50 protein-coding genes, 5 tRNA genes and 1 pseudogene (1 of these 56 running past the window's edge) are annotated in these 57,671 nt (G+C 55.7%); 35 read left to right on the top strand and 21 right to left on the bottom strand.

What is annotated here, in order from left to right; all coding sequences use genetic code 11:
* The 6 genes from F0319_RS14645 to aldB form a co-directional block, all read left to right on the top strand.
* A protein-coding gene (locus F0319_RS14645) for a DUF3302 domain-containing protein (RefSeq protein ID WP_111964320.1) crosses the window boundary here: on the top strand, window positions 1–18 show its final stretch. The gene continues 339 nt to the left of window position 1, outside the view; 18 of the gene's 357 nt are visible here — the last part of the coding sequence; its start codon lies off the left edge, out of view; the stop codon is at window positions 16–18.
* Window positions 19–20: 2 nt separating this feature from the next.
* Window positions 21–1,157, top strand: coding sequence for an HlyD family secretion protein (locus tag F0319_RS14640; RefSeq protein WP_021242439.1), 1,137 nt, complete (start codon window positions 21–23; stop codon window positions 1,155–1,157).
* A 90-nt stretch (window positions 1,158–1,247) separates the two neighbouring features.
* A complete protein-coding gene (locus F0319_RS14635; protein ID WP_111964321.1) occupies window positions 1,248–1,856 on the top strand; it encodes a glutathione S-transferase in 609 nt (202 codons plus the stop codon).
* 103 nt (window positions 1,857–1,959) lie between these two features.
* Entirely contained in the window at window positions 1,960–3,345 is a 1,386-nt protein-coding gene (gene selA / locus F0319_RS14630; RefSeq protein ID WP_149367260.1) for an L-seryl-tRNA(Sec) selenium transferase, read from the top strand.
* The gene (gene selB, locus F0319_RS14625) at window positions 3,342–5,189 is read left to right on the top strand and encodes a selenocysteine-specific translation elongation factor (RefSeq protein WP_149367259.1); all 1,848 of its coding nucleotides are present in this window, start codon (window positions 3,342–3,344) and stop codon (window positions 5,187–5,189) included. The genes selA and selB overlap by 4 nt, the downstream gene beginning before the upstream one ends.
* An 86-nt stretch (window positions 5,190–5,275) precedes the next feature.
* Complete coding sequence (gene aldB, locus F0319_RS14620) at window positions 5,276–6,814, top strand: aldehyde dehydrogenase AldB (RefSeq protein WP_149367258.1); 1,539 nt, start codon at window positions 5,276–5,278, stop codon at window positions 6,812–6,814.
* On the opposite strand, the gene F0319_RS14615 is transcribed toward aldB, so the two are convergent.
* A complete protein-coding gene (locus F0319_RS14615) occupies window positions 6,811–7,776 on the bottom strand; it encodes a LysR family transcriptional regulator (RefSeq protein ID WP_111964325.1) in 966 nt (321 codons plus the stop codon). The genes aldB and F0319_RS14615 overlap by 4 nt on opposite strands.
* Window positions 7,777–7,893: 117 nt before the next feature.
* Here F0319_RS14615 and F0319_RS14610 point away from each other — a divergent pair, with 117 nt between their 5' ends.
* From F0319_RS14610 to F0319_RS14600, 3 genes and pseudogenes are all read left to right on the top strand, one after another.
* A complete protein-coding gene (locus F0319_RS14610; protein ID WP_149367257.1) occupies window positions 7,894–8,634 on the top strand; it encodes a MipA/OmpV family protein in 741 nt (246 codons plus the stop codon).
* Window positions 8,635–8,719: 85 nt separating this feature from the next.
* Window positions 8,720–8,907: pseudogene (locus F0319_RS22550) on the top strand (IclR family transcriptional regulator domain-containing protein); the annotation flags it as partial.
* 3 nt (window positions 8,908–8,910) lie between these two features.
* On the top strand, window positions 8,911–9,366 hold the full coding sequence (locus tag F0319_RS14600) for a 4Fe-4S dicluster domain-containing protein (protein WP_111964327.1): 456 nt from the start codon (window positions 8,911–8,913) through the stop codon (window positions 9,364–9,366).
* Here F0319_RS14600 and F0319_RS14595 read toward each other — a convergent pair.
* The 5 genes from F0319_RS14595 to F0319_RS14575 form a co-directional block, all read right to left on the bottom strand.
* Window positions 9,350–11,068 carry a ShlB/FhaC/HecB family hemolysin secretion/activation protein gene (locus F0319_RS14595; RefSeq protein WP_149367256.1) on the bottom strand — a complete coding sequence of 573 codons (1,719 nt, stop codon included), beginning with the start codon at window positions 11,066–11,068 and terminating at the stop codon, window positions 9,350–9,352. The genes F0319_RS14600 and F0319_RS14595 overlap by 17 nt on opposite strands.
* Window positions 11,069–11,158: 90 nt before the next feature.
* Entirely contained in the window at window positions 11,159–11,995 is an 837-nt protein-coding gene (locus tag F0319_RS14590; protein WP_240168103.1) for a collagen-like triple helix repeat-containing protein, read from the bottom strand.
* A gap of 29 nt (window positions 11,996–12,024) precedes the next feature.
* Entirely contained in the window at window positions 12,025–12,339 is a 315-nt protein-coding gene (locus F0319_RS14585; protein ID WP_149367255.1) for a hypothetical protein, read from the bottom strand.
* Window positions 12,340–12,656: 317 nt separating this feature from the next.
* Window positions 12,657–13,913 (bottom strand): valine--pyruvate transaminase, encoded by a 1,257-nt coding sequence (gene avtA, locus F0319_RS14580; protein ID WP_111964330.1) that lies wholly within the window; start codon window positions 13,911–13,913, stop codon window positions 12,657–12,659.
* Window positions 13,914–14,096: 183 nt separating this feature from the next.
* Entirely contained in the window at window positions 14,097–16,127 is a 2,031-nt protein-coding gene (locus tag F0319_RS14575; protein WP_149367254.1) for an alpha-amylase, read from the bottom strand.
* Between the two features lie 314 nt (window positions 16,128–16,441).
* Between F0319_RS14575 and F0319_RS14570 the strand changes: the two genes are divergently transcribed.
* Window positions 16,442–17,266: a protein bax gene (locus F0319_RS14570; protein ID WP_111964332.1), complete on the top strand. Its 825-nt coding sequence runs from the start codon at window positions 16,442–16,444 to the stop codon at window positions 17,264–17,266.
* A 39-nt stretch (window positions 17,267–17,305) separates the two neighbouring features.
* On the opposite strand, the gene xylR is transcribed toward F0319_RS14570, so the two are convergent.
* From xylR to xylF, 4 genes are all read right to left on the bottom strand, one after another.
* Entirely contained in the window at window positions 17,306–18,484 is a 1,179-nt protein-coding gene (xylR, locus tag F0319_RS14565) for a D-xylose utilization transcriptional activator XylR (RefSeq protein WP_021242460.1), read from the bottom strand.
* Between the two features lie 33 nt (window positions 18,485–18,517).
* Window positions 18,518–19,699 carry a xylose ABC transporter permease XylH gene (gene xylH / locus F0319_RS14560; RefSeq protein WP_041911621.1) on the bottom strand — a complete coding sequence of 394 codons (1,182 nt, stop codon included), beginning with the start codon at window positions 19,697–19,699 and terminating at the stop codon, window positions 18,518–18,520.
* Complete coding sequence (locus tag F0319_RS14555) at window positions 19,677–21,218, bottom strand: xylose ABC transporter ATP-binding protein (protein ID WP_115876672.1); 1,542 nt, start codon at window positions 21,216–21,218, stop codon at window positions 19,677–19,679. Before F0319_RS14555 ends, xylH begins: the two co-directional genes overlap by 23 nt.
* Window positions 21,219–21,290: 72 nt before the next feature.
* Window positions 21,291–22,283 (bottom strand): D-xylose ABC transporter substrate-binding protein, encoded by a 993-nt coding sequence (gene xylF / locus F0319_RS14550; protein WP_111964335.1) that lies wholly within the window; start codon window positions 22,281–22,283, stop codon window positions 21,291–21,293.
* A gap of 371 nt (window positions 22,284–22,654) precedes the next feature.
* Between xylF and xylA the strand changes: the two genes are divergently transcribed.
* From xylA to F0319_RS14530, 4 genes are all read left to right on the top strand, one after another.
* On the top strand, window positions 22,655–23,977 hold the full coding sequence (gene xylA, locus F0319_RS14545; RefSeq protein WP_086374966.1) for a xylose isomerase: 1,323 nt from the start codon (window positions 22,655–22,657) through the stop codon (window positions 23,975–23,977).
* Between the two features lie 61 nt (window positions 23,978–24,038).
* Window positions 24,039–25,493, top strand: coding sequence for a xylulokinase (gene xylB, locus F0319_RS14540; protein ID WP_149367253.1), 1,455 nt, complete (start codon window positions 24,039–24,041; stop codon window positions 25,491–25,493).
* 103 nt (window positions 25,494–25,596) lie between these two features.
* Window positions 25,597–26,136 (top strand): cysteine hydrolase family protein, encoded by a 540-nt coding sequence (locus tag F0319_RS14535; RefSeq protein WP_111964337.1) that lies wholly within the window; start codon window positions 25,597–25,599, stop codon window positions 26,134–26,136.
* Window positions 26,136–27,056 (top strand): GlxA family transcriptional regulator, encoded by a 921-nt coding sequence (locus F0319_RS14530; protein ID WP_149367252.1) that lies wholly within the window; start codon window positions 26,136–26,138, stop codon window positions 27,054–27,056. Before F0319_RS14535 ends, F0319_RS14530 begins: the two co-directional genes overlap by 1 nt.
* Here the strand turns inward: F0319_RS14530 and F0319_RS14525 are convergent.
* Window positions 27,049–28,044, bottom strand: a complete 996-nt coding sequence (locus F0319_RS14525; RefSeq protein ID WP_149367251.1) for an acyltransferase — start codon at window positions 28,042–28,044, stop codon at window positions 27,049–27,051. The two genes, F0319_RS14530 and F0319_RS14525, sit on opposite strands and share 8 nt — an antisense overlap.
* A 182-nt stretch (window positions 28,045–28,226) precedes the next feature.
* Here F0319_RS14525 and F0319_RS14520 point away from each other — a divergent pair, with 182 nt between their 5' ends.
* The 4 genes from F0319_RS14520 (at window position 28,227) to F0319_RS14505 (ending at window position 33,532) form a co-directional block, all read left to right on the top strand.
* Complete coding sequence (locus tag F0319_RS14520) at window positions 28,227–28,532, top strand: YsaB family lipoprotein (RefSeq protein WP_024909071.1); 306 nt, start codon at window positions 28,227–28,229, stop codon at window positions 28,530–28,532.
* Between the two features lie 160 nt (window positions 28,533–28,692).
* On the top strand, window positions 28,693–29,604 hold the full coding sequence (gene glyQ / locus F0319_RS14515) for a glycine--tRNA ligase subunit alpha (protein ID WP_003860141.1): 912 nt from the start codon (window positions 28,693–28,695) through the stop codon (window positions 29,602–29,604).
* A 9-nt stretch (window positions 29,605–29,613) separates the two neighbouring features.
* Window positions 29,614–31,683: a glycine--tRNA ligase subunit beta gene (gene glyS, locus F0319_RS14510; RefSeq protein WP_149367250.1), complete on the top strand. Its 2,070-nt coding sequence runs from the start codon at window positions 29,614–29,616 to the stop codon at window positions 31,681–31,683.
* A 229-nt stretch (window positions 31,684–31,912) separates the two neighbouring features.
* Window positions 31,913–33,532 carry an ABC-F family ATP-binding cassette domain-containing protein gene (locus F0319_RS14505; protein WP_149367249.1) on the top strand — a complete coding sequence of 540 codons (1,620 nt, stop codon included), beginning with the start codon at window positions 31,913–31,915 and terminating at the stop codon, window positions 33,530–33,532.
* Window positions 33,533–33,571: 39 nt separating this feature from the next.
* Here F0319_RS14505 and F0319_RS14500 read toward each other — a convergent pair whose 3' ends face one another.
* A complete protein-coding gene (locus F0319_RS14500; protein WP_149367248.1) occupies window positions 33,572–33,859 on the bottom strand; it encodes an HTH-type transcriptional regulator in 288 nt (95 codons plus the stop codon).
* Window positions 33,860–34,190: 331 nt separating this feature from the next.
* On the opposite strand from F0319_RS14500, the gene F0319_RS14495 reads away from it, so the two are divergent.
* Together F0319_RS14495 and cspE are read left to right on the top strand one after the other, a co-directional pair.
* Window positions 34,191–34,901, top strand: a complete 711-nt coding sequence (locus F0319_RS14495; protein WP_014882044.1) for a DUF3053 domain-containing protein — start codon at window positions 34,191–34,193, stop codon at window positions 34,899–34,901.
* Window positions 34,902–35,148: 247 nt separating this feature from the next.
* Entirely contained in the window at window positions 35,149–35,361 is a 213-nt protein-coding gene (cspE, locus tag F0319_RS14490; RefSeq protein ID WP_003860775.1) for a transcription antiterminator/RNA stability regulator CspE, read from the top strand.
* Between the two features lie 58 nt (window positions 35,362–35,419).
* Here the strand turns inward: cspE and ghrB are convergent, their stop codons facing one another.
* The 6 genes from ghrB to F0319_RS14460 form a co-directional block, all read right to left on the bottom strand.
* A complete protein-coding gene (ghrB, locus tag F0319_RS14485; protein ID WP_149367247.1) occupies window positions 35,420–36,394 on the bottom strand; it encodes a glyoxylate/hydroxypyruvate reductase GhrB in 975 nt (324 codons plus the stop codon).
* Between the two features lie 26 nt (window positions 36,395–36,420).
* Window positions 36,421–37,701: an MFS transporter gene (locus tag F0319_RS14480; protein WP_111964344.1), complete on the bottom strand. Its 1,281-nt coding sequence runs from the start codon at window positions 37,699–37,701 to the stop codon at window positions 36,421–36,423.
* A 117-nt stretch (window positions 37,702–37,818) separates the two neighbouring features.
* A complete protein-coding gene (locus tag F0319_RS14475) occupies window positions 37,819–38,757 on the bottom strand; it encodes a sugar kinase (RefSeq protein WP_149367246.1) in 939 nt (312 codons plus the stop codon).
* Window positions 38,758–38,760: 3 nt separating this feature from the next.
* Window positions 38,761–39,510, bottom strand: a complete 750-nt coding sequence (locus F0319_RS14470) for a sugar phosphate isomerase/epimerase family protein (RefSeq protein WP_111964346.1) — start codon at window positions 39,508–39,510, stop codon at window positions 38,761–38,763.
* Between the two features lie 103 nt (window positions 39,511–39,613).
* Entirely contained in the window at window positions 39,614–40,630 is a 1,017-nt protein-coding gene (locus F0319_RS14465; RefSeq protein ID WP_008502761.1) for a LacI family DNA-binding transcriptional regulator, read from the bottom strand.
* Between the two features lie 129 nt (window positions 40,631–40,759).
* On the bottom strand, window positions 40,760–41,422 hold the full coding sequence (locus F0319_RS14460) for an OmpA family lipoprotein (RefSeq protein WP_149367245.1): 663 nt from the start codon (window positions 41,420–41,422) through the stop codon (window positions 40,760–40,762).
* A 213-nt stretch (window positions 41,423–41,635) separates the two neighbouring features.
* Between F0319_RS14460 and F0319_RS14455 the strand changes: the two genes are divergently transcribed.
* Entirely contained in the window at window positions 41,636–43,915 is a 2,280-nt protein-coding gene (locus tag F0319_RS14455; RefSeq protein WP_240168104.1) for a molybdopterin guanine dinucleotide-containing S/N-oxide reductase, read from the top strand.
* On the opposite strand, the gene F0319_RS14450 is transcribed toward F0319_RS14455, so the two are convergent.
* Together F0319_RS14450 and tag are read right to left on the bottom strand one after the other, a co-directional pair.
* Window positions 43,878–44,324, bottom strand: coding sequence for an N-acetyltransferase (locus tag F0319_RS14450; RefSeq protein ID WP_149367243.1), 447 nt, complete (start codon window positions 44,322–44,324; stop codon window positions 43,878–43,880). The genes F0319_RS14455 and F0319_RS14450 overlap by 38 nt on opposite strands.
* Window positions 44,302–44,883, bottom strand: coding sequence for a DNA-3-methyladenine glycosylase I (gene tag, locus F0319_RS14445; protein WP_111964349.1), 582 nt, complete (start codon window positions 44,881–44,883; stop codon window positions 44,302–44,304). The genes F0319_RS14450 and tag overlap by 23 nt, the downstream gene beginning before the upstream one ends.
* A 162-nt stretch (window positions 44,884–45,045) precedes the next feature.
* On the opposite strand from tag, the gene F0319_RS14440 reads away from it, so the two are divergent.
* The 9 genes from F0319_RS14440 (at window position 45,046) to dppF (ending at window position 55,611) form a co-directional block, all read left to right on the top strand.
* The gene (locus F0319_RS14440) at window positions 45,046–45,744 is read left to right on the top strand and encodes an autotransporter domain-containing protein (protein ID WP_115876658.1); all 699 of its coding nucleotides are present in this window, start codon (window positions 45,046–45,048) and stop codon (window positions 45,742–45,744) included.
* A 238-nt stretch (window positions 45,745–45,982) separates the two neighbouring features.
* Window positions 45,983–47,185, top strand: a complete 1,203-nt coding sequence (locus F0319_RS14435) for an L-lactate MFS transporter (protein ID WP_115876657.1) — start codon at window positions 45,983–45,985, stop codon at window positions 47,183–47,185.
* A gap of 239 nt (window positions 47,186–47,424) precedes the next feature.
* Window positions 47,425–49,119, top strand: a complete 1,695-nt coding sequence (gene eptB / locus F0319_RS14430) for a kdo(2)-lipid A phosphoethanolamine 7''-transferase (protein WP_111964352.1) — start codon at window positions 47,425–47,427, stop codon at window positions 49,117–49,119.
* A gap of 91 nt (window positions 49,120–49,210) precedes the next feature.
* A tRNA-Pro gene (locus tag F0319_RS14425) sits at window positions 49,211–49,287 on the top strand.
* Between the two features lie 620 nt (window positions 49,288–49,907).
* Window positions 49,908–51,515 carry a dipeptide ABC transporter periplasmic-binding protein DppA gene (gene dppA, locus F0319_RS14420; protein ID WP_111964353.1) on the top strand — a complete coding sequence of 536 codons (1,608 nt, stop codon included), beginning with the start codon at window positions 49,908–49,910 and terminating at the stop codon, window positions 51,513–51,515.
* 160 nt (window positions 51,516–51,675) lie between these two features.
* Window positions 51,676–52,695: a dipeptide ABC transporter permease DppB gene (dppB, locus tag F0319_RS14415; RefSeq protein WP_008502770.1), complete on the top strand. Its 1,020-nt coding sequence runs from the start codon at window positions 51,676–51,678 to the stop codon at window positions 52,693–52,695.
* A gap of 9 nt (window positions 52,696–52,704) precedes the next feature.
* A complete protein-coding gene (dppC, locus tag F0319_RS14410; RefSeq protein ID WP_111964354.1) occupies window positions 52,705–53,607 on the top strand; it encodes a dipeptide ABC transporter permease DppC in 903 nt (300 codons plus the stop codon).
* Window positions 53,608–53,617: 10 nt separating this feature from the next.
* Window positions 53,618–54,601, top strand: coding sequence for a dipeptide ABC transporter ATP-binding protein (dppD, locus tag F0319_RS14405; RefSeq protein WP_149367242.1), 984 nt, complete (start codon window positions 53,618–53,620; stop codon window positions 54,599–54,601).
* Complete coding sequence (gene dppF / locus F0319_RS14400; protein ID WP_032644494.1) at window positions 54,598–55,611, top strand: dipeptide ABC transporter ATP-binding subunit DppF; 1,014 nt, start codon at window positions 54,598–54,600, stop codon at window positions 55,609–55,611. Before dppD ends, dppF begins: the two co-directional genes overlap by 4 nt.
* 43 nt (window positions 55,612–55,654) lie before the next feature.
* Here the strand turns inward: dppF and coaA are convergent, their stop codons facing one another.
* Window positions 55,655–56,605: a type I pantothenate kinase gene (gene coaA, locus F0319_RS14395; RefSeq protein WP_021242480.1), complete on the bottom strand. Its 951-nt coding sequence runs from the start codon at window positions 56,603–56,605 to the stop codon at window positions 55,655–55,657.
* A 317-nt stretch (window positions 56,606–56,922) separates the two neighbouring features.
* Here coaA and F0319_RS14390 point away from each other — a divergent pair.
* The 5 genes from F0319_RS14390 to F0319_RS14370 all read left to right on the top strand — a co-directional run.
* A tRNA-Thr gene (locus F0319_RS14390) sits at window positions 56,923–56,998 on the top strand.
* Between the two features lie 8 nt (window positions 56,999–57,006).
* Window positions 57,007–57,091 (top strand) — tRNA-Tyr (locus F0319_RS14385).
* Window positions 57,092–57,208: 117 nt separating this feature from the next.
* A tRNA-Gly gene (locus F0319_RS14380) sits at window positions 57,209–57,283 on the top strand.
* Between the two features lie 6 nt (window positions 57,284–57,289).
* Window positions 57,290–57,365 (top strand) — tRNA-Thr (locus F0319_RS14375).
* A gap of 118 nt (window positions 57,366–57,483) precedes the next feature.
* On the top strand, window positions 57,484–57,671 hold a 188-nt coding region (locus F0319_RS14370; RefSeq protein WP_044347782.1), incomplete at its 3' end, for a GTP-binding protein.

The following is a 57,671-nucleotide window of genomic DNA, read 5'->3' as shown; positions in this document are numbered from 1 at the left end:
ACCACGCTGGAGCGCTAATCATGGATCTGTTGATTATTTTGACCTACGTGGCATTTGCCTGGGCCATCTTTAAAATATTCCGAATTCCGGTCAACCAGTGGACGCTTGCCACCGCAACATTAGGCGGCGTATTTATTGTTGCCGGACTTATTCTGTTAATGAACTATAACCACCCGTATACCTTTACGGCGCAAAAAGCGGTTATTTCTATTCCGATTACGCCGCAGGTTACCGGGGTGGTCAGCGAAGTGACAGATAAAAATAACCAGCTAATTAAAAAAGGCGAAGTGTTATTTAAACTTGATCCGGGCCGCTATCAGGCGCGCGTCGACAGACTCCAGGCCGACCTGGTAACCGCGACGCACAATATCGACAATCTGAAAGCGCAGCTGTCGGAAGCGGTTGCCAATACCACGCGCGTCTCCGCTGAGCGCGATCGCCTCTATAAAGATTATCAGCGCTACCTGAAAGGCAGCCAGGCGAAGGTCAATCCGTTCTCTGAAAGCGATATTGATAACGCGCGGCAAAACTATCTGGCGCAGGACGCCATGGTGAAAGGCTCCGTGGCTGAACAGGTGCAGATCCAAAGCCAGTTAGACAGCATGGTGAACGGCGAGCAGTCGCAGATTGCTTCGTTACGCGCCCAGCTTGCCGAAGCCAAATACAACCTGGATCAGACCGTGGTGCGTGCGCCGAGTGATGGTTACATCACCCAGGTGCTGATACGTCCGGGGACCTATGCCGCCGCGCTGCCGCTGCGTCCGGTGATGGTCTTTATCCCAGAACAGAAGCGTCAGATTGTGGCCCAGTTCCGCCAGAACTCGCTGCTGCGTCTGAAGCCGGGCGATGAAGCGGAAGTGGTGTTTAACGCGCTGCCGGGCCAGGTGTTCTCCGGGAAGCTCACCGCAATTCTGCCTGTGGTACCGGGAGGAACCTATCAGGCGCAGGGCGCGCTGCAGTCTCTGACGGTCACACCGGGTACGGATGGCGTGCAGGCCATCATAGAACTGAGCCCTGACGCTGAAGTCGATGCCCTGCCGGACGGTATCTATGCCCAGGTGGCGGTCTATTCGGACCATTTCGCCCACGTCTCGGTGATGCGTAAAGTACTGCTGCGCATGACCAGCTGGATGCACTACCTCTACCTCGATCACTAATCCTTCCAGGGCAGGAATGCGACATGCAGACCTGCCCTTTTTTCATCGCTTGATCCATACTGATTTTTTTCCGGCATCAAGGATCAGGCAATGAAACTCATCGGCAGCTATACCAGTCCCTTCGTGCGAAAAATCTCGATTCTCCTGCTGGAGAAGGGGATTGAATTTGAATTCGTTAATGAACAACCCTACAACGCGGAAAACGGCGTCGCGCAGTACAACCCGCTGGGGAAGGTCCCGGCGCTGGTCACGGACGAGGGCGAGTACTGGTTCGATTCCCCGATTATTGCGGAGTATATCGAGCTGCTGGGCGTTGCCCCGGCAATGCTGCCGGCTGACCCAAAAGCGGCGCTGGCGGTGAAGCAAATTGAAGCCCTGGCCGACGGTATTATGGATGCGGCATTAACCTCCGTACGGGAACAGGCAAGGCCCGCTGCCCAGCAGTCGGAAACGGAACTGTTACGCCAGCGGGAAAAAATCAGCCGCAGCCTGGACAGGTGTGAACAGCTTATCCGGGAGGGAAAGATCGACACCGACAGCCTGAACCTGGGGACCATCGCCATCGCCTGCGCGATTGGCTATCTCAACTTCCGCCACGTCTCCCCGGGCTGGTGCGTCGACCGTCCGCTGCTGGTGAAGCTTGCAGACACGCTTTTTAGCCGCGAGAGCTTTGCCCGTACAGAACCGCCAAAGGCTTGACGCGGGTTATAACACTTCGGCGTCGGAGGCGGTACAATCCCTCTACATGTTAACTCCCTCTCCCGTCGGGAGGGGGGAAGATATTTACTCGCCAGGCGCTTTCATGACTACTCATCGTTCGCTGTACAGCCAGATCCCCGCTACCGACCGTCTCCTTCGCGAGCCCCGCATTCATGCTGTTGTTGAGCGCTTCGGCCATACCGCGACGGTGGAAATGTTACGCCTGCTTCAGGACGAAGCCCGCTGCGCGATTCAGGCAGAAAACGCCTTGCCCGACTGGTGCAGTGCGTGGGAGCAGGAAGTTGAACAGCGGCTGGATGAGAAGGTGCAAAGCGCGTTACGCCCGGTGATTAACCTGACCGGTACCGTACTGCATACCAACCTCGGGCGAGCCCAGCAGGCGGAAGAGGCCGTTGCCGCCGTCGTGCAGGCCATGCAAGCGCCTGTAACGCTGGAGTACGATCTGGACGGCGCCGGACGCGGGCATCGCGACCACGCGCTGGCGGAGCTGCTGTGCCAGCTGACCGGTGCGGAAGATGCCTGCATTGTGAATAACAACGCCGCAGCGGTGCTGATGATGCTGGCGGCCACCGCCAGCGGCAAAGAGGTAGTGGTGTCCCGCGGCGAGCTGGTGGAGATTGGCGGAGCGTTTCGTATTCCGGACGTGATGCGCCAGGCGGGCTGTACGCTGCATGAAGTGGGCACCACCAACCGTACCCATGCGAAAGACTATCGCGCGGCGGTAAATGAAAATACTGCCCTGCTGATGAAGGTCCACACCAGCAATTATCATATTGAAGGCTTCACCAAAACGGTTGAAGAGGCGGAGCTGGCGGCGATTGGGCGCGAACTGAACATACCGGTGATTGCCGATCTCGGCAGCGGCTCGCTGGTGGATCTGAGCCTGTACGGGCTGCCAAAAGAGCCGATGCCGCAGGAGATGATTGCGGCGGGCGTTAGCCTGGTCAGCTTTTCCGGCGACAAACTGCTGGGCGGGCCGCAGGCCGGGATTATCGTCGGCAAGCGCGAGCTGATTGCGCAGCTGCAGCAGCATCCGCTCAAGCGCGCCTTGCGCGCCGATAAAATGACGCTTGCCGCGCTGGAGGCGACGCTGCGGCTCTATCTCCACCCGGAAAAACTGGCCGACCGCCTGCCCACGCTGCGCCTGTTAAGCCGTGATGCCGCCTCGATTCGCGCCCAGGCCGAACTTCTGCTGCCGCGCATAGCCGCGCACTACTCTGATTTTGACGTTCGCATTGAGCCCTGCCAGTCGCAGATTGGCAGCGGTTCGCTGCCGGTGGACAGGCTGCCGAGTGAAGCGCTGACGTTCACCCCGCGCGACGGGCGCGGCAGCCACCTTGAAGCCCTGTCGTCGCGCTGGCGTAATTTGTCGACGCCGGTGATCGGGCGGATTTACGATGGCCGGATGTGGCTGGATCTGCGCTGCCTTGAAGATGAAGAGCGATTTCTGGAGATGTTGTTGAAATGATTATTGCCACCGCCGGTCACGTTGACCACGGAAAAACCACGTTACTGCAGGCCATTACCGGCGTAAACGCCGACCGCCTGCCGGAAGAGAAAAAGCGCGGTATGACCATCGATCTGGGCTATGCCTACTGGCCCCAGCCTGATGGCCGCGTGCTGGGCTTTATTGATGTGCCGGGGCATGAAAAGTTTCTGTCCAACATGCTGGCGGGCGTGGGCGGCATCGATCATGCCCTGCTGGTGGTGGCCTGCGATGACGGCGTGATGGCGCAAACCCGCGAGCACCTGGCGATCCTGCAGCTGACCGATAACCCGCAGCTGACCGTGGCGCTGACCAAAGCCGATCGCGTGGATGACGCACGCGTCAGCGAGGTGCGCGAAACGGTACAGGCGACCTTGCGGGAGTATGGTTTTTCCGATGCACCGCTATTTGTCACCGTGGCGACGGAAGGGCGCGGTATCGACGAACTTCGCCACCATTTACAGCACCTTTCATCACGCACTCACGCCAGCCATCATCGTTTCCGCCTGGCCATTGATCGGGCGTTTACCGTGAAAGGCGCGGGACTGGTGGTGACTGGTACGGCGCTGAGCGGCGAAGTGAACGTCGGTGATACGCTCTGGCTGACGGGCGTGAACAAACCGATGCGCGTGCGCGGCTTACATGCGCAAAACCAGCCCGCAGACCGCGCCCACGCCGGGCAGCGTATCGCGCTGAACATTGCCGGGGATGCGGAAAAAGAGCAGCTTAATCGCGGCGACTGGCTGCTGGCCGATGCCCCGCCGGAACCGTCTGAACGCGTGATTGTCTCCCTGCAGACACTCATGCCGCTGACTCAATGGCAGCCGCTGCATATTCACCACGCGGCCAGCCATATCACCGGGCGCGTGTCGCTGCTGGAAAACGATCTCGCCGAGCTGGTATTCGATTCACCGCTCTGGCTGGCAGACAACGATCGTCTGGTTCTGCGTGACATTTCTGCAAGGGAAACGCTTGCCGGGGCGCGCGTGGTGGCGCTTAACCCACCCCGACGCGGCAAGCGTAAGCCGGAATATCTGCAGTGGCTGGCCGCGCTGGCGCAGGCCAGAGAGAATAACGCCGCGCTGCGGGTACACCTCGATCGCGGAGCGGTGAGCCTGCGTGATTTTGCATGGGCACGCCAGCTGAGCGGGGAAGGCTTACGGCAGCTGACTCAGGAGCCGGGCTTTATTCAGGCTGGAGACAGCCTGCTCAATGCCCCGGTTGCTGCGCAATGGCAGCGTAAGATACTGAACACGCTTGCGACTTACCACGAACAGCATCAGGACGAGCCTGGCCCGGGCCGTGAGCGTCTGCGGCGCATGGCGCTGCCGATGGAAGACGATGCGCTGGTGCTGCTGCTGATTGAAAACATGCGCGAAAGCGGGGCGATCAAAAGCCACCACGGCTGGCTGCATCTGCCGGATCACAAGGCCGGGTTCACCGCCGAGCAAGAGGCCATATGGCAAAAAGCCGCCCCGATGTTTGGCGATGAGCCGTGGTGGGTTCGGGATCTGGCCCGCGAAACGAATACCGAAGAGCAGCTGATGCGGCAGGTGTTGCGCCATGCGGCGCAGCAGGGGCTAATAGTCGCGATCGTGAAAGATCGTTATTACCGTAACGATCGTATTGTGGCGTTTGCCAACCTGATCCGCGAGCTGGATCAGGCGCGCGGCTCGACCTGCGCAGCGGATTTCCGCGATCGGCTGAACGTGGGGCGCAAGCTGGCGATCCAGATCCTGGAATACTTCAACCGCATCGGCTTTACCCGCCGTCGCGGTAACGATCATTTATTACGCGATTCGTTATTATTTCCTGAAACTCCGTGACCCCCGTCGTAAACGCCGTTATCGGTTGGCGAGAAAATCGCCAGCCGGAACTACCCTTGTTGTACACCAACAGCAAGGAGACGGTCATGACAAACAATCCTCCCTCATCGCGTATCCAGCCCGGCGAGTATGGTTTTCCCCTCAAGCTGAAGCCTCGTTATGACAACTTTATTGGCGGCGACTGGGTAGCTCCCGTCGACGGCGAATACTATTCCAACCTTACTCCCGTTACCGGCCAGCCGCTGTGCGAAATTGCCAGCTCCGGCAAGCGTGATATCGACCTGGCGCTGGATGCGGCGCACAAAGCGAAAGAAAAATGGGCTCACACCTCCGTGCAGGACCGGGCGGCGATCCTGTTCAAAATCGCCGATCGGATGGAGCAGAATCTGGAGCTGCTGGCGACGGCTGAAACCTGGGATAACGGCAAGCCGATACGGGAAACGATGGCGGCAGACGTGCCGCTGGCCATTGACCACTTCCGCTATTTTGCTTCCTGCATTCGCGCTCAGGAGGGAGGAATAAGCGAGGTAGACAGCGATACCGTGGCGTATCACTTCCACGAACCGCTGGGCGTCGTTGGGCAAATCATACCGTGGAACTTCCCGCTGCTGATGGCGAGCTGGAAAATGGCGCCCGCGCTGGCGGCGGGAAACTGCATTGTGCTGAAACCGGCGCGTCTGACCCCTCTCTCGGTGCTGCTGCTGATGGAAATCGTTGGCGATCTTTTGCCGCCGGGCGTGATTAACGTGGTTAACGGCGCGGGCGGGGAGATAGGGGAATATCTGGCTACCTCAAAACGGATCGCCAAAGTGGCGTTTACCGGGTCGACGGAGGTGGGCCAGCAGATCATGCAGTACGCCACGCAGAACATTATCCCGGTGACCCTCGAGCTGGGCGGGAAATCCCCGAACATCTTCTTCGCAGACGTAATGGAGGAAGAGGATGCCTTCTTCGATAAAGCCCTGGAAGGGTTTGCGCTGTTTGCGTTTAACCAGGGCGAAGTCTGCACTTGCCCAAGCCGTGCGCTGGTACAAGAGTCCATCTACGAGCGCTTTATGGAGCGGGCGATTCGGCGCGTTGAGTCTATCCGCAGCGGTAACCCGCTTGATAACGCCACGCAGATGGGGGCGCAGGTCTCGCATGGACAGCTGGAAACTATCCTCAACTACATCGACATCGGCAAGAAAGAGGGGGCGGATATTCTCACCGGCGGGCGTCGTAAGGTACTCGGTGGGGATCTGCAGGACGGGTATTATCTGGAGCCGACGATCCTGTTCGGTCAAAACAACATGCGCGTCTTCCAGGAAGAAATTTTCGGACCGGTACTGGCCGTGACCACCTTCAAAACGATGGAGGAGGCGCTGGAGATTGCCAACGACACGCCGTATGGCCTGGGAGCAGGCGTCTGGAGCCGCAACGGTAATCTGGCCTATAAAATGGGCAGAGGCATTAAGGCCGGGCGCGTATGGACCAACTGCTACCACGCCTATCCTGCGCACGCGGCATTTGGCGGTTATAAGCAATCGGGCATCGGGCGTGAAACCCACAAGATGATGCTGGAGCATTATCAGCAGACGAAATGTTTGCTGGTCAGCTACTCCGATAAGCCGTTGGGGCTGTTCTAATCACCCAGCTCAGGCCGTCCATGCACGGCCTGAGCAATTTGCTGGCGCAGGCAGTTCAGAACCCCATCCAGTACGTATTGCACGCGCCAGGGCTGGTATTCGCGTTTGCGGAAGATGGCCGTCAGATCGAGCCACCACTCTTCCTGATGCGGGAAGCAGGGGACCAGCATCCCTTGCGTTAATTCTTTTTTCAGACTTTCTTTTGGTGCAAAAACAATCCCAAGATTATTTCTTGCCAGCTCCAGAGCCGTCTGCGTATTGTCGCAAATATAATTACCGGTCACCCGGTAGTCATGCACGTCATCACTGCCATGCACTCGGAAACGCCAGATGTTGGCATCATCAACCAGCATGGAATCAATGAGAATACAGGAGTGATTAATTAAATCTTCCGGTCCCGTTAACGGGTGTTTATTTAAATATTCCACGGTTGCGAAGGCCGTAACGGAATATTGTGTCAGAACGCTGGCAACCAGACTTTCGTCTTTTGGCTGCGCATAAGTAATTAAAATGTCGCAGTCATCCGGAAAGGAAACGCCTTCTGAAAATTCATTCCGGTCCAGGTTGTAGGTTTTCAAAGAGATGCGAATGTCACCGATGTCTTCTATCTGATGGATCACGTGTCGCGCCAGGTAGGTCACGATGCCGGTTGGGGCATAGATCGTCACTTTTCCGCGCTTTTCGTGCTTATAATCCGCAATGAAATTCACAAGCTGGCTGTTCTTATCCAGTGTTGCATTAACGTAAGGGAGCAACGCTTCACCAAACTGGGTCAGGGCAAGCTGGCGCGTGGTGCGCTCAAAAACCTTGAGTCCAACCCGCGTTTCAAAATCAGACAGATATTTACTGACGTTGGCCTGCGCCATGCCCAGCAGGGCGGCGGCATCACCAATGCTGTGGGTGGCTGCAATGACGGAGATAATTTTTAATTCGCGTGGCTTTAGCTGTAATGTACTCATCATGCACACCCATCTATATGATTTTATATATAATATTATATAAACCGCAGCGTTGCATTGGCAATTTTGTAACCATTATTATGCGCCTCGCTTGTTTGGCATTTAAATGGATTACATAGAATGACTATTAAATACAATTTACTCATCGCTGCCACGTTATTTGCATCAACGTCTGCCATGGCTGGTGATTTTTCACTTGGAGCGGGGGCTGTATTTAATGAGTCTCCTTACAGAGGCTATAACGAAAATACTACCGCAGTACCGTTAATTAGCTACGAAGGCGATCGCTTTTATGTTCGCCAGACCACGGGTGGATGGATCCTGTGGAAAGAAGCAAAAAATGAACTCAGCCTGACCGCAACCTGGATGCCACTGCATTTCGATCCTGATGACAACGACGACCATCAGATGAAGCAGCTTGATGAGCGTAAAGCATCTGCATTCCTCGGCGGGGCGTACTACCGCCACGAAAGCTGGGGGTCGCTGAAAGTGGCCGTTTCTGGCGATGCGATGGATGAAAGCGGCGGCGTGGTGGGCGAGGTATCGTACTTCCGTCCGATCAAAATGGAGCGCCTGACCCTGACACCTACTGTTGGTGTTTTCTATAGCGACGAAAGCTATAACGACTACTACTACGGCGTATCCGGCAGCGAGTCTCGCCGCTCCGGACTGGATCAATACACCGCTGGCGACAGTTGGACGCCATACGTTGGCCTCGCGGCTAAATATCAGTTAACCCAGAATCTGTACCTCAACGCCAGCGCGATTTACACCGTGTTGCCTGACGACGTGAAGAACAGCCCGATGATCGACCGCGATGACAGCTTCGCGCTGATGACCGGCCTGACCTGGCGTTTCTGATGCGGTAAAGCCGGGGGGCAGGTTCGCCTTACCCGGCCTACGATCGTGCCTGTCGAGCAGTTCCTGCTGCATATCCGGGATCTGAATCGGCCAGCATATGCCTCTCTACTGCTCCGCAATGGGCAAGATCTACATGGCGTTGAGATCCAACCTTTGACGCGGAACACCATCACTGAACTGAGCGCCATGTATGATGAGCTGGTGTTTGATATCCACGGCCGCGTTCCGTATGCGATCTCAAAAGAGCTGGGTTTTAACGTACGAGAGGCGTAACAGATGAACCGATTTATCATGGCTGATGCGGAAAAATGCATCGGGTGCCGCACCTGTGAAGCGGCCTGTGCGGTCGCGCATCAGGATGACTTCACCGCAGAGGCTTTTACCTCTCGCCTGCGGGTGGTGAAGGGGGACGCCTACACTACGGCTGTGGGTTGCCATCAGTGCGAGGACGCCCCCTGTGCCAATGTCTGCCCAACCCATGCCATCAGACGTACGGCAGGCGCCTGGCTTGTTGAGCAGACGCGCTGTATTGGCTGTAAAAGCTGCATGGTCGCCTGTCCGTTTGGGGCGATGCAGGTACGGCTGGAGGGAAACAGGCCACAAGCGCTGAAATGTGATTTATGTGTGCAGCGCGAAGGCGGACCGGCCTGCGTGGAGGCCTGTCCAACCCACGCGCTGCGCTGCGTTGATCCTGCCAGTATTCGGGCTGAAAAGCTTACTGCATTTTATTGAAATTCCACGTAAACGTCAGGCTGTAGCGCCAGTCTCTGTTGCGACTGTCTGTCGGAACATCCCCGACGGGTCTTGCCGCCTCAACCGTGATGCTATAGTGGCGGGTATCGCCTACCATCACGCCGGCCGCCACTGACCCGAGCCGCTGATGAGGCAAGCCGGAGGTGTTAAACCAGGTTTGCGCGGTATCGGCCAGGATGTAGGGCTGGATAGTGGCAAGCCAGGTGCTCTCTTTTCGCATCTGGATATAGCGCAGTTCTACCTGCCCGCCGTAGCCGTAGTCACCGCTTGCTTCACTGTCCTGATATCCTCGGCCAAACCGCTGGGCTCCGAAACTAACGCGTTCGGGTTCTGGCAACGTGTTGTTTGACCAGCCCCCCTCCCAGGACGTTGATAGCCGCCATTTATCGGCAAACAGCCAGGCAGCGTCCAGATAGCTTTTCGTGAGCGTAAAATTAATATCGGGCCTGGGGGCCGAGACGATATCGGCACCCATCGCATCAATACCCTGACGAACGTTAAGTCGGCCGCTGATGCTGGCCGTTGTGAATTGATGTGCACCATTAATGCCGACTTCCAGGGCGGGATAACGCGCGTGCTGGTTGACAGAGTCAAGGCTATAGGTTTTTCCTTGCAGTCTGGCCTGCAGGGCATAATCATCCTGGCGGTCGGTGTAATCAAAACCGCTGGTCAGATTAATTTGTGATTTTTGCGTCAGCAGCAGGGGATAGCCAAACGTCACGCCGCCGTTGTATTGCGTTGTTTTTTGCTTCGAATCGACGCTGATATTATTCGGCAAAGAGAGCAGGGGAGAAAAATCTCGCGGCTCTTCATGGTAATAGCTGCCTTTGAGCTGCATCGTCAGCCCTTCATCGTTTAAAAACTGCTGCCAGTTGAGCCCGACATAGTTTTTTCGCGTGTTGCTATCTAACGGCACAAGCGTGGCCACGCCAAGCTGATCGCCATAGCTTGTCATGTTGCTGAGTGTGCCGTTCAGCATCATTAAATCTTGCCCTTTACGGGTATCGATTGTCGAGGCGATATTCCAGCTCCGCTCCTGGTTGCCGGTTATTTGCATCGCCGCCGCGCCATAGATATTGGTTGGCAACTGCGCGTTAGCCGTAACCGGAACGTTCGGGGTGCGCGTCATCAGCTGGCTGTAGCGATCGAACGTATCCTGTGAAAGCGGTTTTTCCGCCATGATTTTTTCGGACAGACGTTTAAGACGTTCAGCGATGTGGGGGTTATTACTGGTGATGTCGCTATGAGCGACATAGCCTTCAACCAGAACAATTTTAATATTGCCCTGCTGGAAATTATTATCGGGCAGCCAGGCATAGGAGAGCGGAAAACCGTCAGCCTTGTAGCGCGCCGTAATATCGTTTACCAGCCCCGTGAGCGTTTTTAGCGGCACGGTTTTTCCGGCGTAAGGTCTGAAGGGATGAAGTAATTCCTTCAAGGGATAACGCGTGCCGCCAATAAACTGAATGTGATTAATGGTAATGGGCGTTTCAGGCGTCAGCGTTGACTTCGGTTTTTCTATTTTGACGGTCGGCTGTTGAACGGCTTCAGTCTGTTCGGGGGCAACGTTACGAGAAACTTGCGCCGGGTTATCGGGGTTAATAATAGAGGGCAGAGTATCGGCGCGGGCCATGCTCAGCACAACCAGCCCCGTCAGCGAAAAAAGGAAGTGGTGTTTCATTGCGCAATCCCTGTTCGTCATCCCCGGTTGGGGTAAGTGTCGCTGAATAAAGCGCCCCTGAACCAGGGGCGCAGACAGGCAATAAAAGGATTACTGTTTTGGCGTCAGTAGGCTCGAGGTTAACGTGTTGAGCCCGTTAATCGGGTTTGTCGTAGATGTGTTTTGGGTTGTGCCTGCATTGGCCGTTACACCCGCAGTCAGCGTATTGAGGGTGGTATTGACTGTTGTGCTCAGGCTATTGTTTGTGGCTGTTACATTGGCATCGGCCGTCAGAGATCCTGAGCCGCTGCCTCCGGTGGTTGATGTGGGTTTCACTAGCGTACCGCTATCCGTGACCGTCTGGCCGACATTTTGAACGACCTGACCGACACCGCTAAGCCCGCTATTGCTGCTGCTAATGTTGGTCCCCACGCCGCTGACGGTGCCACCCACCTGAGTCAGCAGACCGTTGACCGGTGTGCCGAGACCCGTTGTGGTGCCTACGGTTTGCGTCACGCCTTGTACTCCGCCCAGCGTCTTGTTAGCCAGGGTCGTGGTATCGGTTGTTACCTGAGTGACTGCGGGGCTGCTTACCGTGTTGGTGAGACCCGTGCCGGTGTTACTGACCAGTTGCCCGGTACTGTTTACCACGCTGCCCGTCAGGCCGGTTACGCCGCTGACCGGTGTTCCGGAAGTGGAACTCGCCAGACCCGTGCCTACCGTTGAAACGGTATTGCCGAGGGAGGTGACCGACGTGGTCACGCCTTTAACCGTTGTACCCACACCATTCGGGTTGTTTGGATCGCCAACGCCAGTCGTAACGCCTGTCCCCACGGTGGACACGGCACTGCCAACACCGCTGACGGTGGTTGAAACGGTTGACGTGACGGGATTATTTGTTGGAAGCTGGCTTCCGAGGCCATCCACAGTGGATCCGACGCTGGTCACGGTTTCACCAGCATCACCCAGTATCGTATTTACGCCTGCGGTAGTTGTTCCTCCACTGCCCCCTGAGCCTGAGCCTGAGCCTGAGCCTGAGCCTGAGCCTGAACCAGAACCCGTTCCGCCACCAGCGCCTGTCCCGGTACCTGAACCCGTTCCGGTGCCCGATCCGTTGCTGCCCGAACCGCCATTGCTCGCGGTTGTGCCACTTCCATCATCTGAGCCGCTGCTGCTTCCCGTTGCAGGGTTATTTTTGGCTGTTGAGTGAGATCCGCCACCGCTTCCACTACAGGCAGAAAGAGAGAACGCGAGCAGTACCGCAACAGCAATAGCGCTGATGCGACTAACATTATTAGGTAGCATATGAATACTCCACGCAAAAGAACGCCGAGCGGCGTATTAGTGAGTATATGCAGTATTTTTAAATATGCATGAAAGTGGCTGAATAAGGTATTTTTCTTCGGTGTAGGTGGTTATTTAAAATAACAATAAGTTAGGGGGTTTAATCGGTGCTTAATTATTGAGAGAGTAGTTAGCGGGCGTAAATTAAAGGAATATTCCTAAGAAAACTCAATGGGGATGATAAATGAAACGCTACAGGATATATCCTTATTGTAAGATTCAGATCACGGAAAAATAAGGCTCTTCATTTGAAGAGCCTAATTATTTAACAATTGCCTTCGAGCCAGGCTTTTTCGATTTCTTCGGCGAGAATTTTAACCCCCGCTTCGATTTTTTCCGGGTCGGGGACGTAGTTCATGCGCATGCACTGATGGGTATGCGGCCATGGCTTATCCAGTCCCGGGAAGAAATAATCGCCCGGAACCATCAGTACGCCGCGCTTTTTAAGGCGCTGGTAGAGCAGTTCGGTAGTGATAGGCAAATCCTTAAACCACAGCCAAAGGAAAATCGCTCCTTCAGGCTTGTGGATCAGGCAGCGTTCTTCCGGCAAATAGCGGCGAATTGTCGCGATTGTTTCCTGAACTCGCTGGTAATAGAAAGGCTTAATCACGTCATTCGACAGACGAAGCAGATCCTTGCGTTTGATCATCTCGCACATCATCGCCGGGCCAATGCCGCCCGGTGAAAGGCTGATAATACCGTTCATATTGGTAATGGCGGTGATGATTTTCTCATTGGCGATGATGATGCCGCAGCGGCTGCCCGGCAGGCCCAGCTTAGAGAGGCTCATGCACAGGACAATGTTCGGGTTCCACAGCGGACGTGCTTCGCTGAAGATAATGCCCGGGAACGGTACGCCGTAGGCGTTATCGATTACCAGCGGAATGCCGTGCTGATTTGCCAGTGCATCCAGCTTCATCAGTTCGTCATCGGTGATCACATTGCCCGTTGGGTTAGTCGGGCGCGATACGCAGATCATGCCCGTCTCTTCACCAATATGCAGGTGTTCAAAATCGACGTGATATTTGAACTGGCCTTCCGGCAGCAGCTCGATGTTCGGGCGCGCGGAGACGAACAGATCCTCTTCCAGGCCGGAATCGGCATAGCCGATATACTCCGGCGCCAGCGGGAACAGCACTTTTTTGGTGGTGCCGTCGGCGCGACGCCCTGCGAACAGGTTAAACAAGTAGAAAAATGCGCTCTGGCTGCCGTTTGTTAGTGCAATATTCTGTGGTTCGATATCCCAGCCCAGCTCGTCACGCAGCATTTCGGCGAGGAGTGCCAGCAGTTCGGTTTTACCCTGCGGGCCGTCGTAATTGCAAAGCGCATCGGTTGCTTTGCCGCTTTCCAGCATCTGAGCGAGCAGCGTCTGGAAATAGGTCGTCATCTCCGGAATTTGAGCCGGGTTTCCGCCGCCGAGCATGATTGCGCCCGGTGTGCGCAGCCCGTCGTTGAGGTCCTCCATCAGGCGAGTAATGCCTGAATGGCGGGTAAATTTGTCGCCGAAAAGTGAAAACGTCATAGCAGGTGATCTGTCGAGCTTATTTTGAAAGTGGGTAACCATAACGCTAGCACCGTGTTGGTGCAAATCGGGTGGTGTGGTCGGATTTGTTGTTTTATAGGGCGGGAGTGGGTTTGTGTAGTGAATAGTTCTGGAGCTCCTCCCCTCTCCCCATGGGGAGAGGGTTAGGGTGAGGGGTATGATCTACTGATTCCCCGCCCAGACGACCATCACCTTATCGCCATCATGTTCACGTACGAAGCCATACCCCTCTTTCAGCGACAGCGTGGTTTGTTTGCCTTCACCAATCGCCGGGTGGCGGGCGCGGAACTGACCCAGCGTTTGCCAGTGGGCGACGGTTAAGGCCTGCTTGCCCGTGACGTCCTGCCAGTTCATATCCGAGCGGGTGCCCTGCAGCGGGTCGGAGCCTGTCGGCCCGAATGGACGCTCGGACTCATCCCCGTAATAGATTTGCACGCTGCCCGGTGCCAGCAGAAGCAGCTCCGCCGCGCGCGGGCCCCCTTCTCGGAACAGACGAGTATCGTGGGATGAGAGATAGCTCAGCACGTTGAAGCTTTGCAGCTTCTCCGCCATCTGCTGCCAGGTGAGATCCATATCGGCCAGACAATCCACCGCTTTTGCCGCCTGTTCCTGATAATCAAAGTTGATCATCGCATCGAAGCCGTGGCGGTAATAATCGCTCTGCATGACGCCGTGGCCCCAGGATTCCCCGGTCATCCAGAACGGTGCGTTGTCGAGCTTTTTATCCGGGTGAGCGCCTTTCCAGGCAGCCAGTGCCTGGCTTGCCTGGTCTTTCAGCTGTTTCCAGGCCGCAAGCTCAACGTGTTTCGCCGTATCCACCCGGAAACCGTCGATGCCGTAGTCACGTACCCACTGGCTGAGCCAGTGGGTCAGGTAGTCGCGCGGGGTATAGCCCGGAATAGCTTTCGCGTGGGTATCGGGCTTGTGTTGATAGAAATTGGGTAACCCGGAAGGGACGGTGGATTCCGTTTTCAGGTCGGGCAAGAACGCCAGCGACATCGTTAAATCGTCGAAGCCGGGATTATCGTAATCACCGATGTCGGTACGGATCCATTTCTTACCCCACCATTTTTCCCATGCGGCCTTGTCGCTGAAGTTGATGTAGTCGTTGAAGCTATGCCAGCTTTGTCCCGCGCCCGGCTTCCAGTCCGTCCAGCGTTCTCCCAGCGTCTTTTTAAGTACATCACCCTGCAGGTACAGGGCTCCAAACTGATACTCCTGCATGTCTGCCAGCGTGGCATAGCCAGCGTGGTTCATAACGATATCGAACAGAATGCGGATCCCGCGCTTGTGCGCTTCGTCGACAAGATGGCGTAAATCATCTTCGGTGCCCATGTTGGCGTCGAGTTTTGTCCAGTCCTGGGTGTAGTAGCCGTGATAGGCGTAGTGAGGAAAATCTCCTTTGGTGCCACCGCCGACCCAGCCGTGGATCTGCTCAAGCGGGGAGCTTATCCAGAGCGCGTTCACTCCCAGCTGCTGCAGGTAGTCGAGCTTGCCGGCGAGTCCCTTGAGGTCACCACCGTGGAAGGTGCCTATCTCCTGCATACCGTCTTTATGGCGACCGTAGCTGTTGTCGTTACCCGGGTCACCATTCGCATAGCGGTCGGTCAGCACAAAATAGACGGTGGCATTTTGCCAGCTAAACGGCGCAGGCCTGTCGGTTTCGGCGCGCTCAAGCAGCAGCAGGCCGTTACTGTTGACGGCTGGCTGCAGAGTGATGTTTCCATTCTGCACCGTCGCCGTCTGTTTACTGTAGTAGTCGCGCACGACGGAGCCTTCCGGGAAGGTATGGCTGACGTCCAGCGTCAGCGGCTTACCGTCCCACTTCGGACACTGACGGATGACGTTTGCAACCGGCTGTTCTGCGGCGCTCTGAATCGTCAGCAGCAGGGTGGGCGTGCCGGAGCGGGTATCAATCCGCATCTGGTATTCACCGTCGCGGAAAAGGCGCCACTGCGGCGGCGTGCCGTCACAGGGCTTGAGCGACAGCATCTCATTGAGTTTTATCGCGCCTGTAGGCTGCCAGCACGTCTTGTCAAAACTCAGCGTAAGAGGACGCGTACCCTTCGCAAGCTTTGCCTGGCTGGTGAAGACCCCGGTGCCTTCGGCGCTAAATGCGCTAAACCTTGGCGATGACCAGTCGGCATGCGCCAGTGCGGGTAACATCAGAAAGGCTAATGCGGTACGTTTCATTCCTTTTTCCTGTCGCGGCATTTTTGACCAGTGTGCCATCAGACAAGGGGCAAAAACTCATCCCCTGTCGCTTTCCGCCAGGAGGATGCGTGAGGATGAGTGATCTCGCGCAAAATTAGGCAGTTATCTGCGATAGCGCACACAGTTTTTGTGGAATGATGTTTTTATGAGCAAGTTTCAGGTGACATAGTTTCGGAATTGGACTATTTCTATACGTGCTCTTGAAGTCTATTTTTGATATGATTTGAGATTCCGCTCTCAAATTTGTGAAAAAAATAAGGTGTTAGGATGATTACATCCGACCAGGAGACCTAATGATATCGACTCCCATTCGACGATATGGGGCTGCGATACTCATGTTACTCACCACGGCATTTTCGGGTGAGGTGCTTGCGAAGACGCACACGGATACAACGAGTAAGAAAGCCCACGTAATAAAGACGACAAGTAGTAAGGTTAGCAGTAAACAAGAGTATTCTCGCAATAGTGCAAAGAGTAGTTCACTTCCTGATTTGCGAAAATACCCTTCCGGAACACCAAGGAAAAAAGCGTTTCTCCGGACGGTAATGCCTTACATCACGAGTCAAAATGCCGCGATTACTGCGGATCGTAACTGGCTGATTTCCAAACAGTACGATAGCCGCTGGTCGCCATCCGAGCGCGCGCGTCTGAAGGATATCACCAAGCGCTACAAGCTGAGCTGGAACGGTAACACGCGTCGTGTGCCGTGGAATGCTCTCCTTGAGCGTGTGGATATCATCCCAGGCAGTATGGTTGCGACCATGGCTGCAGCCGAAAGCGGCTGGGGGACTTCTAAGCTTGCGCGTAGCAACAACAACCTTTTCGGCATGAAATGCGTGAAAGGCCGTTGTACTAATGCGCCGGGCAAGGTGAAAGGCTATTCGCAGTTTGAATCCGTGAAAGATTCCGTTAGCGCCTATGTGGTGAATCTGAACACGCACCCGGCCTACTCATCGTTCCGTAAATCACGCGCTCAGCTGCGTAAAGCGGACCAGGAAGTGACGGCCAGTACGATGATCCACAAACTGAAAGGGTATTCGACGAAGGGACAGAGCTATAACAACTATCTGTTTGCTATGTACCAGGATAACCAGCGCTTAATCGCCGCTCATATGTAATCGCAAAAAAACGCCTTCCACTGGAAGGCGTTTTCTTTTCTAGATCAGCACCTCGCTGTGGCGATCCCGATACTCTTTCGGCGTGGTGTCATACTCTTTGCGAAACACCGAATAAAAATATTGCAGCGACGGGTAACCGCACATCTGCGAGATTTCGTTGATCGACAGCGATGTGGAGATGAGCAGGCTGCGTGCTTTCTCCAGCTTTTCAGCATGGATGACGGCATGAATAGTTTCGCCCACCTCTTCTTTAAAACGCTTCTCCAGATTCGAACGCGAAATACCCACCGAATCCAGCACCTGATCGACCTTAATCCCTTTGCAGGCGTGGTTGCGAATATAGTGCATGGCCTGAATAACGGCCGGGTCGCTTAAGGAGCGATAATCGGTTGAACGACGTTCTACGACGCGAACAGGAGGCACCAGCAGGCGCTGAAGTGGCAGTGATTCTTTATCGAGCAGGCGATGCAGCAGCTTCGCCGCCTGATAGCCCATCTGACGCGTGCCCTGAGCAACGGAGGAAAGCGCCACGCGGGACAGATAGCGGGTCAGTTCTTCATTATCAATGCCAATCACGCACAGCTTTTCGGGCACCGGAATATGTAAGTGTTCGCAGACCTGCAGCACGTGGCGCGCACGCGCGTCCGTCACGGCAATGATACCGGTTTGTGGTGGCAGCGTTTGCAGCCAGTCAGCGAGGCGGTTTTGCGCGTGCTGCCAGTTTTCCGGCGCGGTTTCCAGCCCCTGATAGACCACGCCGCGATACTTCTCCTGCGCGACCAGCTGGCAAAACGCGTGTTCACGCTCAACGGCCCAGCGCTTGCCGCTGGTGGCGGGTAGGCCGTAAAACGCAAAGCGGTGGACGCCTTTCTCTTTTAAATGGAGAAACGCGGCCTCGACCAGGGCATGGTTATCGGTGGCAATATAGTGAACCGGAGGATAGTGTTCGGGCGAATGGTAGGAGCCGCCGACGCCCACAATCGGAACGTCGACGTCGGTCAGCAACTGTTCGATGACGGGGTCGTCATAGTCGGCGATGACGCCATCGCCCAGCCAGTCTTTGATGTTCTCCAGACGGGTGCGGAAATCTTCTTCAATAAAAATATCCCATTCGGATTGCGACGCCTGCAAATATTCACCCACGCCTTCCACCACCTGACGGTCGTAGGCTTTGTTGGCATTGAATAACAACGTAATGCGGTGACGCTTTTCAAACATGGCTCACTTCCTAATTAAGTCACAATACCGTTATCAGGCCCGTCGCTTGGTGGCCGAATCCATCCAGACTGCCAGTAAAAGAATTGCTCCCTTGACGATATACTGCCAAAACGTCGGGACGTCCATCATACTCATCCCGTTATCCAACGACGCCATAATAAATGCCCCCATGACCGCGCCCGCCACGCTACCGATACCCCCTGCGAGGCTGGTACCGCCAATGACGCAGGCGGCGATAGCATCCAGCTCTGCGATGTTACCGGCGGAGGGAGAGCCGGCGCCCAGTCTTGAGCTGAGGATCAGCCCGGCGATAGCGACCATCAGACCGTTAATGGCGAAGACCGCGAGTTTGGTGCGTTCGACGTTAATACCTGAAAGCCGAGCAGCCTCAAGGTTGCCGCCGATGGCATAAATACGGCGGCCAAACGCGGTGCGCGTGGCCATAAACATGCCGCCCAGCAGTAAAAGCGCCAGCAGCAGGACGGGGGTCGGGACTCCGCGATAGTCGTTTAAAAGCCAGATGGCGCCCAGCACAATGACCGCCGTGAGCGCCTGACGCCCCACCACCGACGTTGACGCCGGAGAAGCGAGCCCCAGCGCCTGACGGCGCATGCGTCCACGCCACTGCCATGCGACAAACGCCAGCAATCCCACCACGCCGATAGTAAAGCCTATGCTGTCTGAGAGGTAACTCTGGCCAATCTGCGACATGGCTGCACTGGTCGGGGAGACGGTGGTGCCGTTAGTGATGCCGATTAAGATTCCGCGGAAGGCCAGCATCCCCGCCAGGGTGACAATGAACGACGGCACTTTACGATAGGCTACCCACCAGCCGTTCCAGGCCCCCAGAACCAGACCCAGCACCAGCGTGACCGCCACGGTCAGCGGTAGCGGCCAGCCGAGCCATACGTCAAAAATCGCCGCCACGCCGCCGAGAAGTCCCATCATCGACCCGACCGACAGATCGATCTCCGCGGAGATAATCACGAACACCATGCCCACGGCCAGGATGCCGGTGATGGCGGTCTGGCGGAGCAGGTTGGAGACGTTTCGCGCGCTTAAGTACGAGCCATCGGTCATCCAGGTAAAGAACAGCATGATGACGATAATGGCCGCGATCATCACGAAGACCTGCAGGTTCAGCGCTTTTAGCCCTGCGAACGCACCGGGCGTCGGAACGGCGACTTTGATATCAGACGGATTGCTTTTCGACATGACGTTCGCTCCTTAAAGCGGCTTCCATCACCTGCTCCTGCGTCAGGTTCTGGTTAATCAGGTTGGCTTTCAGTTTCCCCTCATGCATGACCAGCACGCGGTCGCTCAGGCCGAGCACTTCGGGTAACTCCGACGAAATGACAATGACGGCAATCCCTTGCTGTACAAGCTGATTAATCAGTTTGTAGATTTCATATTTGGCACCGATATCAATCCCGCGCGTCGGTTCATCAAGGATTAATATGCGTGGATTAAGCAGCAGGCAGCGCGCCAGAATGGCTTTTTGCTGGTTGCCGCCGCTCAGGCGACCAATCGCCAGTTCCGGAGAGGAGGTTTTGACCTTCAGACGGGCGAGTGACTGGAGGATGCACTGCTGCTCCGCGGCATCGTCCAGGCTGCTCAGCGCACCGGAGAAGCGATCGAGCGCCGCAAGCGTAATGTTTTTCCCTACCGCCATGACCGGCACGATGCCGTCTTTTTTGCGATCTTCCGGCACCATGGCAATGCCGCGGGCGATCGCCTGCTGGCAGTTGTCGATTTTCACCGGCTGGCCGTCGATATAAATCGTGCCCTCCCAGCGCCCCGGCCACACGCCAAAAAGACACTGTACGGCCTCCGTGCGCCCGGCGCCGACTAACCCGGCAATACCAAGAATTTCGCCGCTGTGCAGAGAAAACGAGACGTTATTGACGCGCCTGATGTGGCGGTTAACGGGGTGCCACGCGGTCAGGTTTTCCACGCGCAGCACTTCATCACCTTTGGTGTGAGGCTCATTCGGGTAGAGCGCCGTAAGCTCGCGCCCTACCATCATGGTGATGATGTCATCTTCGCTCATCCCGGCGGCTTCACGCGTGCCGATGTGCTGCCCGTCGCGGATCACGCAGATGGTATCCGAAATGGCTTTAACCTCGTTCAGCTTGTGTGAAATGTAGATGCAGGCGATGCCGTGGTTTTGCAGATCGCGGATGATATTGAGCAGAACCGCGGTTTCCTGTTCGGTGAGCGAGGCTGTAGGCTCATCGAGGATCAGCAGCCTGACCTGTTTATTGAGCGCTTTCGCTATTTCGACCAGCTGCTGTTGCCCAAGGCCCAGGTCACCCACGCGGGTATCTGGTGAAATGCTGAGGCTCACCTGCGCCAGCAGCTTTTCACAGCGGAGCGTCATGGTGTCGTAATCCAGCACGCCGTGGCGGGAAATTTCGGCCCCGAGGAAAATGTTCTCCAGCACGGTGAGATGCTTCACCAGCGCCAGCTCCTGGTGGATGATGGCGATGCCTTTACGTTCGGTATCACGAATGTGTGTCGCCTGGATAACTTCACCGGCAAAGACGATTTCGCCTTCGTAGCTGCCGTGCGGGTAGATCCCGCACAGCACTTTCATCAGCGTCGACTTGCCCGAGCCGTTCTCGCCACACAGCGAAACCACTTCGCCGGGGTTCAACCGGAGGCTGACGTTATCGACGGCTTTCACCGTGCCGAAGCGCTTGGTGATGCTTTTCATTTCAAGTAAATAAGGCATAACTGCTCCACATAACCCGAGGGAAGAACAGTACAACGTGATGCGCCCCCGCAAAGCAGGGGACGCGCCGGATTACAGTTCGCTCTTCTTGTGGAAGCCGTCTTTAATGACGGTGGCGTCAATGTTCTCTTTATTGACTTCAATAGGGGTGAGCAGGCGAGCCGGAACGTCTTTCAGCCCGTTATTCAGCGTGGCGTCTGCTTTAGGTTGCTTGCCATTACCCAGTTCCACGGCGATTTCCGCCGCCGTATTGGCAAGCTCGGTAATCGGTTTGTAGACCGTCATGGTTTGGGTGCCTGCGATGATGCGTTTTACGCCAGCCAGATCGGCATCCTGTCCTGAAATGGCGACTTTACCGGCCAGCCCCTGTGCACTCAGGGCCTGGATAGCACCGCCTGCGGTGGCATCGTTGGAGGCCACAACCGCATCAATTTTGTTGTTGTTGGCCGTCAGCGCGTTTTCCATAATCTTCAGCGCGTTTTCTGGCAGCCAGCCGTCGGCCCACTGATCGCCGACCACTTTAATTTTCCCGTTGTCGATGTACGGCTTAAGGACTTTCATTTGCCCTTCGCGGAACAGCTTGGCGTTGTTATCCACCGGAGAGCCGCCCATCAGGAAATAATTGCCCTGAGGCACTTTGTCGATCAGGCTTTGCGCCTGTAATTCCCCGACTTTTTCATTGTCGAACGAAATATAATAATCAATGTCCGCATTATTAATCATGCGGTCATAGGCCAGGACTTTAATGCCTTCCTGTTTGGCTTCTTTCACCACGTTACTTAATACCTGGCCGTTATAGGGGATAATGACCAGCACATCGACGCCACGGTTAATCATATTCTCAATCTGCGACATTTGTGTTTCTTCGTTGCCGTTAGCCGACTGAACAAACACGCTGGCGCCGAGGGATTCTGCTTTTTTAACAAAAATATCGCGATCTTTTTGCCAGCGCTCCAGGCGCAGGTCGTCAATCGCCATGCCAATTTTGACCTCTTTGGCATGTCCTGCAAAGCTTGCAAGGAGGAGCGTAGTGCAGAGCGTTAGAGTCAGGTTCTTTATCTTCATAATTATTAGGCCTTTTTGTAGGGGTATATGTTGCTGAGATAAAAGAAACATTCACTGCTGGGACGCAGCAAATTTTTAACGCGGAAAGGCGGGCTGGCAATTACAGATTTTTATCTTCGCATTATGATATTTGGTTTATTTCTGAATTTATGACCGCGATCGGATTTTAAAATACGTAACGTCTTAATTACATTTGATTCTGGAATATGCGCCGAAAAATAGTTTGTCTGCGCATTATTTTGCGAGCCAGCGCACAGTTGTGCATTCTCTCAATAGCAGTGTGAAATAACGTAATTGAGCAACCCAAAATGTCTATTCACTATTACTCCTGTATCAACGACTCGCCGCATACCCTGATTATGGAGCTCAATATGCAAGCTTATTTCGACCAACTCGATCGTGTTCGTTACGAAGGCCCGAAAACGACCAATCCTTTAGCATTTCGTCACTACAACCCGGATGAGCTGGTGCTGGGTAAGCGCATGGAAGATCATCTGCGCTTTGCCGCCTGTTACTGGCATACCTTCTGCTGGAATGGCGCCGATATGTTCGGCGTGGGCTCCTTTGATCGCCCATGGCAGCAGCCGGGTGAGGCCATCGAACTGGCAAAGCGCAAAGCCGACGTTGCGTTTGAGTTCTTCCACAAGCTGAACGTGCCGTACTACTGCTTCCATGACGTCGACGTGTCGCCGGAAGGCGCATCGCTGAAAGAGTATCTGAACAACTTTGCACAGATGGTGGATGTACTGGCAGCAAAACAGCAGCAAAGCGGCGTAAAGCTGCTCTGGGGCACGGCAAACTGCTTCACTAACCCACGCTACGGCGCGGGTGCGGCAACCAACCCGGATCCGGAAGTGTTTAGCTGGGCGGCCACGCAGGTGGTGACGGCAATGAACGCCACGCATCAGTTGGGCGGCGAAAACTATGTCCTGTGGGGCGGACGTGAAGGCTATGAAACCCTGCTCAACACCGATCTGCGTCAGGAGCGCGAGCAGATTGGCCGCTTTATGCAGATGGTGGTCGACCACAAGCACAAAATTGGCTTCCGCGGCACGCTGTTGATTGAGCCGAAGCCGCAGGAACCAACGAAGCATCAGTATGACTACGACGTGGCGACGGTGTATGGCTTCCTGAAGCAGTTCGGTCTGGAAAAAGAGATCAAAGTGAACATTGAGGCCAACCACGCCACGCTGGCGGGCCACTCTTTCCACCACGAGATCGCGTCTGCGATTGCGCTGGGCATCTTCGGCTCGGTCGATGCGAACCGTGGCGATGCGCAGCTGGGCTGGGACACCGATCAGTTCCCGAACAGCGTGGAAGAGAACGCGCTGGTGATGTACGAAATCATCAAAGCGGGTGGTTTCACTACCGGCGGCCTGAACTTTGACGCCAAAGTGCGTCGCCAGAGCACCGACAAATACGATCTGTTCTACGGCCACATTGGCGCGATGGACACCATGGCGCTGGCGCTGAAAGTGGCGGCACGTATGATTGAAGACGGCGAGCTGGATAAACGCGTGGCGAAGCGTTACAGCGGCTGGAACAGTGAACTGGGCCAGCAAATATTGAAAGGGCAGTTATCGCTTGCGGACATCGCGAAGTACGCTGAACAACATCAGCTGGCGCCGCAGCACCAGAGCGGGCACCAGGAACTGCTGGAAAATCTGGTTAATCACTACCTGTTCGATAAATAACAGCATTCAGGCCCGGTACGCGGAAGCGCCACCGGGCATTTCTGTCAAAGGAGTCACCGCAATGTATATCGGGATCGATCTGGGCACATCGGGTGTGAAAGCCATCCTGTTAAGCGAGCAGGGCGAGGTGTTAGCAACGCAGACAGAAAAGCTGCAGGTTTCACGTCCGCATCCGCTGTGGTCGGAACAGGACCCGGAGCAGTGGTGGCAGGCAACGGATCGTGCAATCAAAGCTTTAGGCGAGCAGCATAGCCTGCGCGACGTTAAAGCGCTGGGGATTGCCGGGCAAATGCACGGCGCTACGCTGCTGGACAGCGAGCATCGCGTGTTGCGACCCGCCATTCTCTGGAACGATGGCCGCTGTGCGGAAGAGTGCGCGCTTCTTGAGGCGCATGTACCCACGTCTCGTGAAATTACCGGCAACCTGATGATGCCCGGCTTTACGGCGCCCAAACTGCTGTGGGTGCAGCGACACGAGCCGGAGATTTTCCGTCAGGTGGCGAAAGTTCTGCTGCCGAAAGACTATCTGCGCTTTCGTATGACGGGCGATTTTGCTTCCGACATGTCCGATGCCGCAGGCACGATGTGGCTCGACGTGGCGAAACGCGACTGGAGCGAGGCGATGCTGGATGCTTGCCATCTAACCCGGGAACACATGCCCGCGCTGTTCGAAGGTAGCGAGGTAACAGGCACGTTGCTGCCGTACGTTGCGGAACGCTGGAATATGCCTGCCGTACCGGTGGTTGCCGGGGGCGGTGACAATGCCGCGGGTGCCGTGGGCGTCGGCATGGTTGAGGCAGGTCAGGCGATGCTGTCGCTGGGAACGTCTGGCGTCTATTTTGCCGTCAGTGACGGCTATCGCAGCAATCCCGAAAGCGCGGTGCACAGTTTCTGTCATGCGCTTCCTGGAAAATGGCATTTGATGTCGGTGATGCTGAGTGCAGCGTCGTGCCTGGACTGGGCGGCGAAGCTGACCGGGATGACCGATGTTCCTGCGTTGATTGCCGCAGCACAGCAGGCGGATGAAAATGCCGGTACCGTCTGGTTTTTACCGTATCTTTCCGGCGAACGTACGCCGCACAACAACCCGGAAGCGAAAGGGGTGTTTTTTGGTTTAACCCATCAGCATGGTCCGGCAGAACTGGCGCGTGCAGTTCTGGAAGGGGTGGGCTATGCGCTTGCCGACGGGATGGACGTGGTGCACGACTGCGGCCTGAAACCGACGAGCGTCACCCTGATTGGCGGAGGTGCGCGAAGCCCTTACTGGCGACAAATGCTTTCGGATATCAGCGGGTTGCAGCTAGATTTCCGCACGGGAGGGGATGTTGGCCCCGCGCTCGGCGCCGCGCGTCTGGCGCAGATTGCTATGAACCCGGAAAAACCGCTTTCACAACTGCTGCCGCAGCTTACCCTTGAGCAGGCGCATTTCCCGAACTCGGTAAACCATGCGCGGTACGCGGAAAGGCGCGCGGTATTCCGTAAAATCTACCAGCAGCTGCTGCCGCTAATGTCGTAAATACGCTTGTCCGGGAGAGGCACGAGGATGTCCTTTTTTGGTCTGTTCGTGCCTTCCTTTCCTTGCCAGTATGGTGTCACACCCACTGGCGAGGAGATCCATCATGTCACGTATTGCACTCATCAATATTGATACTCAGCAGTCCTTCCATCACCGCAATTACTGGCAGGAAAGCGAGATCCCTGCCTTTCAGCAGGCGATTCTGGGGCTGATTGATGGCTGCCAGGCACGCAATATCCCGGTCGTTGATATTTTTCATGTGGATGAAGACGGTCCTTTCACCCTGGAAAGCGGCTATGTCAAACCGATGGCCTTTTTACGTCATCAGCCGGATGTGGTTTTTCAGAAACACGTCCATAATGCCTTCACGGATACCGGGCTTGACCGCTGGCTGCGCGAGCGTGATATCAACCAGCTGATTATCTGCGGCATTCGCACTGAACAATGCTGTGAAACCACCGCCCGGGTGGCATCCGATCTGGGTTATGCTGTGACCTTTGTAAGCGAGGCGACGCTGACGTTTCCCATGACGTACAAAGGGATAACCCTTAGCGCAGCGGAAATTCGCCACCGTACCGAAACGGTACTGTCCGGGCGTTTTGCCGAAATTAAAACGGTAGCGGAGACGCTGGAGTCACTGTAATGCCCATCGACGTCTGGTTCGTCATGTTACCTGGAGTCCTGTCATTAGATATGACGGGCCCGGCGGAGACCTTTGTGCTGGCTGGCGACGCGTTTCGTCTGCATTACATTGGCCCGCAACCGGAGGTTACGACGTCGATTGGCCTGACGATGAACGGTGTTCAGCCATTGCCGGAGCGTCTTCCAGAGGGAAGTCTGCTGGTATTGCCCGGCGTGAGTGACTCCCGCTCTCAGTTTTCGACGCCACAGGCGTTACAGATACAGCACTGGCTGATGCGCCTGCAGCCGGTCATTTTGCACCGGGATATCATGGTAATGTGCGTCTGTTCAGGCGCTCTACTGGCGGCGAAATCGGGCCTGTTGAACAACCGTCAGTGTACAACCCACCATGACGTTATCGGCCGTTTACGCACTGCGGCTCCCACGGCGATGATTAAAGAAAACCGCATCTTTGTGCAGGATGAGAACATCTGGACCAGCGCAGGCATCACGTCTGGCATCGATCTGGCGCTGCATATGATTAACCGCCTGTGCGGCCCCGAAAAGGCGCTGAGTGTGGCGCGCGAGATGGTGGTCTGGTTCCGCCGTTCTGGTGACGATCCCCAGCTCTCCCCGTGGCTGCGCTACCGCAATCATCTTCATCCGGCGATCCATCGGGCGCAGGATGCGCTCACCGCCGAGCCGCAAAAAACGTGGAGCTTGCCTGATATCGCCGCGCTGGCGCACGTCAGCCCGCGCCATCTTACCCGGCTTTTCCAGTCACATTTAGGCATTAGCGTTCGCGATTATCTGGAGCAGCTGCGTCTGGCGGTGGCGGAGCAGTGGCTATTGCAGGGGCGCGGTGTGGAGCAGGCTTCGCTGGCGGCAGGGTTTTCCTCCCCGCGCCAGTACCATCGCGCGCGGCAGCGCAGCGTTAACTGACGAAGCGGCGAACGTCTATTTTTTGCAGCAGCATCGACAGCAGCAGGCTGATCGCCAGGGTCGCGGCAAAAATCCAGATGATATCCAGCACCGGCCAGCTTTTTAGCTCTACGCCTTTTGTCCTAAGCGCGTGGATAACCAGCGCGTGAAAACCGTAAATCCCGAGAGAGTGTCGTGAAATGACGCTCAGTACGGGAAGGGGACGCGCATTCAGGGTGTTTTTAACGAGCGTGAGCAGCGATACGGCACAGATAAAGACCATCGGCCCGCAGTAGAGATACCAGGTATCGGCAAAATTACCGCGCCACTGCAGCTCATGCAGCGTCCCGCGTGAAATCACCGCCACGCCAGCGATAAACAGCGCCCCGCAGAGCCAGCTCAGACCGCGTTTTTGCGTCTCCATAATCCCGATGGCGCGCCCCAGCATGCCGTAAAGCACGTAGTAAAAGGTATCGCCGTTGATATAGAGGTTCACCGGCAGCCACTCAACGCCGTCGATTTTCTGCGAAACCGTATTCGGGTTGGCGACAATGCCAATGACCACCATCAGGGCCAGAAGTATTTTCCCGCTGACGTTTTTCACCTGAATGAGCGGGGAGACCAGATAGATAACGATAATGGCGAAGAAGAACCACAGGTGGTAGAACACCGGTTTTTGCAGCACGTATTTCAGCGATAGTCCGGCGTTTATTGAGGTAAACAGGGTGATATAGAGCAGGGCAACGGCGCTGTAAAACCCCAGGCAGGCCGCGATGCGGATGAAGTGTCTTGGCTGCGCGCTGCGCTCGCCAAAAAAGAGAAAGCCGGAAATCATAAAGAACAGCGGCACGCTGACGCGTGACGCAGAGTTGAGAATATTGGCGATATCCCAGTTAACGGGGCTGATGCTGTGGGCATTCGTAACGTACCAGGTCGTTGTGTGGATCATGACCACCATCAGACACGCTATTCCTCGCAGGTTATCAATCCAGTTAATTTTTGACGGCATCAGTTCCTCGTATTCCCTGTAAATTGAGTGTGACTCCCATTGTCCAAAAGTCTTCGTTTGGAAAATTCTGAGTTTTATGCGCAGGCTTGCCGGGAGACCGCGAGATTCGCAGAATGGCAGTCCTTAATCTATAAAAGTGTTGATACTAAAAATAACAGCCGCTGACCAGGACGGTAATAAAAATGATGATGAAGCGTGTGGCGTCACTCTTTCTGCTGTTGATCCTGGCGGGATGCAGTGCGCCGCAAGAAGCACCCGTGCAAAAAGCGCAGCAGGGTAAAATGAGCCCGGAACGTTCGCTGAATATGGAAGCGCTCTGTAAAGATCGGGCCGCTCGGCGCTATAACTCGGACGTTCAAAAAATTGATGTCACCGGGTTCGAGCGTTTTCAGGGAAGCTACGAGCTACGGGGCCATACGTCGCGCAAAGAGGGCTTTGTCTGCTCGTTTGATGCGGACGGTCAGTTTTTACACCTCTCCATGCGCTAGCCTGCTCGTATAATCAGCAGCCAGACGCCGTCAGCGTTCTGGCCGGAAGGCTTATTTCCCAATTTTCCCTAAACAACCCCGTTTCGTACTGTATATCTTGCAGCCAGCGGGTATACTGGTCCCTTCCATTTAAAACCACACGTATCCAGCACGAAATACTATGCAAAAGTTTGATACCAAGACCTTCCAGGGCCTGATCCTGACCTTACAGGATTACTGGGCTCGTCAGGGCTGTACCATTGTTCAACCTTTGGACATGGAAGTCGGCGCCGGCACTTCACACCCGATGACCAGTCTGCGTGCGTTGGGGCCAGAGCCAATGGCGACCGCGTATGTGCAGCCTTCCCGTCGTCCGACCGATGGTCGTTACGGTGAGAACCCGAACCGTCTGCAGCATTACTATCAGTTCCAGGTGGTGATTAAGCCATCACCCGACAACATTCAGGAACTGTACCTCGGGTCGCTGAAAGAGCTGGGTATGGATCCAACCATCCACGACATCCGTTTCGTGGAAGATAACTGGGAGAACCCAACGCTGGGTGCCTGGGGTCTGGGTTGGGAAGTGTGGCTCAACGGTATGGAAGTGACCCAGTTCACTTACTTCCAGCAGGTGGGTGGTCTGGAATGTAAGCCGATCACCGGTGAAATCACCTACGGTCTGGAACGTCTGGCGATGTACATTCAGGGCGTAGACAGCGTTTACGACCTGGTCTGGAGCGACGGCCCGCTGGGTAAAACCACCTACGGCGACGTGTTCCATCAGAACGAAGTGGAGCAATCCACCTATAACTTCGAATACGCGGACGTGGACTTCCTGTTCACCTGCTTCGAGCAGTACGAGAAAGAGGCACAGCAGCTGCTGGCGCTGGAGACTCCACTGCCGCTGCCTGCTTACGAGCGTATTCTGAAGGCCGCCCACAGTTTCAACCTGCTGGATGCCCGCAAAGCCATCTCCGTGACTGAACGTCAGCGCTACATTCTGCGTATTCGTACCCTGACCAAAGCCGTTGCAGAAGCTTACTATGCGTCCCGTGAAGCCCTTGGCTTCCCGATGTGCAACCGAAACAAATAAGAGGCGGCCATGTCTGAGAAAACTTTCCTGGTGGAAATCGGCACCGAAGAGCTGCCACCAAAAGCCCTGCGCAGCCTGGCTGAATCTTTTGCTGCGAACGTGACCGCCGAGCTGGATAACGCTGGCCTGGCGCACGGTAAAATTGAGTGGTTTGCTGCACCGCGCCGTCTGGCGCTGAAAGTGGCAAATCTGGCGGCGTCCCAGCCAGATCGCGAAGTCGAAAAACGTGGCCCGGCGATTGCCCAGGCGTTTGACGCTGAAGGCAAGCCGAGCAAAGCGGCGGAAGGCTGGGCGCGCGGCTGCGGCATCACCGTCGATCAGGCCGAGCGTCTGACCACGGATAAAGGCGAGTGGCTGCTGTACCGTGCGCACGTGAAGGGCGAAAGCGCGGAAGCGCTGCTGCCGGACATGATTGCCACGTCTCTGGCGAAGCTGCCTATTCCTAAGCTGATGCGCTGGGGCGCGTCTGATGTGCACTTTGTGCGTCCGGTTCACACCGTGACCCTGCTGCTGGGCGACACCGTTATTCCGGCCACCATTCTGGGCGTGGCGTCCGATCGCGTGATCCGCGGCCACCGCTTTATGGGCGAGCCAGAGTTCACCATCGACAATGCCGACCAGTACCCGCAGATCCTGCTGGAGCGCGGCAAGGTCATTGCTGACTACGAACAGCGTAAAGCCAAAATCAAAGCGGACGCGGAAGAAGCGGCACGCAAGATTGGCGGTAACGCCGACCTGAGCGACAGCCTGCTGGAAGAAGTGACCTCTCTGGTTGAATGGCCGGTTGTGCTGACTGCGAAATTCGAAGAGAAATTCCTCGCCGTTCCGGCTGAAGCGCTGGTGTACACCATGAAGGGTGACCAGAAGTACTTCCCGGTCTATGCCAACGACGGCAAGCTGCTGCCAAACTTTATCTTCGTGGCAAACATCGAATCGAAAGATCCGAGCCAGATTATATCCGGTAACGAAAAAGTAGTGCGTCCGCGTCTGGCGGATGCCGAGTTCTTCTTCAATACCGACCGCAAAAAGCGTCTGGAAGATAACCTGCCGCGCCTGCAGACCGTACTGTTCCAGCAGCAGCTGGGGACGCTGCGCGACAAGACCGACCGTATTGCGGAACTGTCCGGCTGGATTGCCCGTGAAATCGGTGCGGACGTCAACCACGCAACCCGTGCTGGCCTGCTGTCTAAATGCGACCTGATGACCAACATGGTGTTCGAATTTACCGACACCCAGGGCGTGATGGGCATGCACTACGCGCGTCACGATGGCGAAGCGGAAGACGTGGCTGTTGCCCTGAACGAGCAGTATCAGCCGCGCTTTGCGGGTGACGAGCTGCCGTCCAACCCGGTTGCCTGTGCCGTGGCGATCGCCGATAAGATGGACACCCTGGCGGGTATCTTCGGTATCGGTCAGCATCCAAAAGGCGACAAAGACCCGTTTGCGCTGCGTCGTGCCGCGCTCGGCGTGCTGCGTATCATCGTTGAGAAGAACCTGAACCTGGATCTGCAGACCCTTACCGAAGAAGCGGTGCGTCTGTACGGCGACAAGCTGACCAACGCGAACGTGGTGGATGACGTGATCGACTTTATGCTCGGTCGTTTCCGCGCCTGGTATCAGGATGAAGGTTACACCGTCGACACCATTCAGGCGGTGCTGGCGCGTCGTCCGACCCGTCCGGCTGATTTCGATGCGCGTATGAAGGCGGTTTCCCACTTCCGTACGCTGGAAGCGGCATCTGCTCTGGCGGCGGCCAACAAGCGTGTATCCAACATTCTGGCGAAATCCGACGAGACGCTGAACGAGCGCGTGAACGCCGCGACGCTGAAAGAGCCGGAAGAGATCGCCCTGGCGATGCAGGTTGTGGTGCTGCGCGACAAGCTCGAGCCGGTCTTCGCGGAAGGTCGCTACCAGGAAGCGCTGGTGGAGCTGGCCGAGTTGCGTGACGTCATCGACGCCTTCTTCGAGAAAGTGATGGTAAACGTAGAAGATAAAGAGCTGCGTATTAACCGTCTCTCTATGCTCGAAAAACTGCGTGAGCTGTTCCTGCGCGTGGCGGATATTTCGCTGCTGCAGTAATGTGCCCGTTGTGACAAATGCTAAAAACCCGCTTCGGCGGGTTTTTTTATGGTGTTTTGCTGAAAATTTAACCTTGAAACCGTCAACACATTACCGCTATCCTTATCCACGTTAACTTTCTCGCGCTGGAGTGCCCCCCAAAAATGAACAAACACGACTGATGAATTTCGATCCTTGCTAAACGCCACCGCGTCGGCAGGGGATGTTTTGATTTCATTCAGGAGTGCTTATGGCTCATTTTGCGCAGTCCCCTTCTTTTATTCTGCATCAGGTCACCTGTCAGTTTCCGACGGGCGATACCCTTTTTGGCCCGCTGAATCTCACGCTGGAACCCTCCCTGTGCGCGCTGGTTGGCCGCAACGGCAGCGGAAAAACGCGTCTGCTGCGTCTGCTGGCGGGGCTGGACGAACCGGCTACCGGTCATATTGAACGCTTTGGCTCGCATGTATTTGTGGCGCAGCAGCATGTTATTTCTTCGCAGACGACGCTGGCTGAACTTCTCGGATATGATGCGATTTTTACTGCGCGTAAGCGCATCGACAGCGGTGATTACCAGCCTGACGATCTGGCGTTGCTCGACGGCTACTGGGATGTAGCCGAGCGACTGAGCGAGGCGTTTATCAATGCGAAGCTCCCGGCGTTTGATCCGGATAAGCCTGCCCAGGAACTCAGCGGCGGCGAGTGCATCCGCGCCCTGCTGTGCGGGGCGTTTACGGCTGAAGCGGATTTCATGCTGCTTGACGAACCGACTAACCATCTGGATCGACAAGGTCGGGCGTGGTTCTACGACCAGTTGAGTCGCTATCAGGGCGGCGTGCTGGTGGCCTCTCATGACCGCGAACTTCTGGAGCAGGTGCCGCGTATTCTTGAGCTGAGCGCCTCGGGTCTGTGCAGCTACGGCGGAAATTATGCGGATTATCAAGCCCAGCGCGATGCCGAACAGCAGGCTGCCCGCGCGGCGCTGGAACATGCGGCAACCGAGCGCAAACGCACCCGCGCGCGCATGCAAAAAGAGCATGATGACAGCCAGCGGCGGTCGGCAAAGACGTTACGCACCGTCGATACCCTGAATATCGCATCGTTCGAGCGGGTCAAATATAAAGGAGCGGCAAAGGAGCGGATCGGCTCATGGAAAAAACAGCACAGCGAGCAAAATGAAGCCCTGAACGCCGCGGTAAACAAGGCGCGTGAGCGGGTTGAAGACGATAACCCGGTGATGTTCACCCTGCCGGGAAGTCAGGTCCCGGAGGGCAAACAGGTACTGGTGCTGGAGGATCTGGTGCTGCCGCATGTGCCTGTTCCACCGCTTACCTGGCGTATGGACGGACCGATGCGCGTGGCGTTAAAGGGACCGAATGGCTGTGGGAAATCGACGTTGTTAAAAACCATCCTCGGCGAGGTTACTCCCTCTTCGGGTGCCTGTAAGGTATCCGTCAGCTGTGCTTATCTCGACCAGCATCTGTCGCAACTCGATCTCACGCAGTCGGTCATGACGCATCTCAATTTGAGTCATACCCCTCTGGAAGAGGGAGTATTGCGAACCCGTTTAGCACAGCTTCAACTGGGGGCCGACAAAGTGAAGCTCCCATTGGCGGAGCTCAGCGGCGGCGAGCGTCTTAAGGCTGCCCTGGCCTGCGCGCTGTGGCGTGCGGAGGCCACGCAGCTTCTTCTGCTGGATGAACCGACCAACCATCTGGATCTGGCTTCAGTCCAGGCCATTGAAGCGGCGCTGGCCGGTTTCCCCGGGGCTCTGCTGGTGGTATCACACGATGAGGCTTTTTTAAGAGGCCTGGCGTTAACGCATGAGCTGGTATGGGAAGAGGCGGGTTGGCGTTGTGATAGCCTGTAAAACACAAGCCCCCGCAAAGGCGGGGGCATTCAATCTTCATTACGCTATCTGTTTGCTGAGTGCAGGGTTGGCCTGAATCAGGCGCATCAGCCGTAACTCGGTTGGGGTGGGTTTCTCACGTTTTGACTCCCACTCCTGCACCATAGCCACGCTGACACCCATCGCTCTGGCGAATTCTTCGGTTTTCAGTCCTGTCCCTTTGCGCAATTGCTCATATTCTGTAAAGGGATTGGATTTTTGTTGCAGGGTAATCATCTGCGGTACATCTTTAAAAATGATCTGTTCCAGACTGCTCAGCAGTTCAAACTCAGGATCTTTAAATTCCATTGAGGACTCCTCTTAAATCTCACATCGTGATCAAGAACATCAGAGAGCCAGTTAAGAATAGTCCCTAATACCAACCCAGGATCGTCACGGGTGTGATTAATTGTGCGGTAACGATCGCTGTATCCGATTCAGCAATATGGATAGTTATGCTAATTCCCTGATTAGTCATAGGTCGGCTTCGCCAGGTATTTTTTTGTAAATGATAAGAAATAAATCGGCAATAGCCGTTTTGCATGAAAAGAGTATCTTGCAAGGCTGACCTGGACTATCCTTGTCAGCGTCGGGCACGCGTGTGCCGGTGTGCGCTTTTTTGGGTGAAAGGAGTAATAAAATGGCGACAGGAAAGTCCTGCTCTCGCTGGTTTGCGCCTATTGCGGCGTTGTTGATGGTTGTTAGCCTGAGTGGGTGTTTTGATAAAGAAGGCGATCAGCGCAAAGCGTTTATCGATTTTCTGCAGAATACAGTGATGCGCAGCGGCGAGCGGTTGCCGACGCTGACTGCGGATCAGAAAAAACAGTTTGGTCCCTTCGTGTCCGATTACGCCATTCTTTATGGTTATTCACAGCAGGTGAGCCAGGCGATGGATTCCGGTATCCGCCCGGTAGTGGATAGCGTGAACGCCATCCGCGTTCCACAGGATTATGTGACGCAGCGTGAACCGCTGCGCCAGTCCAACGGTGCACTTGGCGTGCTGAGCCAGCAGTTGCAAAATGCGAAAATGCAGGCTGACGCGTCACGTTCTGCGCTCAAGCAAGGTGACGATCTTAAACCGGTCTTCGACAAAGTGTATGAGAAAGTGGTGACCAAGCCTTCTGAAGCGCTGCAACCGCTGATCCCGGCTGCGCAAATCTTCACGCAGCAACTGGTTCAGGTAGGTGACTTTATCGCGCAGCAGGATACGCAGGTGAGCTTTGTTGCCAACGGTATTCAGTTCCCGACCTCGCAGCAGGCAAGCCAGTATAATACGCTGATTGGGCCGCTGGCCTCCCAGCATCAGGCCTTTAGCCAGGCCTGGAGTGCGGCAGTCACTGCCACAGAATAAACCGAAAAACCCCCGCTTCTGGCGGGGTTTTTTTATGCCTGTCGAAAATAACGCTTGTCATTCCTCTACCACATCGGTATAACTATTCCCGTCGGTTTGTTACACAGACCTAAAGCAGTTTAGTAAAGCAGTCCAGATTGTTATCCATAGATACCCTTCGTAGTGACCCTTCCTTCATCGCTTAAAAATCTGTAACGCAATCCATCAAGCCGGAAGGCACAATATATTTGTTAATAAGGTAATTTCTATGTCTGCTAAAATGACTGGTCTGGTAAAATGGTTCAACGCTGATAAAGGTTTCGGCTTCATCACTCCTGACGATGGCTCTAAAGACGTGTTCGTACACTTCTCTGCTATCCAGAACGATGGCTACAAATCTCTGGACGAAGGTCAGAAAGTGTCCTTCACCATCGAAAGCGGCGCTAAAGGCCCAGCAGCTGGTAACGTTGTAAGCCTGTAAGCTTCCAACCCAGTAGCAAAAAATTTAAAAACCCGCCTTCTGGCGGGTTTTTTCGTTTCTACCGTTGCACCTGTGGGTTCACGCAGTTTATCTCCCCCTTTCCGCTGAGGGCGGCAATTAGATTATCGACCGCCGTGGCCGCCATATTGTAGCGCGTCTCATGGGTGGCTGAACCGATGTGGGGCAGGGCAACCACGTTAGGCAGCGAAAGCAGCGGCGAATCCACCGGCAGCGGCTCCTGCTCAAACACGTCCAGACCTGCTGCATGGATCTGACCGTTTTTAAGGGCCTCAATCAGCGCCTTCTCATCCACCACCGGGCCACGACCCGCGTTGATGAAAATGGCTGACGTCTTCATTTTTTCAAACGCCTCTTTGCCAATCAGATGACGGGTTTCGTTCGTGAGCGGCAGAACCAGGCAGACAAAATCGGCTTCCTGCAGCAGGGTATCCAGCTCGCAGTAACGGGCGTTGAAGCGTTCTTCGGCTTCACCGTGATGGCGACGCGCGTTATACAGAATCGGCATGTTAAAACCAAAATGCGCGCGCTGCGCCAGCGCCAGCCCGATACGACCCATACCGACAATGCCCAGCGTCTTGCCGTGAACGTCCACGCCGAACCAGTCCGGACCAATGCTTTTTGTCCATTCGCCCGCTTTGACGCGCTCAGCCACTTCCACCACGCGACGGGCCGTGGTGAGCATCAGCGCCATCAGCGTATCGGCCACGGTTTCCGTCAGGGCATGTGGGGTATGCATCAGCAGGATCTTGCGGGCGTTAAGGGCATCCACGTCGAAGTTGTCGTAACCCACGGAAACGGTTGAGGTAGCACGAAGCTTCGGCATTTTTTCCAGCAGGGCGACATCCACTTTCTCGCTTGAACCCAGCAGGCCTTCGGCGCTGGCGAACGCGTCGGCGTGCTGCGCCACGGTTTCCGGGCTCAGGTTCTTCACCTGCGTGACGGTGAAGTGTTCTTCAAGGCGTTTCTGCAGATCTTCCGGCAGTGCTTTATACAAAATGACGGACGGCTTCATGCTAATCTCCGTTGATTTTTAAGGATTCAGGCGTGGCGAGCGCCGACAGGGTGTTGTTGATTATTAGCAGGCTTAACAATCAGAGTAAGCCACACGGAGGCGAAAAGCGCCACCCCCATAAAGATGTACGATGCGGACGGGCTGCCGGTGGCACCGTTCAGGTAGCCGACGAACCAGGAGCCGCAGAACGAGCCCAGCGCACCCATGCTGTTAATTAACGCCATTGCGCCACCCGCAACGTTACGCGGGAGCATCTCCGGGATGATGGCAAAGAACGGTCCGTAAGGGGCGTACATGGCCGCACCGGCAATCACCAGCAGGGTGTAAGAGGCCCAGAAATGGTTTGCGCCCACGGCCCAGGAGCCAATAAAGGCGAAGGCAGCAATCAGCAGCAGCGGCCAGACAAACAATTTACGGTTCTGCAGCTTGTCCGATGCCCAGGAGACGACGATCATGGCGATGGTTGCCGCCAGATATGGTACGGATGACAGCCAGCCTACTTCGACCATGCCGAGGTTCTCGCCGCCGCTGCGGATAATGGACGGCAGCCACAGCACAAAGCCGTACACGCCAATGCTCCAGGTAAAATACTGCGCGCAGAGCAGGATCACGTTACGCGAGCGGAAGGCTTCGCCGTAGTTACGTACCGCCTTCAGGCCCTGCTGTTCTTTGTCCAGCTGCGCCTGCAGCGCCGCTTTTTCATCTTCAGAAAGCCATTTCGCCTGGGCTGGTTTATCTTTCACCAGCACCCACCAGCAGAAGGCCCAGATAATCGCCGGCACCCCTTCAATGATAAACATTTCGCGCCAGCCGAAGGACTGGATCAGGTAGCCGGACACCACCGACATCCACAGTACCGTTACCGGGTTACCGAGGATAAGGAAGGTATTCGCGCGCGAGCGTTCAGATTTGGTAAACCAGTTGCTGATGTAGATCAGCATCGCCGGCATAACCGCCGCCTCAACGACGCCGAGGATAAAGCGAATGGCGGCCAGGGCAGGAATATTGTTCACCATGCCGGTCAGTGACGCGCAGGCGCCCCACAGGATCAGACAGATGAAGATCAGCTTACGCACGCTGCGGCGTTCCGCATAAATCGCGCCGGGGATCTGGAAGAAGAAGTAGCCCAGGAAGAAAAGGGCACCCAGCAGGGAGGAGATACCTTTGGTGATGCCAAGGTCCTCTGTGATCCCTGCCGCAGACGCGAAGCTGAAGTTGGCACGGTCAAGGTACGCCAGGCTGTACGTGATAAACACGATTGGCATGATGTACCACCAGCGTTTTACTGCATTGGTCGAACTGTTCATAGGCTTGCCTCTGTTGTTGAGGTTGTTACCGCCGTTGTCTGTAGGGTACACGGTGGTTTAATTATTTGGTGCGGCTTGCTGCCCTCACCCTGGCCCTCTCCCACAGGGAGAGGGAATTTAAACGCCGAGCTGTGCTCGCGTTGGTAATCCTTCGCTGTCGCCCTGCACCTGAATGGCCAGCGAGCCAATCTTGTTGCCTCGCGCGACGGCCTGCGGCAGCGTTTTGCCTTCCAGCAGTGCGCTAATCACGCCCACGGCAAAGCCGTCGCCCGCGCCGACGGTGTCGACTACGTTCTCGACCTTCACCGCCGCGACCGCGCCCTGTTCGCCGTCGGCCGTTTTAAACCATGCGCCATCAGCACCGGTTTTCAGCACCACCGCTTTTACCCCTTTATTCAGATAGAAATCGGCAATGCCTTCCGGCGTGCTTTCGCCGGTGAGGATCATCCCTTCTTTCAGGCCTGGCAGAACCCAGTCCGCCCTGAACGCCAGACGGTTCAGTTTCTCCACCATTTCCGCTTCGCTTTTCCACAGCACCGGGCGCAGGTTGGGGTCGAACGATATGGTTTTCCCCTGGCCTTTCAGAGTGGTCGCGGCATGATCGAGCAGCTCATACGAGCTGGCAGACAGCGCGGCCGCCACGCCGCTCAGGTGAAGATGGCGCGCGGCGGCAAAGTAATCTGTGTGGTAATCCGCGACAGACAGGTGGCTTGCGGCCGATCCTTTACGGAAATACTCCACGATGGGATCGGTTCCATTTTCGACCTTAGATTTAAGCTGAAAGCCGGTAGGGAAGCGTCCGTCGAGGGTGACGCCTGCGGCATCAATCCCCTCTTTTTTCAGCGAATCGAGAACGAAATGACCAAAGCTGTCATCCCCCACGCGGCTGACCCAGCCCACGTTCAGGCCAAGACGCGCCAGGCCGGTTGCGACGTTGAGTTCAGCGCCTGCGACGCGTTTGATAAAGTGCTCTACCGCGCTCAGCTCGCCCGTTTCGGTGGCGACAAACATCGCCATGGCCTCGCCGATCGTGATGACATCCAGCGTCTGGTGCATGGTTTACTCCTCGCGCAGCAGGTTGACGTAATGGCGGGTAACGGCGGTTAAATCCGCCCCTTCCAGCGGGAACTCAATACCACGCGGGGCATCGGCAGGCAGCTGGCCGAGCAGATCCAGCCAGCGCGCATCGGCGCGATCCGGCGCCACGGCGCGGAAGTTATCTTTGTGCGGCACGGCGGCCTTCACGTGGATATAGCTCACCGCAGGGGCCAGATGACGCGCGGCCTCTTCGGGGGAATCGCCAACCCACAGCCAGTTGCCCATGTCAAAGGTTAGCGTGACGGGTAAAGCCATTTCCCGACAGGCGGCCTGGAAGCGCTGCATGGGGGCGAGCTGCCCGCAGTCGGTCTGATCGTTCTCCACGACCAGCGCCATACCGCTTGCAATAAGCTGGCTACGCAGGGCGTCAAGAGGCTGCGCATCCTGGAAATGGCCCAGGGAAACCTTCAGCCACAGGGCGTTCAGGGTGTTGGCTTCAGAAAGATAGCGGGGCAGGTCCGGGTTGAGGTTGCCGTCGGGCATAAACAGGGCGGCGGGTGCGGAGTAGCACGCAAGCAGGCCCAGCAGCTCAATGGATTCACCCAGCGCAGGCAGTGCCAGCAGCTCTTCGCTGTTGAACAGTTCCCGGCGGATCTCCACGCCGTCTGCCCCTGCGCCTGCAATAACGGGAAGCATCGCCCGCTGACCGCCTGCCTGTCGCACCTGTTCCGCACCGTACGCGGCGGTGACCACCATAATTTTCCTGCCCATCTTCGGACTCCATCGCAACATATCAATACTATTACGCTAGATGGAACCGGTTCCAAAGAAAAGGTCAGGATGTTGAATTTATGATCGCTATCACAAGGGAAATTTAACGCGCGGTGGAGCCACGAACGATCAGCTCGCCGGAGAAGACCTGCTCGCGAACGGCATCGCTGGTGCCTTCAATACGACGAACCACTTGTTCAACAGCAGCATAGCCAATTTGCCAGGTGGGCTGCTTGAGGGTGGTGATGCCTACGCCAGCCAGTTCCGCCCACTCCAGTTCATCAAACCCCAGCAGACCGATATCGCTGCCCCAGTGGAGGCCAATGCGCTTGAGCGAGCGGGCGACCTGAAGCGTCAGCGCTCCGTTGGCCGAGATAACGGCTTTGCGCATCCCGCGATGGCGCGTATGGAACTGACGCAGGGTGTTGTCGAGCTGCCCGGCTTCGTGAAGCGGCGTTTCGGCATTTTCGGCGATCACGCCGGGATATCGCTCCAGCGTGGCGCGAAATGCACTCAGGCGCTCGCGACGGGTATTGACCATCCCCAGCGGTTCACTCAGAAAAAGAATAGCCTCGAAGCCCTGTTCAATCAGATGTTCGGTGGCGGTCGTCGCGGCCTGGGTGTTATCCAGCCCGACGACATCGCAGGCAAATTCAGGGATTTTACGGTCGATGAGGACCATAGGCAGAGAGGACTGCTGCAGGCGGTTTAACCCCTCTTCACGCATGCCTACCGCGTTGACCACAATCCCTTCCACCTGATAGCTGCGCAGCAGGTCGAGATAGTGCAGCTCCTGGTCGACTTCATTATTGGTATTACAGACCAGCGGCGTGAACCCCTTCTCGCGACAGGCGGCTTCGATACCGCTGAGCACGTTAACGGAGTAGGGATTAGTGATATCGGCGATGATAAGTCCGATAAGACGGGTGCGACCGCGTTTTAGCCCGCGCGCCATGAGGCTGGGACGGTAGTCGAGATCGGCAATGGCCTGTTCAATTCGCGCCAGCAACGCATCGGACAGCAGGTGTTTCTCACCGTTAAGGTAGCGCGAAATACTGGTTTTACCGGTTTTGGCGGCTTTCGCCACGTCGCTGATGGTGGCCCGGGCTGGTTTGCTCATCGCTGATTTCCCTGAATTTAGTGAGAATACCTTAGCGGGAAAATCAACGATGGCAAGTGGTTCATGCCGGGGTGTGGGGCTTGATGCCCTCACCCCGACCCTCTCCCACTGGGAGAGGAGGAAATGCAATTACTGAATTGGGCTCAACGTAATCTCAACGCGGCGGTTCTGCGCTTTGCCTTCCGCCGTGCTGTTGCTGGCGATAGGGTTGGCAGGGCCCATGCCGCTGGTGCGGATGCGGTTTGCTTCAACGCCCTGAGTGATGAGCGAGCTGGCCACGGCGTCGGCGCGCTGCTGGGACAGACGCATGTTCAGATCCTGGCTGCCGGTGCTATCGGTATAGCCCATCACGTTCACGGCAGTCTTGTTGTACTCTTTCAGCACCATTGCCACGCCGGTGAGCGTGTTCGCACCTGCTGGTTTCAGCGTTGCGCTGCTGCTGTCGAAGGTCACGTTGTTCGGCATGTTCAGGATGATGCTATCGCCGCTGCGCGTCACGCTCACGCCGGTTCCCTTCATTTTGTCGCGCAGCTTCGCTTCCTGCACATCCATGTAATAACCAACGCCGCCGCCCAGCGCCGCGCCCGCCGCTGCGCCAATCAGAGCGCCTTTGCCGCGGTCTTTCTTGGAGGAGGAGAGCGCCCCAACGCCTGCGCCGACCAGCGAGCCGATACCCGCGCCAATGCCGGATTTACCCGCTTCGCGTTCACCGGTGTAAGGGTTGGTTGTGCAGCCAGAAACAGCCAGGGCACCGCTCACCAGAGCGGCAATAACGAGTACGCGTTTTTTCATCTTCTTTCCTTAATCCTTTTTATTCTTTGCCACGGCGAGCGTGGCAGTTGATTATGACGTCCAGATACGGAGAAAATTCCGGGTATAACTCTGAAATTTGTGACAAACCATAAACTGCCTCAGCAAAGAAGGCCGTAAAACCTGCACGCAACCAGGAGCGCACGCTTGAGCACCTCAACGAAAACCATTCTGACCGCCGCCCACTGGGGTCCGATGCTGGTCGAAACCGATGGCGAAAATGTTCTGTCGTCCCGCGGGGCACTGCCAACCCAACATCCCAACTCGTTACAGACTGTCGTTCGCGATCAGGTGCATAGCAAAACGCGCGTGCGCTGGCCGATGGTGCGTAAAGGTTTTCTGGCCTCGCCGGACAAGCCGCAGGGTATTCGCGGTCAGGATGAGTTTGTTCGCGTGAGCTGGGATGACGCGCTGGCGCTGATCCACACCCAGCACAAGCGCATCCGCAACAGCTACGGTCCGTCGTCCATTTTCGCCGGGTCCTACGGCTGGCGTTCAAACGGCGTGCTGCACAAAGCCTCGACGCTGCTGCAGCGCTACATGAGTCTGGCGGGAGGCTATACCGGTCATCTGGGGGATTACTCCACCGGCGCGGCGCAGGCGATCATGCCATACGTCGTGGGCGGGAACGAAGTGTACCAGCAGCAGACCAGCTGGCCGCTGGTGCTGGAGCATACCGATGTGGTCGTGCTGTGGAGCGCTAACCCCCTTAACACGCTGAAAATTGCATGGAATGCCAGCGACGAGCAGGGCATTGGGTATTTCGACGCGCTGCGCAAAAGCGGCAAGCGCATCATCTGCATTGACCCGATGCGTTCTGAAACCATGGATTTCTTTGGCGACAGCGCCGAGTGGGTTGCCCCGCATATGGGCACCGACGTGGCAATGATGCTGGGTATCGCCCATACCCTGGTGGAGAACGGCTGGCACGATGTCGAATTCCTGACGCGCTGTACCACCGGTTTCGATAAATTCGCCGACTACCTGACGGGTCAATCCGATGGGATTGCGAAAACGGCAGAGTGGGCGACAAATATTTGTGGCGTTCCTGCGGAGAAAATCCGCGAACTGGCGGCGTTGTTCCATAAAAATACCACGATGTTAATGTCCGGCTGGGGAATGCAGCGCCAGCAGTTTGGCGAGCAAAAACACTGGATGCTGGTGACCCTTGCCGCGATGCTTGGGCAGATCGGCACGCCGGGCGGTGGTTTTGGTCTCTCCTATCACTTTGCTAACGGCGGCAACCCCACGCGTAAAGCGGCGGTGCTGGCGTCTCTGCAGGGCTCGGTGCAGGGCGGCGTGGATGCCGTGGATAAAATCCCGGTGGCGCGTATTGTTGAAGCCCTTGAAAACCCCGGCGGTTTTTATCAGCACAACGGTCTGGACCGCCATTTCCCGGACATTAAATTTGTCTGGTGGGCGGGCGGGTCGAACTTCACGCACCATCAGGATACCAACCGCCTGATCCGCGCCTGGCAAAAGCCGGAGCTGGTGGTGATTTCCGAGTGCTTCTGGACCGGTTCAGCTAAGCATGCAGATATCGTGCTGCCGGCGACCACCTCGTTTGAGCGTAACGATCTCACCATGACCGGTGACTACAGTAACCAGCATATGGTTCCGATGAAGCGCGTAGTGGCCCCGCGAGATGAAGCACGTGATGATTTTGAGGTGTTTGCTGAACTGAGCGAACTGTGGGAAACGGGCGGCCGCGAGCGTTTCACCGAAGGGAAAAGCGATCTGCAATGGCTGGAGACCTTCTACCAGATTGCCGGACAGCGCGGTGCGGCGCAGGGCGTAACGCTTCCGCCATTCGCTGAGTTTTGGGAGGCGAACCAGATTGTCGAGATGCCGGAGAGCGAGCAGAACGCGAAGTTTGTCCGTTTTGCCGATTTCCGCCGCGACCCCGAGAACCACCCGCTGAAAACAGAGAGCGGAAAGATCGTGATTTACAGTGAGCGCATCGCCAGCTTTGGCTATGCCGACTGCCCGCCGCACCCTACCTGGCTCGAGCCGGATGAGTGGCACGGCAACGCCCAGCCGGAACAGCTGCAGGTGTTGTCTGCGCATCCCGCGCACCGTCTGCACAGCCAGCTTAACTATACGTCCCTGCGCGAGCAGTATGCGGTCGCCGGACGAGAGCCGATCGCGCTGAATACCCTCGATGCGAAAGCGCGCGGGATTGCGGACGGCGACGTGGTGCGCGTCTGGAACTCGCGCGGGCAGGTGCTGGCAGGGGCGGTGGTGAGCGACGGGATTAAACCGGGCGTGATCTGTATTCATCAGGGCGCATGGCCCGACCTTGAGCCCGCCGAGGGCGGTATCTGTAAAAACGGGGCGGTTAACGTGCTGACCAAAGATCTCCCCAGCTCGAAGCTGGGGAATGGTTGCGCAGGGAACACGGCGCTGGCCTGGGTCGAGAAATATGAGGGGCCCGAGCTTACCTTAACGGCGTTTGATCCGCCTGCCAGCTCATGATCCATGTCGGGTGCTGAGTATCATCCTGCCAGGCGCTGTCTTCAATGCGAAAGCCCTGAGCATGGTAGAAATTCACCGCCCGGACATTTTTCTGGTACACCTCCAGGGTTAAGTGCGAGAAGCGCTGTTGAACATGGTTCAGCAGCGCGCGCCCGATGCCTTTCCCGATGCATGACGGCGCCACAAACAGGGCGCCGACAAACTGAGACTGCATCACGCTGATAAATCCGCAAGGTTCGCCGTCCTGTTCCCAGACCCAGGTTTCTGCAGACGGCAGGTAAACGTCCCGCACCATAGCCTCGTTCTCTTTCCAGTAACCCGGCTCGATAAACGGATGCGCTTCCGTGGTGCTTTCAAGCCATAGGCTCAAAAGCGGCGCGGTATTCTCATTTTGCCATTTGCGGATCATGATGGCCTCCCGGATGACAGAAGCAGCCGGTAACGTGGTCATTGACCAGGCCACAGGCCTGCATAAAGGCGTAGCAGATGGTGGAGCCGACAAACTTAAAGCCGCGTTTTTTCAGTGCTTTCGAGAGCGCATCCGAGGCCGGGGTGGAGGCCGGGATTTCCGCGAGCGTGGCGGCCTGGGTGAGTTGCGGTTTGTTGTTCACAAACGTCCAGACAAAATCTGAAAATGATTCGCCGTTTTGCTCCATCGCCAGGTAAGCGCGTGCGTTACCGATGATGGCCTGGATCTTACCGCGATGGCGGATGATGCCGGCGTCCTGCACCAGTCGTTCCACATCTTCATCGGTCATCGCGGCGACGGCGACAGGATCGAACTGATGGAAAGCGTTGCGGTAATTTTCACGTTTTTTCAGTACCGTAATCCATGATAACCCCGCCTGCTGGCCCTCCAGGCAGATCATCTCGAAGAGCTTTTTGCCATCCCTTTCCGGCACGCCCCATTCCCGATCGTGATAGTCGATATAAAGCTGATCCTGGCTTACCCAACCGCAACGTTCCATCCGTCATCTCCCTTATTGATACTGATTTCGCAAAAATTTCGTTCTGACTGGCTTGACGTGTTTACTATAAAGACAATAGTTAATACAGGGCCATATGCTCTCTAAGCTCTTCCTGAATAACGACAAATATCGCCGAATTCGGCTCTCTCTGGGGTCGCGTTGATGATGATAAAAAAAATCAGTGGTCGCCATGCTGCTTCTGGCCTGGTGGGAATTTCAGCCTGCCTGTTCTTTTGTAATACAGCGTCTGCCTGGCAACAGGAATATATCGTTTCAGACGCCCAGAATAATACGGCGGAACGCTATACATGGGACGCGGATCACCAACCGCGTTATGAGGATATTCTGGCTGAGCGTATTCAGTCTTCGCAGAACGCGCCGGGACTTGCCCTGAATATACCGTCTGGCAGAACGACGGAGGGGGCAATGAGCGTGGGCTGGAATTTTCCCGTTTCAGCACGCATCACCACCGGCCCGGTGGTGGCATGGCGGTACGACGGCACGACTCCCATGATGATCAACGAGTTTGGTGATAGCGCGTCGACGCAAGCAATTACCGACCCGCTCTGGCATGCCAGCGTCAGCACGCTGGGGTGGCGCGTGAATACCCAGTATGGCGATCTCCGTCCGTGGGCGCAGATTAGCTATAACCAGCAGTTTGGTGAAAACCAGTGGAAATCGCAGTTTGGCATGCCGCAAACGCCAGCTCCTGCCCAAAACGGTAGCTGGATGGATGTCACCGTGGGAACGGATATTCCCTTTAACACGCGCATGGCGGCCTATGCGTCGCTGGCTCAGGGGGAGCACACCACCACCGGTGAGGAGTTTTTATACACACTCGGCGTCAGCGCAAATTTCTAGAGTTGTTACTTTTTTAAACGTTACGGTAACATCTCGAATACAATAACCACGGGCTTTACAGTGATAGCAGATACTAACATGCTATCGCTTTATTCCCGTGCCAGGTCATTCATTCCCGATTCCAGGCATTTCATTCCGTTCCGCCTGCATTTCATGCCGTTTTACCCCAGGTGTTTTAAGGTTTTGTTTATCGTTGTCCTCAGCGAACTTCCTTAATTTCTCTTGCAGGACAACTGCCATGAACACATCAACCTATAACCGCACGCGCTGGCTCACGCTCTTTGGCACCATCGTCACTCAGTTTGCATTGGGGTCGGTCTATACCTGGAGCCTGTTCAACAGCGCGCTTTCCGACAAACTCGGCGCGCCGGTCAGCCAGGTCGCGTTCTCCTTTGGTTTGCTGAGCCTGGGTCTGGCGATTTCGTCTTCCGTCGCGGGTAAGCTGCAGGAGCGTTTTGGCGTGAAGCGCGTGACCATGGCGTCCGGCATCCTGCTGGGTCTGGGCTTTTTCCTGACGGCGCATTCCAGCAATCTGATGATGTTGTGGCTGAGCGCCGGCGTGCTGGTGGGGCTGGCCGATGGCGCAGGTTACCTGCTGACCCTGTCGAACTGCGTGAAGTGGTTCCCGGAGCGTAAAGGTTTAATCTCCGCGTTTGCCATCGGCTCTTATGGCCTGGGCAGCCTCGGGTTCAAATTTATCGACTCCCATCTGCTGGCGTCCGTCGGCCTCGAAAAAACCTTTATGATCTGGGGCGCAATCGTGCTGGTGATGATTCTGTTCGGCGCCACGCTGATGAAAGATGCGCCGCAGCAGGAGGTCAAATCCGTGAACGGCGTGGTGGAGAACGACTTCACCCTCGCGCAGTCCATGCGTAAGCCACAGTACTGGATGCTGGCGGTAATGTTCCTGACTGCCTGCATGAGCGGTCTGTATGTTATCGGCGTGGCGAAGGATATCGCGCAGGGCATGGTGAAGCTGGATGCGGCCACGGCGGCGAACGCGGTGACGGTCATCTCCATTGCCAACCTCTCCGGTCGTCTGGTGCTCGGTATTCTGTCTGACAAAATTGCCCGCATCCGCGTGATTACGATTGGGCAAGTGGTCTCGCTGGTCGGTATGGCGGCGCTGCTGTTCGCTCCGCTGAATGAAGCTACCTTCTTTGCGGCGATTGCCTGCGTGGCCTTTAACTTCGGTGGCACCATTACCGTCTTCCCGTCACTGGTGAGCGAGTTCTTTGGCCTGAACAATCTGGCGAAAAACTACGGCGTTATCTATCTGGGCTTCGGGATCGGCAGTATCTGCGGCTCGCTGATTGCCTCCCTGTTCGGCGGGTTCTACGTGACCTTCTGCGTAATATTTGCCTTGCTGATTATCTCGCTGGCGCTCTCAACCACGATTCGCCAGCCGCAGCGCGAAGTATTCAAAGAAGCGCATGCGTAAGCGGTATGAAAGAGGCCTCTGTGGCCTCTTTTGTCTTTATGCGAGACGCTTCCCGTCTCGATATTTTGTAAAAATTTACACCGATCACACTCTCTGCTGCCACTTTTCTCTCCCGCTGTGGTCTACTTACCGCGCTTGTAGACGTTTCTCATAACGCTTCCTTACGCATTTACTTACTCTGTCCGCTTTCTCTTTGAGATTCGACGGGTCTTTATACCCCTTCCCCCAGGGTTGTTTGCATGAAATACATTAGGTCTCTTACCCAGCAAAGATTGTGTCTGATGCTGGCTGTCTATATCGGATTATTTCTGAATGGCGCGGTACTGTTCAGAAGAGTGGAAGGTTATTTCGAAAACCTTACCGTAAGTAATTGTATTTTTGCCGCAATTGAAGTGTTCGGCTCCGTCCTCGCTACCTTCTTCCTCTTACGCCTGCTGTCCCTGTTTGGCCGACGTACATGGCAAATTTTGGCCTCGCTGGTGGTGATTATTTCTGCCGCCGCAAGCTATTACATGACCTTTATGAACGTGGTCATTGGGTACGGTATAGTTGCCTCGGTGATGACCACGGATATCGATCTCTCGAAAGAGGTGGTAGGGAAAGGCTTTATTGTCTGGACGGTTTTAACCTGTCTGATCCCGCTGTTCTTTATCTGGAACAATACGTGCCGCTATACGCTGTTACGCCAGCTGCGCACGCGTGGACAGCGGATCCGCAATATCGTTGTCGTCCTGCTGGCCGGTCTGCTGGTATGGGCACCTATCCGCCTGATGGAAACGCAGCAAAAACGCGTCGAAAAAGCGACGGGCGTGGATATGCCAAGCTATGGCGGCGTGGTGGCAAACTCCTATTTGCCGTCTAACTGGCTGTCAGCGTTAGGTCTGTATGCCTGGGCGCAGGCGGATGAATCCGGTGATGTGAAGTCGCTGATCAATCCACTGAAAAAATTCACCTACCAGCCACCAGCCGACGGGCTTGATGATACGTACGTCGTTTTTGTCATTGGCGAAACGACGCGCTGGGATCATATGGGCATTCTCGGCTATAACCGGGATACCACGCCAAAGCTGGCGCAGGAGAAGAACCTGTTGGCGTACCGGGGTTACTCCTGCGATACCGCGACCAAGCTTTCGCTGCGCTGTATGTTTGTTCGCGAAGGCGGTGCAAGCGATAACCCGCAGCGTACGCTGAAAGAGCAAAACGTCTTTGCCGTGCTGAAGCAGCTTGGATTTAGCTCAGACCTGTTCGCCATGCAAAGTGAGATGTGGTTCTACACCAATACCCTGGCAGATAATATCGCGTACCGTGAGCAGATTGGCGCCGAACCGCGTAACCGCGGTAAAAACGTCGACGACATGCTGCTGCTGGAAGAAATGTCGCAATCCCTCAAGAACCATCCGCAGGGTAAGCATCTGGTTATTCTGCATACCAAAGGGTCGCATTACAGCTATTACCAGCGCTACACGCGTGATTTCGCGAAGTGGCAGCCTGAGTGCGTGGGCATTAATAAAGACTGCAGCAAGCAGGAGCTGATCAATGCCTATGATAACTCGGTGCTGTATGTGGATACCTTCCTGAGCCGGGTGATCGACCAGCTGCGCGATAAGAAAGCGATTGTGATTTATGCGGCAGACCACGGTGAATCTATCAACGAGAAAGAGCATCTGCACGGTACGCCGCGCAAGCTGGCACCGCCTGAACAGTTCCGCGTGCCGATGATCATGTGGATGTCGGATAAGTACCTGGAAAACCCGGAGAAGGCGAAGATGTTTGCTCAGCTGAAGAAAGAGGCGGAGATGAAGGTGCCGCGTCGTCACGTTGAGCTGTACGACACCATTATGGGTTGTCTCGGCTATACCTCACCGAACGGTGGGATTAACGAAAACAACAACTGGTGTAAACTCCCTGCTAACAGCGTAAAAGCCGCGCAGTAGCTGCTCTGGCGAGAATATCGCCAGTTGAATGGCTTTTTGAAAATAAGGGATTGACGGGGGCGCACCTCAGCAGTAAGATGCGCTCCGCATTCGGCGAGTAGCGCAGCTTGGTAGCGCAACTGGTTTGGGACCAGTGGGTCGGAGGTTCGAATCCTCTCTCGCCGACCACATTCTGAAAAGGGCTAACCGCAAGGTTAGCCCTTTTTGCATTATGACCTTATCCCGTCAGAGTATCCAAAACGCCCCTTAGGTCCGCTTCTTCCTGCCTGTTAACGATTTTGTGACATAATCCATTGTATTTTTTTATATATAGATTGATCTTTTTTCGCGTTGCTTATGGATAACCTCAGCATTTTTCGCTGTGCGTTTTAGCGTTCATGGAATTTAGTGCTCAGATAATCACCATTCTGCAAGAAAATTTACCCATTCTGAATAAAAGTTAATCACTGATTGTTGCGAAATATGAAGAGACTTGTGCTGCAGGATAGCGAGTAGCATAAATTTCCCTGCTGAAAACTGGCATACATAGTTTTTTTAATCTTTGTTTGCGGTTTCTCACACTCAGCGTAAATCCCCGTCACCTGTATTGACGTTTTCACATTCTGTTGACAGATTGTAGGGCATGAGGGGCATTTCAGGGACGATCTGCGCTGCAACTCAAACGCTCTTCTGAAAGGATTCTCCATCCCTTTAAAGCCTTCGGGCATCACCGACCGGACCGGGTAAAAAATAAATAAAGGTCTGGCGGCGTAACACAACAAAGCAAAACATCACATTGGAGCAGAATAATGAGTATTTCCTTGAAGAAGTCAGGGATGCTGAAGCTTGGTCTGAGCCTGGTGGCTATGACCGTGGCAGCAAGCGTACAGGCAAAAACCCTGGTTTACTGTTCTGAAGGCTCGCCGGAAGGCTTTAACCCACAGCTCTTTACCTCTGGTACGACTTACGACGCAAGCTCTGTACCGATCTATAACCGTCTGGTTGAATTCAAAACCGGTACCACGGAAGTGATTCCGGGGCTGGCAGAGAAGTGGGACGTCAGCGAAGACGGCAAAACCTATACCTTCCACCTGCGCAAAGGCGTGAAGTGGCAGGACAGCAAAGAATTCAAACCAACGCGCGACTTTAACGCCGACGACGTTGTGTTCTCCTTCGATCGTCAGAAAAACGCGCAGAACCCGTACCACAAAGTGTCTGGCGGCAGCTATGAATACTTCGAAGGGATGGGCCTGCCGGATCTGATTTCTGAAGTGAAGAAAGTGGACGACAATACCGTTCAGTTCGTGCTGACGCGTCCGGAAGCGCCGTTCCTGGCTGACCTGGCCATGGACTTTGCTTCAATTCTGTCCAAAGAGTACGCGGACAACATGCTGAAAGCCGGTACGCCGGAAAAAGTCGACCTGAACCCAATCGGTACCGGTCCATTCCAGCTGCTGCAGTACCAGAAAGACTCCCGCATTCTGTACAAAGCGTTCGAAGGCTACTGGGGCACCAAGCCGCAGATCGACCGTCTGGTCTTCTCCATTACGCCTGACGCTTCCGTGCGTTATGCAAAACTGCAGAAAAACGAATGCCAGGTTATGCCATACCCGAACCCGGCTGACATTGCCCGCATGAAGCAGGACAAGAACATCAACCTGCTGGAGCAGGCTGGCCTGAACGTGGGCTATCTCTCCTTCAACACCGAGAAGAAACCGTTTGATGACGTGAAAGTGCGTCAGGCGCTGACCTACGCGGTGAACAAAGAAGCGATCATCAAGGCGGTTTACCAGGGCGCTGGCGTTGCAGCCAAAAACCTGATCCCACCAACCATGTGGGGCTATAACGACGACGTTAAAGACTACAGCTACGATCCTGAGAAAGCGAAAGCGCTGCTGAAAGAAGCGGGCCAGGATAAAGGCTTCACCGTCGAGCTGTGGGCGATGCCGGTACAGCGTCCGTACAACCCGAACGCACGCCGCATGGCAGAAATGGTTCAGGCTGACTGGGCTAAGATTGGCGTTCAGGCCAAGATTGTGACCTACGAGTGGGGCGAGTACCTGAAGCGCGCCAAAGCGGGTGAGCACCAGGCAGTCATGATGGGCTGGACCGGTGATAACGGGGATCCGGACAACTTCTTCGCCACCCTGTTCAGCTGCGCGGCGGCAAAAGACGGTTCTAACTACTCTCGCTGGTGCTACAAGCCGTTTGAAGACCTGATCCAGCCGGCACGTGCGACGGACGATCACAACAAACGTATTGAACTGTACAAGCAGGCTCAGGTTGTTATGCACGATCAGGCTCCGGCGCTGATTGTTGCTCACTCCACCGTGTACGAGCCAGTGCGTAAAGAAGTGAAGGGCTACGTGGTTGATCCACTGGGCAAACACCACTTCGAGAACGTATCTGTTGAATAATAAGTAGGGTGTTTTCCCTCTCCCTCCGGGAGAGGGCAGGGGTGAGGGGCGTGCATGCATCCCCTCACCCTCATCTTCTCTCAAGGGAGAAGAAATTTACATTTGTGAGCAATACAGACGTCACGCCACTGGTCGTGCGTCATCAGAGAGAATCCGGGTTATGTTGCAGTTCATCCTCCGACGTCTGGGACTTGTTATCCCCACGTTTATCGGTATCACCCTTCTCACTTTTGCCTTCGTCCATATGATCCCCGGCGACCCGGTAATGATTATGGCGGGCGAGCGTGGTATTTCCCCTGAGCGCCATGCACAGCTGCTGGCTGAACTCGGTCTCGATAAGCCGATGTGGCAGCAGTATCTCCACTATATCTGGGGCGTGCTGCACGGTGATTTAGGGATTTCGCTGAAAAGCCGTCTTCCGGTGTGGGACGAGTTCGTGCCGCGTTTTAAAGCGACGCTGGAGCTTGGCGTCTGCGCCATGATTTTCGCTACTGCGGTAGGTATCCCGGTTGGGGTACTGGCAGCCGTTAAGCGTGGCTCTATTTTTGACCATACCGCCGTGGGCCTGGCGCTGACCGGCTACTCCATGCCTATCTTCTGGTGGGGCATGATGCTGATCATGCTGGTCTCGGTGCAGCTTAACCTGACCCCGGTCTCCGGGCGCGTTAGCGATATGGTCTTCCTGGATGACTCCAACCCGCTCACCGGCTTTATGCTGATTGATACGGCTATCTGGGGCGAGGAGGGCAACTTCATGGATGCCGTCGCGCACATGATCCTGCCTGCCATGGTGCTGGGGACCATTCCTCTGGCGGTGATCGTGCGTATGACCCGTTCATCGATGCTGGAAGTGCTGGGTGAGGATTACATCCGCACCGCGCGCGCCAAGGGCCTGACGCGCATGCGCGTCATTATCGTCCATGCGCTGCGTAACGCCATGCTGCCGGTGGTGACCGTTATCGGTCTCCAGGTGGGGACGTTGCTGGCGGGGGCGATTCTGACCGAAACCATCTTCTCCTGGCCGGGCCTGGGCCGCTGGCTGATTGACGCGCTGCAGCGCCGTGACTATCCGGTTGTGCAGGGCGGTGTACTGCTGGTCGCGACGATGATTATCCTCGTCAACCTGCTGGTCGATTTGCTGTACGGCGTGGTGAACCCGCGTATTCGTCATAAGAAGTAAGGGACCATCATGTCACAAGTCACTCAAAATAAAGTGGTCGCTGCACCGGTTCCGATGACTCCGCTGCAGGAATTCTGGCACTACTTCAAGCGCAATAAAGGTGCGGTAGTAGGGCTGGTGTATGTCGCTATCATGATCCTGATTGCGGTGTTTGCGAACTTCCTCGCACCGTATAACCCGGCGGACCAGTTCCGCGATGCGCTGCTCGCGCCACCTGCGTGGCAGGACGGCGGTAGCCTGGCGCACCTGCTCGGTACCGATGACGTGGGCCGCGATGTGCTGTCGCGTCTGATGTACGGCGCGCGCCTGTCGCTGCTGGTCGGCTGCCTGGTGGTGGTGCTCTCCCTGATTATGGGGATCGTTCTCGGCCTGGTTGCCGGTTACTTCGGCGGTATCGTTGATAACATCATCATGCGTATCGTCGACATTATGCTGGCGCTGCCAAGCCTGCTGCTGGCCCTGGTGCTGGTGGCGATCTTTGGTCCGTCGATCGGTAATGCCGCCCTGGCGCTGACGTTCGTGGCGCTTCCTCACTATGTACGTTTAACCCGTGCGGCGGTGCTGGTGGAAGTGAACCGCGATTACGTTACCGCCTCTCGTGTGGCGGGGGCCGGTGCGATGCGCCAGATGTTCGTGAATATCTTCCCTAACTGCCTTGCGCCGCTGATCGTTCAGGCGTCGCTCGGTTTCTCTAACGCCATTCTTGATATGGCCGCTCTTGGCTTCCTGGGCATGGGTGCGCAGCCGCCAACACCGGAGTGGGGCACCATGCTCTCCGACGTGTTGCAGTTCGCACAAAGCGCCTGGTGGGTTGTCACCTTCCCGGGTCTGGCAATCCTGCTGACGGTGCTGGCATTTAACCTGATGGGTGATGGCCTGCGTGATGCGCTTGATCCCAAACTGAAGCAGTAAGAGGCACGAGATGGCGTTATTAAATGTAGATAAATTATCGGTGCACTTCGGCGATGAAGGCACCCCGTTTCGCGCCGTGGACCGCATCAGCTATAGCGTAAATCAGGGCGAAGTGGTTGGCATTGTCGGGGAGTCCGGTTCCGGTAAGTCGGTGAGTTCACTGGCGATCATGGGGCTGATTGATTACCCGGGCCGCGTGATGGCGGAAAACCTACAGTTCAACGGTCAGGATCTGAAGCGCATTTCTGAAAAACAGCGCCGCCAGCTGGTTGGCGCCGAAGTGGCGATGATTTTCCAGGATCCGATGACCAGCCTTAACCCCTGCTACACCGTTGGTTTCCAGATTATGGAAGCGATTAAGGTGCATCAGGGTGGGAATAAGAAAACCCGTCGCCAGCGCGCGATCGATCTGCTGAACCAGGTAGGTATTCCTGACCCGGCATCGCGCCTGGACGTTTACCCGCATCAGCTCTCCGGTGGGATGAGCCAGCGCGTGATGATCGCGATGGCGATTGCCTGTCGGCCAAAGCTGCTGATTGCGGATGAACCGACGACGGCGCTGGATGTGACTATTCAGGCACAAATCATCGAACTGCTGCTGGAGCTGCAGCAGAAAGAGAATATGGCGCTGGTGCTGATTACGCACGATCTGGCGCTGGTGGCCGAAGCCGCGCACAAAATCATCGTGATGTATGCGGGCCAGGTGGTTGAGACCGGAAATTCTCACGATATTTTCCGCGCGCCGCGTCACCCGTATACCCAGGCGCTTTTACGCGCGCTGCCGGAGTTTGCTCAGGACAAAGCGCGTCTGGCGTCGCTGCCGGGTGTGGTGCCGGGTAAATATGACCGTCCGCAGGGCTGTCTGCTCAATCCGCGCTGTCCATATGCGACGGACAAATGCCGGGCGGAGGAGCCAGATCTGAACCTGCTGGCTGATGGTCGTCAGTCGAAATGCCACTACCCACTCGATGATGCCGGGAGGCCAACACTATGAGTACGCAACAGGCCACCACGCAACAGCCGCTGTTGCAGGCCATCGACCTGAAAAAATACTACCCGGTGAAGAAGGGACTGTTTGCCCCTGAACGCCTGGTGAAAGCGCTGGACGGCGTCTCCTTTAACCTCGAACGCGGTAAAACGCTGGCGGTGGTGGGAGAGTCAGGCTGCGGGAAATCCACGCTGGGCCGTCTGCTGACGATGATTGAAGTGCCGACCGGCGGTGAGCTCTATTATCAGGGGCAAGATCTACTCAAGCACGATCCGCAGGCGCAGAAGCTGCGTCGCCAGAAAATCCAGATTGTGTTCCAGAACCCGTATGGTTCGCTGAACCCGCGTAAAAAAGTGGGACAGATTCTGGAAGAGCCGCTGCTGATTAACAGCAATCTGAGCAAAGAGCAGCGCCGTGAAAAAGCGCTGGCGATGATGGCGAAGGTCGGCCTCAAAACCGAGCATTACGATCGCTATCCGCACATGTTCTCCGGTGGCCAGCGTCAGCGTATTGCTATCGCGCGCGGGCTGATGCTCGATCCGGACGTGGTGATTGCCGATGAGCCGGTCTCCGCGCTCGACGTATCCGTACGTGCGCAGGTGCTGAATCTGATGATGGATCTGCAGCAGGAGCTGGGGCTGTCTTACGTGTTCATCTCCCATGACCTGTCGGTAGTGGAGCACATTGCTGATGAAGTGATGGTGATGTACCTGGGGCGCTGCGTGGAGAAGGGGACCAAAGACCAGATCTTTAATAATCCTCGTCACCCGTATACCCAGGCGCTGCTGTCTGCGACGCCGCGTCTGAACCCGGACGATCGTCGTGAGCGTATTAAGCTGACGGGTGAACTGCCAAGTCCGCTGAATCCGCCTCCGGGATGTGCATTCAACGCCCGCTGCAGCCGCCGCTTTGGCCCGTGCACCCAGCTCCAGCCGCAGCTGAAGGATTATGGCGGCCAGCTGGTTGCCTGCTTCGCGGTCGATCAGGATGAAAATGGCGAGAAGCCACACGCATAACGAAAAAAACCGGCGTTAAGCCGGTTTTTTTATGTCTGATTGATTATTTCCGCAGGCGAATCTGGTCGACGGCGTGCTTCTCGCTCTTGGTGAGGATCAGGCTCGCACGCTCGCGCGTCGGCAGGATGTTCTCTTTGAGGTTGACGTAGTTGATCTCATTCCACAGTCCCGTGGCCACGTTGATCGCTTCTTCTTCAGAAAGCTGAGCATAGTGGTGGAAATAGGAATCCGGATCGGTGAATGCCCCTTCACGGAACTTCAGGAAGCGGTTGATGTACCAGTTCTGCAGCAGGTCTTCCGGCGCATCGACATAAATAGAGAAATCGACGAAATCCGAGACAAAGACGTGATGCGGATCGTGAGGATAGTCCATGCCGCTTTGCAGCACGTTGAGACCTTCCAGAATGAGAATATCCGGCTGGACCACCGTCTTATCCCCACCCGGGATGCGATCGTAGATCAGGTGCGAATAGACCGGCGCCGTCACGTGAGGCACGCCGGATTTCAGATCGGAGACAAATTTTACCAGACGGTGCATATCATAAGAGAGCGGGAAGCCTTTCTTCTTCATCAGCCCGCGTTCTTTTAATACTTCGTTTGGATGCAGGAAGCCGTCGGTCGTGATCAGCTCCACGCTGCGGTGTTCCGGCCAGCGGCTCAACAGCGCCTGCAGGACGCGTGCGGTGGTACTTTTACCCACGGCCACGCTGCCTGCGATACTGATGATATAAGGAATGCGTTGACCGTTCGTCCCGAGAAACTGCTCCAGCACCGCCTGACGACGCAGGTTCGAGCTGATATAGAAGTTAAGCAAGCGCGAGAGGGGGAGATAAATTTCTGCCACTTCTTCAAGGGACAGATCTTCGTTTATCCCTTTTAACCGTGCGATTTCACCTTCCGTCAGCGTCATAGGGACGGAATCACGCAGGGCAGCCCACTGGCTGCGGTTAAAGTGAAGATAAGGCGTCATTAACGTTTGCTCTTTTTTGCTCATAAGCATGCTTCAGTGAGCCAGCATTAAACTGCCGGATCGTGGCTCATCACACAGTTAATTTTGGACAATGGGCAGGAGGTTAACACCAGATGACAGGAATAATAAGAAAAAAGATGGAAAGCGCTGCGTTACGCGGAGGCCGTCACGCTACGGTGTTTACAGTGCAAATACCCCTTACATGTTGATTATTTGACCGTGAATGACTACTTTTACAGCGCTCAACACGCTGTTAGCATAAAATGTGAGCGAAAGAACGTTTTATGCAAATTTTTAGTTGCATGACCGCGCAGGTATCCATAGAATGCGCGCTACTTGATGCCGACTTAGCTCAGTAGGTAGAGCAACTGACTTGTAATCAGTAGGTCACCAGTTCGATTCCGGTAGTCGGCACCATCAAGTCCGGTGGGGTTCCCGAGCGGCCAAAGGGAGCAGACTGTAAATCTGCCGTCACAGACTTCGAAGGTTCGAATCCTTCCCCCACCACCACTTTCTGGCAGCGTAAATGCCGCCGGAGCTGGTTGGAAAAATTAGCCAGCTCAAACTGAAAAAGAGAGAAATCTCTTTTTTTGTTACAGAAAGAACTGGGTAGCCGAGTTTCAGGATGCGGGCATCGTATAATGGCTATTACCTCAGCCTTCCAAGCTGATGATGCGGGTTCGATTCCCGCTGCCCGCTCCAATACGTGCTGATATGGCTCAGTTGGTAGAGCGCACCCTTGGTAAGGGTGAGGTCCCCAGTTCGACTCTGGGTATCAGCACCACTTCACTTCTCCTTCCCGTTTCTCTCTGTTTCAATTTTACTGTATTCAACAATTCAGGCATTTCGCCTGGTTGATGTGGTGATATCACCGATTTATCCGTGTCTTAGAGGGACAATCGATGTCTAAAGAAAAGTTTGAACGTACAAAACCGCACGTTAACGTCGGTACTATCGGCCACGTTGACCATGGTAAAACAACGCTGACCGCTGCAATCACTACCGTTCTGGCAAAAACCTACGGTGGTTCTGCTCGTGCATTCGACCAGATCGATAACGCACCAGAAGAAAAAGCTCGTGGTATCACCAT

The sequence above is a fragment of the Enterobacter vonholyi genome, assembly GCF_008364555.1.
Taxonomy (GTDB): Bacteria; Pseudomonadota; Gammaproteobacteria; order Enterobacterales; family Enterobacteriaceae; genus Enterobacter; species Enterobacter vonholyi.
This window is presented reverse-complemented; position numbering and strand designations above follow the sequence as displayed.

Coding starts and splice junctions, on each gene's coding strand:
- F0319_RS14640 (WP_021242439.1), top strand. CDS start 21: ATGGATCTGTTGATTATTTTGACCTACGTGGCATTTGCCTGGGCCATC.
- F0319_RS14635 (WP_111964321.1), top strand. CDS start 1,248: ATGAAACTCATCGGCAGCTATACCAGTCCCTTCGTGCGAAAAATCTCG.
- selA (WP_149367260.1), top strand. CDS start 1,960: ATGACTACTCATCGTTCGCTGTACAGCCAGATCCCCGCTACCGACCGT.
- selB (WP_149367259.1), top strand. CDS start 3,342: ATGATTATTGCCACCGCCGGTCACGTTGACCACGGAAAAACCACGTTA.
- aldB (WP_149367258.1), top strand. CDS start 5,276: ATGACAAACAATCCTCCCTCATCGCGTATCCAGCCCGGCGAGTATGGT.
- F0319_RS14615 (WP_111964325.1), bottom strand. CDS start 7,776: ATGATGAGTACATTACAGCTAAAGCCACGCGAATTAAAAATTATCTCC.
- F0319_RS14610 (WP_149367257.1), top strand. CDS start 7,894: ATGACTATTAAATACAATTTACTCATCGCTGCCACGTTATTTGCATCA.
- F0319_RS14600 (WP_111964327.1), top strand. CDS start 8,911: ATGAACCGATTTATCATGGCTGATGCGGAAAAATGCATCGGGTGCCGC.
- F0319_RS14595 (WP_149367256.1), bottom strand. CDS start 11,068: ATGAAACACCACTTCCTTTTTTCGCTGACGGGGCTGGTTGTGCTGAGC.
- F0319_RS14585 (WP_149367255.1), bottom strand. CDS start 12,339: ATGTTAGTCGCATCAGCGCTATTGCTGTTGCGGTACTGCTCGCGTTCT.
- avtA (WP_111964330.1), bottom strand. CDS start 13,913: ATGACGTTTTCACTTTTCGGCGACAAATTTACCCGCCATTCAGGCATT.
- F0319_RS14575 (WP_149367254.1), bottom strand. CDS start 16,127: ATGAAACGTACCGCATTAGCCTTTCTGATGTTACCCGCACTGGCGCAT.
- F0319_RS14570 (WP_111964332.1), top strand. CDS start 16,442: ATGATATCGACTCCCATTCGACGATATGGGGCTGCGATACTCATGTTA.
- xylR (WP_021242460.1), bottom strand. CDS start 18,484: ATGTTTGAAAAGCGTCACCGCATTACGTTGTTATTCAATGCCAACAAA.
- xylH (WP_041911621.1), bottom strand. CDS start 19,699: ATGTCGAAAAGCAATCCGTCTGATATCAAAGTCGCCGTTCCGACGCCC.
- F0319_RS14555 (WP_115876672.1), bottom strand. CDS start 21,218: ATGCCTTATTTACTTGAAATGAAAAGCATCACCAAGCGCTTCGGCACG.
- xylF (WP_111964335.1), bottom strand. CDS start 22,283: ATGAAGATAAAGAACCTGACTCTAACGCTCTGCACTACGCTCCTCCTT.
- xylA (WP_086374966.1), top strand. CDS start 22,655: ATGCAAGCTTATTTCGACCAACTCGATCGTGTTCGTTACGAAGGCCCG.
- xylB (WP_149367253.1), top strand. CDS start 24,039: ATGTATATCGGGATCGATCTGGGCACATCGGGTGTGAAAGCCATCCTG.
- F0319_RS14535 (WP_111964337.1), top strand. CDS start 25,597: ATGTCACGTATTGCACTCATCAATATTGATACTCAGCAGTCCTTCCAT.
- F0319_RS14530 (WP_149367252.1), top strand. CDS start 26,136: ATGCCCATCGACGTCTGGTTCGTCATGTTACCTGGAGTCCTGTCATTA.
- F0319_RS14525 (WP_149367251.1), bottom strand. CDS start 28,044: ATGCCGTCAAAAATTAACTGGATTGATAACCTGCGAGGAATAGCGTGT.
- F0319_RS14520 (WP_024909071.1), top strand. CDS start 28,227: ATGATGATGAAGCGTGTGGCGTCACTCTTTCTGCTGTTGATCCTGGCG.
- glyQ (WP_003860141.1), top strand. CDS start 28,693: ATGCAAAAGTTTGATACCAAGACCTTCCAGGGCCTGATCCTGACCTTA.
- glyS (WP_149367250.1), top strand. CDS start 29,614: ATGTCTGAGAAAACTTTCCTGGTGGAAATCGGCACCGAAGAGCTGCCA.
- F0319_RS14505 (WP_149367249.1), top strand. CDS start 31,913: ATGGCTCATTTTGCGCAGTCCCCTTCTTTTATTCTGCATCAGGTCACC.
- F0319_RS14500 (WP_149367248.1), bottom strand. CDS start 33,859: ATGGAATTTAAAGATCCTGAGTTTGAACTGCTGAGCAGTCTGGAACAG.
- F0319_RS14495 (WP_014882044.1), top strand. CDS start 34,191: ATGGCGACAGGAAAGTCCTGCTCTCGCTGGTTTGCGCCTATTGCGGCG.
- cspE (WP_003860775.1), top strand. CDS start 35,149: ATGTCTGCTAAAATGACTGGTCTGGTAAAATGGTTCAACGCTGATAAA.
- ghrB (WP_149367247.1), bottom strand. CDS start 36,394: ATGAAGCCGTCCGTCATTTTGTATAAAGCACTGCCGGAAGATCTGCAG.
- F0319_RS14480 (WP_111964344.1), bottom strand. CDS start 37,701: ATGAACAGTTCGACCAATGCAGTAAAACGCTGGTGGTACATCATGCCA.
- F0319_RS14475 (WP_149367246.1), bottom strand. CDS start 38,757: ATGCACCAGACGCTGGATGTCATCACGATCGGCGAGGCCATGGCGATG.
- F0319_RS14470 (WP_111964346.1), bottom strand. CDS start 39,510: ATGGGCAGGAAAATTATGGTGGTCACCGCCGCGTACGGTGCGGAACAG.
- F0319_RS14465 (WP_008502761.1), bottom strand. CDS start 40,630: ATGAGCAAACCAGCCCGGGCCACCATCAGCGACGTGGCGAAAGCCGCC.
- F0319_RS14460 (WP_149367245.1), bottom strand. CDS start 41,422: ATGAAAAAACGCGTACTCGTTATTGCCGCTCTGGTGAGCGGTGCCCTG.
- F0319_RS14455 (WP_240168104.1), top strand. CDS start 41,636: ATGCTGGTCGAAACCGATGGCGAAAATGTTCTGTCGTCCCGCGGGGCA.
- F0319_RS14450 (WP_149367243.1), bottom strand. CDS start 44,324: ATGATCCGCAAATGGCAAAATGAGAATACCGCGCCGCTTTTGAGCCTA.
- tag (WP_111964349.1), bottom strand. CDS start 44,883: ATGGAACGTTGCGGTTGGGTAAGCCAGGATCAGCTTTATATCGACTAT.
- F0319_RS14440 (WP_115876658.1), top strand. CDS start 45,046: ATGATGATAAAAAAAATCAGTGGTCGCCATGCTGCTTCTGGCCTGGTG.
- F0319_RS14435 (WP_115876657.1), top strand. CDS start 45,983: ATGAACACATCAACCTATAACCGCACGCGCTGGCTCACGCTCTTTGGC.
- eptB (WP_111964352.1), top strand. CDS start 47,425: ATGAAATACATTAGGTCTCTTACCCAGCAAAGATTGTGTCTGATGCTG.
- dppA (WP_111964353.1), top strand. CDS start 49,908: ATGAGTATTTCCTTGAAGAAGTCAGGGATGCTGAAGCTTGGTCTGAGC.
- dppB (WP_008502770.1), top strand. CDS start 51,676: ATGTTGCAGTTCATCCTCCGACGTCTGGGACTTGTTATCCCCACGTTT.
- dppC (WP_111964354.1), top strand. CDS start 52,705: ATGTCACAAGTCACTCAAAATAAAGTGGTCGCTGCACCGGTTCCGATG.
- dppD (WP_149367242.1), top strand. CDS start 53,618: ATGGCGTTATTAAATGTAGATAAATTATCGGTGCACTTCGGCGATGAA.
- dppF (WP_032644494.1), top strand. CDS start 54,598: ATGAGTACGCAACAGGCCACCACGCAACAGCCGCTGTTGCAGGCCATC.
- coaA (WP_021242480.1), bottom strand. CDS start 56,605: ATGAGCAAAAAAGAGCAAACGTTAATGACGCCTTATCTTCACTTTAAC.